Here is a 57,671-nt window from a genome sequence, read left to right as displayed (position 1 = left end):
GAAATGCTACGGCATTAACTCGGCATGGCTGTAAATCAGCCTTTGATTCACACTAAAGGAGGACGAGATGAATCAAATTAAAATATCATCTAGTGAAGTTACACTCACAGATTTAAGGCGATTAGGTCGTGAAGGTGATGCAACAGCACGCCTTGAAAATGGCGAAGAAGTTAAATTAACTAGTAAACATGGTTTAATTTCTCGTAAGGGCTATATAAATGGCAAACTCGAACTAGTAGAAATGGTTGTAGATTATGCAAGTATTTATCAAACAATCCGTACAATCAAGCGAAGAAATGTTCTTGTTGCTAGACGAATCAAGCGAGGGAAAAAATCTATTTTACAATTAACTGGCAAAGGCTATCATCGACCTATCGTTAAACTTTAACAGATAGAGTCCTCATCTATCTGTTTTGAAGAGTGAAGAAATGTATTCTTTGTTCTTTGTTGTTGAAAGCAGATAGGTGTAAAGGAAAGGAGAAAGAATATGATATTTAATTTTAAAATGGCACGTGCGCCATCTTTTCTATTAGCGAAAGTATAATACAAAAGAATAATATAAATTTTAAGGAGAAAAATATTTTGCAAAAAAAGATGAAAGAGTATGGTTCTATTCGTAAACTAAAAGCCTATGGAGCTTGTGGTGTATTGTTAGGTATGTCGGCTTTGATGTTGGCCACAGCAGATGTAGGATTGGCAGATGAAGTTGTATCAGCCCCAAAACAAGAGGTTGCTAGTGCTGCTCAATCAAACAATGTAGTAGATCATTCTGTTGTAGATAAAGCTGTCGCAAAAGCTCAAGCTGCAGGGATTAAAACGATTCAAGACCCTACTGTAGATAAAGGTACGGTGACAACGCCATCAGAAGCTACGAAAGTCAAGCAGGAAATTGCTAAAAATTACGAAGCACAAGCAGCTGCTATTGACAAAACGACTGAAGATTATGCTCAAAAGAAGGCAGCTTATGAAAAAGCAATCGCAGAAACGAAGAAAAATAATGAGCAGATTGCTGCTGAAAATCAAGCTTTGAAAGAAGCACATGAGAAAGCTGTACAAGCAAGTAAGGAAACAAATCAAGCTGTTGAAGAAGCTAAGGCAAAGATTAAAAAACAATTTCCGGATGCTAAAGTAACGGAGACTACTAAAGAAATTCCAGTAGATCCAACTAAGTCAGCTTATGATCGTTATACAAAAGTAGTGGAACAAGTTCAGGCAGAAAACAAAAAAGCTACTGAAACTTATCAAGCTGAAAAAACAAAGGAAGATAAGGAGATTGCAGAGACGAAAGCTTATAATGAAGCAGTTCGCAAGCGAAACGCAGAAGGCAAAGCCAAGGTAGAAGCTGAAAATAAAGAAATTGATGATTTTAATCGAAAAGTTGCAGAACATAATAAAGCGGAAGATGAGCGATTTGAAAAAGAAAAAGCTCAGGCTGAAGCTAATAAAACTAAAAAAGGTTGGTTGCCTGAAGTGATTAAGAATCGTCTTTTGTTTAATCAGGAGACAGTCAAAAATGCTGAAATTTTGGATTCTGAAGGTATTGACTATTTCAATAAAGATAAATTTTTGAAAATAGTTGATGAAAAACATGGAGATAATCATGCTGTATTGAGAACAGATTTATCTCACTTGTCTTCTTCAAAACAAGAAGGAACAGATAATAATCGTGGTGTATTTGGACGAATGAAGGTTGGACAAACGGCTAAAATTACGTATGGTAATCTGAATGTAAAAGCAGGAGATAAAATTGCGACAAAAGCTGTGTTTGAATATACAGTTGTTTCAACGCCAAATAATCAAGGTTATATCAATGCCGTTTTCTGGAAGAATCCTGTGCGCACGATTGATTATGGTGCAGTAAATGATAATGGCCAGGATTCTATGATTCGCTTGCGTGTTCGTTTGTATGATAAAGACGGAAACGAAATTAAGGCGACTAAAGAAAATCCTTGGTATTATTCTGCGGCTTCTTTAAATTCTTCTGGTGCCGGAAGTACTCACATTGAATATGTTAAGACAGGTCAAGGAACACGTTTTTTGAAAATTAACGGTTCTTATGTAGACCAGCATGTAGACGGTATTTATTCTGCAACAGATATTGATTATGGCAATGTGAAGACTGCTGATTGGGATATTGCAGAAAGTCCAAATGCTTATTATGGCGCTGGAGTTATGGAAGTATCAGATACGATTGAACTTACTTTTGGGGTGAAGACGTCGGGAAATTCTTCTGCTTTTAATTCTGCTTGGTTTGTGTTCAACACGGATATTAAAGCGGCTGGAGTTCCAGTTGCACCAAATTATAAAACGCCGAAAGAACACAAGATTTTTACGCCGGAGTCTGAGAAAGAGGTACCGACTCCAAAAGCCAAGTTAAATTTGGTGAAAGTAAATCCAGTGCCAGCACCAACCTTTAAACCAAAGGAAGCAGATCCAATACCGCCAGAAATTCCAACGATACATTATCATCATGTTCAGTTGAAAGTGGAATACAAGATGGATAAATCAGTTCTAAAAACACCAGCACCAGCTCTTCCTCAAACAGGAGAACATAGTTCAACAGGTTTGATGGCTCTTGGTTTGAGTTTACTTGCAGCTTTTGGTCTAGTAGGACTGAAAAAACGGAAAGAAAATCAATAAAATCATTTTACAAGGCAATAGGAACGATCTTGTTGCCTTATCTTTATCTAAAAACAGAAAAGAGGGTCTTTTATGACAAAAAAACAATTACTTACGATGCTTGCACTCTCTACAATGGTGCTAACCCAAGCAGGAAGCGTTTTAGCGGATGATGTGACGCCACCGGTTGACTCAACTGCTCCAGGTGTGGTTACACCTAAGCCAAGCACTCCAGTAGAACCGAGTCAACCAACTCCAGAAACACCAGTTGATCCGACTGTGCCATCAACACCGCCAAAAAAACCAAATCAATCGGATACACCAGCGCCAACTCCTTCTGATCCAACTGTTCCTGAAAAACCAAGTACCCCTTCAACGAAACCGTCAACGGATTCTGGAACAACGAAACCTGGTGGAAAAACAGATCCGACAAATCCTTCTACAGAAGATGGGAAAAAGGACAATCCAAAACCGGACAATCCAACTCCTAATCCAAAACCTACGGAAGAACAACCGAAAACAACGGATGAAGCGAATAAGGCAGGCAAGAGTCAAGTTGGAACGACTTCTACATCAACAGGACAAAAAGTCGTCAATCCTGTGACAAATCCCGTCCAAACCAATACGGGTTATACGATTGTCGGAACTAACAATAGTCATGTACTGGTTTCAAATGGAAACGGTCAGGTAGTAGAATTAGCTGCCGAAACAGTAGGAGGCGTAGTGAATCCTGATAAAACCGTGTCTGTTAAAAAAGCAGACGGTACAATGGAAACATTGCCACAAACAGGTGACAAGGCAGCTGCAGGCTTAACAGTAGTTGGGCTAGCTCTGCTAGCAGCAGTGAGCTTTATGAAGTTGAAATGGCGCAAAGCTTCGTAATTTATAAAAAAGTCTAGTTCACCTCTGGTATTTTTGGTATAATGAAACTAGAAAGATTGGAGGAGTGGTTATGGGAAAGGAAAAGCAGATGGAAATAAGAATTAGTCCAAGTGGCTATAGATATTATGTGCCTACAAAACAGAAACTCAAAATTCAAATGTCTAAAAAGTCGTGCAAAAATCGCTTGAAACAAGTGCTTACCTTTTTAGGAACCGTTTTGAAACACTTTCCTCATTTCTTGATGAGAGGAGTTGCTTTGATGATTATGACTCCAGTTGTTATTCTTCTGTTTATTCTTAACTTATTTAAGAGTTTAATTAGCATGGCATTGGTTTGGATAATATTAAAAGGAATTTTAGTGTTTGCTGCCTTAATAATATCTGCATTTTTAGAAAACATTTTATCACATGGAAATTTTGAAAAGTTTCAAGGTTTTCTTTTTCCAGGACAACCGATTACTTATTGGTGGGAAATAGTTTTCATTATTGTATTCAGTATTTTAATGGCTTATACCTTGACCTTTAAACCAGAAGAACTAGACTGATTAATTGAATTTAAAGAGAAAGATTAAAAATGTTGACATCAAGTATTCTTGGTGTCTTTTTTATTGACAAAAGAAAGTGAGAAAAAATTTATGGAGACAGCAGTAAAAGTAGTGAATGCAATTGGAACAATTGGCGGTTTAGTCGGTTTAGGATGGGCTGCCTGGGGAATTTGGGATTTGGCAATTGGTATCAGACGTGAAGATGACATTAAGAAAGATAGAGGGATTACAAGTGTTCTTTTAGGAGCTGTTCTAGGCGTTGCGTTAAAAGCGATTTTTTCAGCGGTTGCCGCAGGGATTCAATCCTTTAATTTTTAAAGAAAGAAGGTGGTGTCTGTGAATCAGTCAACCCTTAATCAATTAACCACCAGCCTTAAGGATTATAGCCCAACCGCTTATAAAATCATGGGAGATATTTCTCATTCCATGCAACATGTTGCAGTTATCTTGTTGTTGCTTTTTATGGGACTAGAGATGTTTAATTGGTACCAACATTTAAAAAACAATGGTGGAGAATTGACCCTGCAGCTCTTCTTTGAGTTGGCAATTAAATATGTGTTAGCTTATTTTTTGGTACTCTCGATTGATCAAATTTTTGATATCTTTGGTTGGATGTTCAATGGGATGATTAAACTAGCTGCAAAGAATGGTGTCTCTCCTTATAAAGTTAAGACACCTGATTTTAAAGGATTGAATTTTGTAGCGAAAGGAATATTACAAACAGTCTATTGGGTGATAGATTTTATCGGTCAGATTGCGACAAAATTATTGATTTTGTTGCGTTCTTCTACCTTATACGTGTACAAAGGAATCGCAAAAATCGTTGTTGCTTGTTTTATGATGGATGCTCTGCGCCCGATTTGCTTCAATTTCTTCAAGCTATACCTAGCTGCTATTCTACAAGGTGTTATTCTTGTCATCATCATTCTTCTTTATCCAGCTATTGTGACAGATGATTTATTAAAAGTAGCGACAACAGGGGCTTGGACAAGCGCTCTGACAGCGATTGCCAAAGGGATTATTTATATTCTTCTCTTGTTTGGCAGCCAGCGTATGGCGAAAAGCATATTACAAGTGAATTAGAAAGGAGCGTTATGAATCGCTTAGGTAGTGAATTTTTAAAAGAGTTGGATTCTTATGAGCGTCCGGTGATTGGATTAGTCACTTTTCGGCAGTTAATCCTTCTAGTTGGGATTGGGCTTGTAAGTGTCCTAGCAACTATTCTGGTCTATTTTCAAGCGCCAGATATAATTGTGTATAGTGTGATTGGAGGGATTTTACCTCCTTTTGTTATTTTTGGTCTCAAATTTGATGAAATTATTCGAGATCATGCTCGATTTGCTTTCACAAAGCAAGAACGAGCTTATCAAACAGAATTTGAAAGAGAGGAGTTTTCAAAAGATGCATTTCTTCCAGAAAAAGGGGTCACAGAATACAGTGACTCTTTCTAAAGCAGAAAAGGAGAGGGCAAAGCGCTTGCGGCGAACCATGAAAGCCAGTACTCAAAATTCCCTCAATTATCGTTATTTACTTCCTGATGGGTTAATGAAAATCACCAAGGATTGTTATTCTAAAACGTATCACTTAGGGGACGTCAGCTATATCACGGCGACTGAACAGGAACGGATTGATATTATTGAAACCAATGCGGATATTTATAATTCTTTGGATATTGAGAATGAATATCAACTCTTGATTTTGAATCGGCGTGTAGAGAATAACGTCCTAGAAAATATCCGTTATGAATTACAAGGTGATTCTGGCGACTGTTATCGGAAAGAATACAATGAGATGATTGCGGATCGCTTTTCAGAAGATCAGAATTCATTTAAAGTTGAAAAATATATCACTCTAACAGCTCAAGCAGATCATAAAGGACAAGCAGAACGAATTTTAGATGATACAGCAGCTTCTATCGAAGCACAGTATGGCGAGATGGGGATTTCCTTTAAAGAATGTGATGGGCTAGAGCGATTGACAATTTTTCGGAAAATCCTTAGAAATGAAGCGTTTTTGGATTTCGATTATCAGGATATTGCTATCAGTGGACTTTCCACAAAAGACTTTATTGCGCCGAATTATCTTAAGTTTGAAAAAGACTACATGCGGATTGATGATCAGTTTGCCGGTGTATTATATGTTCGCCAGTATCCTACGTTTTTAAATGATAAATTGATTAAAAATATTTTGGACACAGGGATTGAACTGGCTATTGCAGTATATTGTAAGCCTTATGAAACAGCTTCTGCTCTTAAAAAAATCAACACAATCGGATCTAGTGCAAGGCGAGAGATGATTAAGGGACAAAAAACGGGCTTTAAAGAAGGCATTTCAGAGGATTTAGCTGTAGGAGGTAAAGCCAAAGAAACTTCAAGGGAAACAGAAAAATGGACGGCTGAATTACAAGACAATGATCAGAAAATGTTTTCTGGCGTGATTGCCATTTTCTTTATGGCTGATAGTCTAGAAGAGTTAAACAATTATACAGAAAGAGTAAAACGTTCTGTCCGGAAGAACACGGTTGATTTAGAGAAATTGTATCTCTATCAGGAAGAAGCCTTGAATACCATTCTTCCAATTGGTAAAGCCTTTATCGATGTGAAAAAACGTTTTATGAGGGATATGACAACTGCTAATTTAGCAACACAAGTCCCCTTTACAAACATTGATTTACAATCTACTAGCCCTAGGGCTATTTTTTATGGTCAAAATCAGTTGTCAAAAAATCCAATTAAATTGGATCGCAAACGGGATCTAAACACCGGTTCTGGAGCTATATTTGGTATCTCAGGTTCAGGTAAATCTGTTCTTGCTAAAGGCGGAGAAATTATTCCAACGCTCTTACGCCATACAGAAGATCAAATTATTATTGTAGACCCGGAAGTAGAATATGTAGATATTGGTCGTGAGTTTGGAGCAGAAATTATTAACGTTGCCTCTGGGTCTTCCAATCATTTTAATTTGCTAGATTTACCGGAACAAGATAAATTACAGGCAGAAGATAGTGACCCTATTGGACAAAAGGCAAATTTATTGACAACCTTGTTTGAAAATATCTTTTCTGAAGTATCCGATGAAGAGTTTGCCATGATTGACCGGGTTACCCGTTTAACCTATGAGCAGTTTCCAAAGCCAACCTTGAGAGAGTGGCAAAAGGTTATGGAATCCCAGCCGGAAGAAGTGGCACAAGCCTTAGCTCTTAAGGCTGAACCGTACACGATGGGTTCAAATGATATTTTTGCTCATCCAACCAATGTCAATATGGACAGTCGCTTTATTATCTTTACCCTCAAACAATTAAGCGGAAAACTCAAACTCTTTGCACTTCTTGTCATTGAGGACTATATCTGGAACCAAGTGGTTAACCACCAAGGAAAACTAACAACCTGGCTGTATTTTGATGAGCTGCAGCTTTACTTCAAAAATAAGCTTCAGGCTACTTTCTTTACGGAACTTTATTCTCGGATTCGGAAGTATGGTGCCATTCCTACAGGAATTACGCAAAATCCAGAAACGGTTCTTTCGATGGAAGAAGGACGAAAATTGGTCGCAAACTGTGAATTTTTAGTCTTGTTAAAGCTAAAATTGACAGATTTAGAAGCTCTTTCGCAAGTTTTTACCCTAACCCCATCCCTTGAGCGTTTTGTATTGCGTCCAAAAGCAAAAGGAACTGGACTGATTGTAGCAGGAGATACGATTGTACCATTTGAAAATCCCATTCCGAAAAATACCAAGCTTTATCAATTAGTCGCTACGGATAGTTAAGCAGAGAGAAGGTGAGTAAGTGGATCAAAAAAAATGGAGACACGATTTTCAAGAGCGTAGAGTTCGAGTAAAAAAGGGAGTCGAAGAAAATCTTCAGCTTTCTTCTAAGGAGGCTCGTCTCAAATCTCGTGTGACATATAAAGCGGCAAAACAAGATTATCATTTAGCGAAAAAGCAATATAAACTTTATCGCAGACCTCAACCAACGGCAAGAGGGAAATTTCTGAAAGAAAAACTAGAGGAAGCAAAACAAAGTCAAAAGGTTGCGAAAAAGATTTATCGAAAGGCGCAAGATCGAGATGGTGGATCGCTTCCTAAGAAAGCTCGCCGGCGAGCTGTTCAATCTGGAAAATTTAAACTGCGCCAAGATGCGGAGCGAATGATTCAAGATAATGACATTCTAAGCGATTGGGCATCGACTCGTCAAACTATTCGTCAAACTCATTACCAAAAAGAAGGGACAAAGCGAACTGTCAAAATCTTGGGGAAAGCTGGAAGATTTGCCATTTCTCAAAACTATAGTACGGTAAATCGTACCTATAACTTTGTCCGCGGGAATGGCTTTACGAGGACACCAAATGAATTGTCTTGGGAAGGAAAGTTGAGTCAGAAACTACGTCAGGCAAGAATCAAATTTAGAAATTCTAAAGTAGGTAAAATCGCCAGTAAAACTGGCAAAACAGCTCGATTTATTTCTAAGCCTTTCAAACCCATCTTTAGAAATCCACTTTCTATCAAATCCTACTTTCTTTATTTTCTTATTTTTGGAGTCTTAGGACTCTTTATAGGGGTATTTGGCGGTGCAAGTCCTGTCCAACAAAATGAATTTGACTTGAATCAGTCGTGGCTCCATCTTTCAAAAGTAGATCGGGAAAAGTCGAATGATAAGGTTGAATACTGGACGAATATTGATGATATTCTCCATTATATGAATTATCGTTATGGGAATGAGTGGAATCCGTCGACGTCCTGGAAAGAGGGGACAGGAGGAAAGGTGGCAGCTTTTTTAGGTTTGAATCACTTTTCCGATGCGTTAAATGATATTTGGAAAAACCTCAATCAGGATCCACAGAATCTAAAAACAATGCCTGAACTCTACAATCAAAAATCTTCTATAAAATGGATGCGGCTGACTAAAAATGAACTCAAAGAATATCAAGAATTGCAGGAATTGATAAAAGAAATTGGTCGCTATCCCAATTATCAAGAATTGGATAATCCATTTTATCTGGCAACAGATGAAGCTCACTATAAAGCTCCTTTGGTGGTACTTAAACGATATGGTTATGTTTCTCAAACAAAGATTTATGAGAATACGCAGCTAAAAGCGACTACTGGTCAAGCTTTGCGAGCTGTTTTATCTGGCAAAGTGGTTGTTTCTGGTGAAAATATTACGATTGAAACAGCTGAAGCCCGCTTTACCTACAAGCAAGTAGGCGGAATCCGAGTCAAAAATGGCGACAAGGTTCAGACTGGAGCTGAGCTAGGAACGGTTAAAACGAATGGGTATCAAGAAATCCAATATCAGAAATTGGAAGAAAAAGCAACAAAAGAGAAAAAAGCGAAATGGACAGCGGTCAATCCGGGTTTTTACTTTGCAAGCGTCACTTATAATCAAACGACTTCTGTTTTAACAGATTTGAATTTGTCTGGAGATTTAGCTCAACGCTCTAGAGCTGTAAGGGATCACATTAAAAAGCAAATCCCGAATGCTACAGATAATGGGATTGCGGCAATGTTAGGAAATTTTGTGACTGAGAGCGGCATTAAGGCTAAACGAGCAGAAAGCGATTATTTAAGTCCACCGATTGGGGCAACTGCTTCTTCCTGGGATGATGAAAATTGGCTCAATATGGGCTTTGCCCAAGGAGCCAGTGTCGGCTCTTTAGTCATTCACCGTGGCTTAGGATTAGGAATGTGGACAGATACTTCGGATGGAGCAATTCGAAGTACACTTCTTAGAAACTATGCAAAGGCAAAAGGAAAGAAGTGGTATGACCTGGAGCTGCAGATTGATTTCATGCTAGAAGGAGATAATCCTTATTATATTCACATTTTAAAATCTATTTTAACGAGTAATGAGAATGTCAATACTTTAACCACCCGTTTCTTAAACCAATGGGAGGGCAATGCTGGGGATAAGCTCGCCCAACGTCAAAATAACGCTAAACAAATGCTGATGTATTTCAAACAAACCATTAAGGGAAGTGGAACTCTAGCTTCTTCTTGGAACTTTCCTGAAGAGTATCGAAGTAGAATCAAACATCCACCATCAACTGCAGCTATGACAACTCAAGCTGGTAATGGTTATCCAGTTGGGCAATGTACCTGGTACGCTTATAATCGTTTAGTAGAATTAGGAAAAATTACAGATTTATCTGGTAGTTATGGCTACTTAGGAAATGGGCAAAATTGGGTCATGTCTCTTATTGGAAAAGGTTGGAAACTTTCTGCGACTCCAGTTGAAGGAGCAGTCGTCTCTACTGCTGGGGGATTTGATGGTACGTTGCCACAATATGGGCATGTTGGCATAGTAGAGGTTGTCAATGCTGATGGTAGTTTCTTAGTCAGCGAGCTCAATTACGCAGGTAATCAATCGCAAATCCATTGGCGAGTATGTCGTCCAGCAGCGTACTATACCTTTGCAACAAGATGACAAAATAGAAAGGAAACTTCAGTTATGAAAATGTTGGATATGGAAAAATTGAAACAATTACAAGTAGTTGGAATCATTATTGGTTCAGTTATACTTTTAATGATAGCTTTCGGCTTAGGAAACTCTATGAACCATAAGCCAAAAAGTGTGAAGCCAAAAGTAACGCATGTTACGAAGAAAAAAGCAGGAACAGAATTAACTCAGTCGTATGTTAAGGACTTTCTGATTGCTTATTTTACTAAAAAGGATTTAGGAGAAAATCGCAATCGCTATCTCCCTTTTATGACGGAAGGAACTTATCATCAGGAAGTGAATAAAGAAAATGATCCAGCGAATCAGGCTTATAAAGGGTATGTAGTCGATGCTAAATTAAAAACGGCAACGATCTATATTGATACAGAAAATAAGGTTGCCCTGGTAAAAGTATCTTATACCAATACATTGCTACAAAAGAAAAAAGATTATTCTAAAGCTCAAACGGATGTAGGAAATCAATCTACTCTGCGTTTGACTTATACAAAAATCGATGGACGCTATCTGATTACCACGATTGAACCTATTTTAATTGTGGATACGTTAAATGCTGAACAAGCTGCAGCAGTACAAAATCAGACAACGATTCCATCAGGAGACAATAAAGGAGAAAATGATGACAAGCATTGAAAAGAAGAAAAAAGAATTAGTAACTATTCAGAAAAAACTGGCCGACATGAAAGAAAAAGCGAAGCACTTAGAAAGTAAAGAAAAGGATTTAACTACGCAGATACGCTTGTTAGAGTGGGAAGAGACTTCCAATTTTTTAGTTGAACATCACATGACAATGGAAGAAATGAAGCGACTGGTTGAAGACAATCGTAGAAATGAGGTGATAGATAATGTATCGAATGATCGATCAATTCAAGGAGAAGAGTAAAGATTATCGTAATAAAGATTTAGTACTTCAAGCGTTGGAGAGAGAAAACGCACGATGTCAATTTGAAGAGGTTAGGGAAGCTTTTCTAATTGAGGAATTGGATAAAAAAGGAGTGGTCGTATTTCAGGAAGAAGTCAGTCTCCCCTTTGAAGGGGTGGCTGAAGATCTCTTCTTGCGACCGAAAGAGCCAAAGAAAGAGAAGCCAAAAAAGTCTTCTTTTTTTAATCGCTCTTCTAAGCCATCGTTTGATGAAATACCCAGCCAGCAACCGAAAGAAGCTCCTAAAATGCCAATCACAGCCCCTACTAAAGAGAAGAAAAGCGGCAAATCTGTCAATGTATGGAAAGTCTTTTTACAGTTTGTTTTTGGAGCAGTACTTGTTGTTAGTTTTGTCTTTTCATTGCTGACGGTTCAATTATTTTTAGCCAGTCAACGACAAATTCGGCCACTTGAACGCCAAGTAAGAGTTTTAAAAGAAATTCAAGAGAAATCAGGAAGTTTAGATACCTTTAGTCGTTATTTCCTGCCTTACTATTTTTCTTCTGATGGCGCTCGATTAAAGCCATTTTTAAAAAAAGGATTGACAATTGAAGCTAAGCAAGGACAGTTACAATCGGTTATTTTAGAGAAAATCTCAAAAACAGAAAACAATTATCACCTAACCTATGTGGTGTCTTTAAAAACAGGTGAAGAGCGCAAACAAATGCGCTTAACACTAGAGATGAAGGAAGAAAGAAGCAGTTCTTACGGCTTTGTGATGACAAAAAAGCCACTAGAAACTCAATATCCATAAACACTAATCTAAAAAGATGAGCGTTTTTTATATATAGAAAGGAGTAGAAAATGGATCAAGAAAGAGCGACTCATACAATGACGTTAAAAGGGAAGATGACCGCAGAAGTAATTTTAAAAGCCTTGTATGTTGTTTCAAAGGAGCTATATAATCGGCATGAATACAAACAAAAACATCAAACCTTTACTGGTGAAACAAATTTTAATCGATTTATGGCAACTAGTTCTTATAAAGATAGTTTTGAATTTAAAAATAGTGAGACTCATTTAGAAAAGCTAAAACATTATCTCAATGAGAAGGGAGTTGGCTTTACTTATCGGATTCAAAAAGATGAAACGCGGCTGATTTTTGAAGCAAAAAATAAAGCACTCGTAAGAACTGCTTTGGATCAGGTAATTGAAGAGATTACCAAAAAACCGGAAGCATTTGTTAAAAGGGTGTTAAAAAAGCCACATGAAATGAAACCACAGGAGAAAATTGCCTATTATAAGAAACACATTCAGTATAAGGGAATGATGCCTGCCGTTACAAAAGATATTGGAAAGGATCGAGCAAAATGAAATCATCTAGAAATATATTTCCTTATCTAATTGCAGGAATATTCTTCTTTTACCTTTTTCATACAGCGGAACATTATTACGCTTTATCAAAAGAAGCCGTTCCGTTTCTAGGTTTGGAACGATTCGATTGGCTGTTATCCAATATGGATCACTATTCTTTCATCAATTTTTCGTTCACCTCATCTTCCTTGTTATGGGGAAGCATAGGTTTTCTCCTTCCTTTATTTTTGTATGTGTATAAGGGAGATCGTGGAACTTATCGACAAGGGGAAGAACAAGGGAGTGCTCGCTTTGCTTTTCTGAAAGAGATGAAGCGGTTTGAAGATAAGGATCCAGATAAGAACATGATTTTCAGTAAGCAAGTCCGAATGGGGCTGTTTAATTTTCGTTTAGCTTACAATGTACAACTCAATAAAAATGTCTTAATTATTGGTCTTCCTGGAGATGGGAAAACCTTCACCTTTGTATTACCTAATATCATGCAGCTGAACTCTAGCTTTGTGATTACAGATCCTAAAGGAAACCTAGTACATGAAACTGGGAAAATGTTGGAAAGACATAGTTATGCTGTTAAAATTTTTGATTTGATTCGTTTGAAAAATTCAGATCGATTTAATGTATTTCATTATATGCATTCTGAATTAGATATAGATCGAATTTCTGAAGCTATTACAGAAGGAACAAAAAAATCAGAATACCAGGGAGAAGATTTTTGGGTTCAGGCTGAATTGATGTTACAACGTGCTTTATTAGGTTATCTATATTTTGATTCATTAGATGATGAAACGGGAGAACGTCTTTATCTACCCAATTTATCAGATGTATCCGATTTATTGAGAAATATTGGGCGAGAAGATCCAGAAATTCCTAGCCCAGTAGAACAAATGTTTGAAGAGTTAGAAGAGCGTAAGCCTGGTAATTATGCTTGTAAACAATGGCAACTGTTTAAAAATGCGAAGGGAGAAACAAAGGCAAGCGTAATTTATATTTTATCTGCTCGCTATTCTTTATTTGATCATGATGATGTCAAGCGATTGATTAGTGAAGACACGATGGAAATAGATACATGGAATACGAAGAAGACGGCGGTTTTTATTGCCATTCCTGAAACGAATAATGCTTATAACTTTTTATCGTCTATTCTTTTTGCGGTTGGCTTTGAAGTCCTAACTCACAAAGCAGATGATATTTTACAAGGAAAAGTGAAAGGATTGAATCGAAAAGATTTGGTTCATATTCAATGGATCTTTGATGAGTTTGCTCAAATTGGGAAAATCCCTAACTTTTCACAAGTGTTAGCTTCTATAAGAAGCCGGGAAATGTCTGCCAAGATTATTTTGCAGGCGGTCAATCAATTGCAATCACTTTATAAGAGCGAGTGGAAAACGATTTTTAATAACTGTGCAACACATGTCTTCTTAGGAACGAATGATAAGGATACGATGGAATACTATTCTACTCGATCAGGGAAACAAACGATTCGGATTCGGAATTATTCAAAATCCTATGGCGCTCGCAATGGTTCCTCTAGTGAAAATCGGCAAATTCAGGGACGACCATTGATGACGCCGGATGAAATTGCCCGTATAGGAGTTGATGAAGCCTTGGTCTTTATCAGTAAGCAGCACGTTTTTAGGGATAAAAAAGCGAGTGTTTTAGAACATCCAAGAGCGGCTCAAATTGCTCATTCGCCAGAAGATGATACCTGGTATGAGTACGAAAAGAAGGGAACGGATATTGATGAATTTATTTTAAATGCGATAGATTTAACAGAAGAATTTAAAGCACAACTAGCTGCTTGATTGATTAGAAAAGAGGAAAAAATGAATCAGAAAACAATTAGAATTGGATATTTTGAGGAGATTAAAACGGTATTTTCTTTAGCAGAAGGAAACCTAGAACAAGAATATCCAAATGTGATGAAATCACTCCAAAACGCAGATTATACAATGTATCAAAAACTAGCACCTTATTTATTTTATTATTTTCTACCACGACAAGATAACCTTGTCTATCCTTTGACAGCCTCAGAAAAACATTTTGAGTTGGTAAAAGAAACACTAAATGCGAAAGGAGAAGAAACAACATGGTCTTAACAAAAGCACAAGCAAAGTCTCTAGCTATTTTGGATGTTGCAAGAAGCCTAGGGATGGAAATGAAACGTAAATCTCATAGAGAATACTATTGGGCGGAACATGATTCCTTTAAAATTGATACACTCAAAAACACTTGGCATTGGTATTCTCGAACAGGCAAGTATGGAGACCCTATTAATTTGGTTCAAGAGATAAAAAATGTGAGTTATAAAGAGGCAATGCATTATCTAGATACGGGAGAATTTTCAGAAGTAGATATAAAGGCTTTAGAAGCTAAATCAGAACCGTTTAAGTACACTTTGGAAAAATATGAGCATTTAGATTTTGAACTTGCTAAAAGCTATCTGAAAGATGAAAGAGGACTTTCAGATGAAACGATTGACTTCTTTTTGAGTCAAGGCAGTATGGCTGAAGCGACTCGGAAAAAAGGCGATTATTTGGAACCCGTCATTGTTTTTAAATATAAGGATCATACAGGATTTTTAGCTGGGGCTAGCCTGCAAGGGATTATAGAAAATCGAGTTCAACATCCTGAACGTGGTCGATTAAAACAGATTATGAAAAATTCAGATGGACTATTAGGTTTTTCTGTAGACGTTGGAACTCCCAACCGTCTTGTCTTTGCGGAAAGCCCAATCGATTTGATGAGTTATTATGAACTTCATAAGGATACACTTCAAAACGTGCGACTAGTTGCCATGGATGGGGTGAAAGAGGGAATCATTAGCCGCCGCTTTATGGAGCTTTATGCGGAAATGAATGGAAAAGAGTATAAAGCAGATAAAACGAGTTCAAAGGCTTTGGAAGCAGTTGCTCAGACGACTGATTTCTTTAAAGAGGACAATCATCAAAATATGATTACTCTTGCCGTAGATAATGATCCAGCAGGTCACAATTTTATTACGAACTTTTTGAAAAAAGAAATCCCAGTCCAAATTGATATTCCACCAATTCTCTATCGCAATCAAGATAAAGCAGATTGGAATGACTATCTTAGCCGACCGGTTACTCCTGGAACAAACTTATCACATATTTATAGTTTTGATGGTGCAGAATATCACTATCAAGGGTATTATCCGGAAGAACTAGCTGATTTTAAGCAAAAAGAATTAGCGACTGATGAGAGTCAAGTTTTGATTTCTAAAGAAGTTTTAACGAAAAAAGAATTAAAATCTCGGTTTGATAATTTTCCAATATCTCCAAAAACGAAAGTTCAGGAAGTGCAAGAAGCTAGTGCAGAATATCACGTTTCAAAACCACAAGAACTTGCTGAGCCTGAAGAAAAGAAGGTAGATAATAGCCGTCTAGGTCAGTCTAGGCGTAAATTGGATCGCCTCCATAATGAGTTTTCAGAAGCAACTAATGCTGTCTATCGTCATTTTGCCATGACGAACGGGCAACCAATGAATGATAAGCGAAATGGAGCTAGTTTTTTTAGAAAGGCGGATCAGCTGGAAAATCGAGTATTTAATAAGTTACATGAAATTAAAGAACAAGAAGAACGGGTAGAAAGGCTAGAAGCGAGAGAAGAGAGGAAGGCAGCTGGTTTGAATCGTAGTGGCAATGGTCTTGAAATGAGTGTTCAAAATATTCCTAGAATTCGTGAGGAACTGGAGAAAGCGAAACGTGGAGAGTCGTTCTATACAAATCAAACTCTGAAGCGGTATCGTGAAGAATTGACACGGTTAGAAAGGATTTCTGAACAAATGGCAAAGACAGCCATTCAGCCAGGCACTCAATCCTTGATTGATGAAGGAGTGGTAAATCAATGGGCGAAACAGCCTAATTTGTATTTTGTAAAAGGACTCAGGCGTGTAGCAGTTGAATTATCTGAAGAGGGGATCTTCAAAGAATCTGCTAAATACCGTCCTCAAACTCCTGAAGAAAGAGAAAAACTAAATCAGATTTTAGAAGTACAACTCACCAATACAAAACTGAATAACGATGTTAAAGCAGATAATGAAGAAGAACTGTCTGAAATTATCCAAGAAGCGACCAATTCTTCACTTGGGACAATACCAGGTAAAATATCTGAGGAACCATCTTCTCAACTAAGTGAACAAGGTGTTCTTTTTGAAAATCTTGTAGATGTGACCTCGAATCAGGAGCAGCTAACAGAGCTACAATTGCAGGTTTTATTTGATTTTACCGAAAATAAAAAACTCTCAAGACAATATTCATCTGGGGATATTATTCCATACAAGGACTTTATTTCTAAACTTTATGAAGAAAACGAATGGCAGATGATAGGTTTCAAGCTAGGTTATGATAAGACTTACTTTGCTTTAGCCGATGAAAAAGGGAATCGTTTAACCAATAATTTTCGCTATGATATTGGCACGGAAAAGCAAGACTTATCCGAGCAACTCGCTCAAAACCTCCCAACTCCTTATCTAGAATTGGCTCAAAAAGCAGATCATGATTATCATGCACAAGTATCTTATGAAACTATTCTCAAGCAGTTAAGAGAGGAGGCGGTTATCATCATGCCTGAGGTTGCAGAAGAAGCAACTATTAGTATAGAGAAAGCTTCTAAACAAGCTAAAAACGTACAAAAAGATATTGAATTGGTAGAACTGAATGATAAGGGGGAATACGTCAATACGATAGCATTATTAAAACCGGCATCCTATCAAGAAAAGTCTCGGATAGTAGACTATATTCGTGAAAATCACCCTGATAAATATATTAGAGTCGATTCTGCAGATATTGATGAGTTAAATTTCTATGTTCGTGATGGAAAAGTTAGTTCAAACAAACTAGATGATTCAAATCAAAAAGCCCCTGAAGAAAATCAGGAGCAAAACAAAAAAGTTGAGACAAATCTCGGGGATTTTCCTGAAGAATCTCAGGTGGCAGCACCTCTACCAGAAGCGAATGAATCGCAACCTTTGAATGACTTGTCACCAAGTCAAACTCGTTCTCAACCTTTACTTCATTTTAGCATAAATGAGGATAGAAAGTCAATTCATAAGGATAACTATCATCCTGTATCAGATAAAGATTTACGAAAACTAAATCGTTATACTCCACATCTTCAAAATGCGGCTGCATGGTATCTAGAAAATATTGCAGATTCACAAGTAACTTATTTTTATCAGGAAGGAGCAAATACAAATAGTGTTACCATTTCTTATAATAAAGAAAGCTTTATGCACTTAACTGGAATCTTCCCTTATAAAGAAGGACAAACTGCAGAGCAGACTTTATCAGATTTTGCGGCTGGAAATGGACAATTTGATAATATTTTAATTGCGAATAGAGGTGCTGCTTTCGATAAGTTAAAAGTTCTTCCTGAACTTCCTGTTATAGTTGATTCAGAATCGTTCTACTTTGGAGATTTATCAGATGTAGAAAAGTTTCATACGTTAAATCTAGATAAGGCGATTCGTTCCAGTGATCAAGACGTTTTACTTGCATTTCGTACAATAGACGGAGCAACTTTCCCGGCTAGCCTTATGCGCTTGAGGCAAGGACTCAATATTCAATTGGATCAATCAAACCAGGAGAAAATCATTTTGGGAATCTACCGTGAAAGAAACGGGAAGATTGAGCAATTATCTATCAATGAAGATTATATCAAGGATGGTGGTCGGGAGCTTCAGTCTATCATGGAGAATTGCCTATTTGAAGAAGACATATCCAAAGAAGAACCTCCTTTAAAGATAGATTCTGGCAAACCTCTTCAAAGTGCGGACGAAAAAATTCGTCAGCGCAATCGAAAAGATGAGATGGATCGTGATTTGGATGGTTTGCCTGATCGAGTAGAGGAAGCAAGTACAACTCTTTTAGATAGTCCAGATAGTGATGGAGATGGTATTTCAGATTATGATGAATTGACCCAAGGAACAGATCCGAATAACTTCAATTCTAATATTTATCGGACAGCTGAAAAAGAGCTTAACGATGCAGAAAAACAAACATCAGAAAAAGTTGAAGAAGTAAGTTCAAAGATGGTTTCTGAATTGATTGTGGCTGGTGATATTGTAGGTTTAAATCAACATATGAAGGAAGGAGTGAAACAATATTTAAACTCTGAACATTATAAACATTATCTGGATAAAATGAGCCAGTTAAATAATTATTCTAGTCGAAATATCCAGCTTATCTTAGCTCAAAATCCAAATGCAAAATATGTAACGTCATTAAACAAATGGAATAAAGAATTTGGACGTTATATCAATAAAGGGGAAAAAGCTCTAAAAATTATAGCTCCAAATATTCATCTTAAAAAAGATTCTGAAGGCAATCCAATGCTAGATAAAGAAGGGAAGCCAGTAACGTATATGACCTTTCAAGTAAAGTCTGTTTTTGATGTGAGCCAAACTAAAGGTAAGGAATTGCCAAAAGCTTTGCAGCCGGTCAAAGAAAATTTATCGGATTTAGACTACGCAAATCTCTATCGTAGTTTAAAAACGATTGCTGACAATAATCACGTTCAGGTTCGCTTTGAACAGCTAGAAAATGGAAGAAGAGGGCGTTATAATCCTAAAAATAATGAAATTGTGATCCATAAAGATATGGGAAAAGCACAAATTATTAAAACGTTTTTACATGAAACAGCTCACTCTGAATTGCACCATTCTCATCACCAACAAACAGAAAATTTAACTTATAGCAATGCAGAACTTCAAGCGGAGAGCGTTGCCTATGTAGTCGCTTCTTATTATGGAATGGATACAGCAGAACATTCATTTGGCTATTTAGCTAAATGGACGGATGATAAAAAAGCATTGTCTGATTTGGAAACCCAGCTTGATATTGTGCAACAAGAAGCAAAAAGTTTAATCCAAAGAATGGATAAAGAACTTGAAAAACTAAAAGTGATCCAAGTCAAACAAGGCAAGAATCGTTTTGCGGACAAGCTGTCACATTATCAATCCAAAACGGAAAAATCCATTCAGGAACGTCAAACGAAAGAGGAAAAAGACTCAAAAAAACTCAAGGGTATCTCGAAATGATTGAACGAGATACCCCAATTCCAAAATTACAATTCAAACAGAATAATACTAGAAGAGGAGATTCAAATAGATGAATATAACACAGGAAGAAAGATTGATGAGCTTGCTGACGGATTATGTGTTTCTTATGGATGGTGACCTTGTTTTAGGATATCGTCCTGAAGCAACAAATCTTACTCGAAGCAACTTACTGCAACAAATGGAAGAAGAATATAAAACATTGACAACAGATGATCCCGCTCTAAGGAATTGGTATCATGACAATATAGACTTATTAAATCAGGTAAAAGATACCTCATTTGAACAAGTACTAAAAGAAAAAATTCTACTGGCAGAACTTCAAACAGGACATTCTATTTGGCAGGAGCTGACACCAAAACAAGTAGATAGGTTGGGTCAAAAATTAGTGGAAAACGAGATGATTCAGTCATCATCTATTGACTCAAAACCAGTCACGAAGTTTAAAAAAATCTTTCCTTATCTTGGAAAGCAGTAAAATTTGACAGTTTAGAAGAGCTAAAATGTTAGTCAAGGGGTTTGGGGATTTCCCCAAAAATGAAAAAGGGGAGAGAGTCAAAATGGTGATTTGACTTTCTCTGACCTTTTTTAAAATTCGCATTTGGTACCCCAAATGCTACGCTTGCCACAAGAAAAGGTCAGTCAGCCCCCATTTCTCATTGTGGGAAGTTCTATGATTAAAAATGCTCAATTTATAGTAGAAAGGAGTCATTGCATGAGGGAACGATATGAAAACAGAAAACGACCTATTGAGAGGAAAGTTCGTTTTACTCCAGATGAAGATCGTCAAGTCAAAATGACAATGGAAGAAATGGGCGTCAAGACATTTCAGTCTTATGCAAAAAATATGTTGGTACAAGGGCAAGTCGTTCAAATTGATTTTTCGGAGTTGAAAGATTTGCGAGTGGCAATCAATCGAATTGGCGGAAACATCAACCAAATTGCCAAACATGCCAACGAAAATGATTTGATTACGATAGAGGAAATCAGCGAAGTTATGAATCTCTTATCTGAAATTAAAGACTTAGTCAATGCTAAAGTTTCTAGTGAGGAGAAGAGAAGTATCGCACAGAAAAAACAAATAGTAAGGACGTATGATGAATGGTAGCGATTAAACCGCCAATACAAATTAAGATGCAAGGAAATCTGAAACAAGCGGTTCAGTATATTCTAAATTCAAATAAAACAACTATCAAATCTATTTCAGAAATAGAAGAGAACTTTCCAATTGTCATCAAAAATGGAGAACACTGTATTCAGTTAGTATCAGGTCATCAGATAACAGATGTGTCCATAGCAGATGAAGAAATGATCATGACAAAGAGGTTAGCTGCAATAGAAAAAGGAGATGATGATTTCAAAGAAATTTATTCTGGAAAACAGGTTCTGGCTCATCATATCATCCAGTCATTTTCTCCAGATGATCACTTGACTCCTGAGCAAGTACATGAGATTGGACGTAGAACGATGTTAGAGTTTACAGGTGGAGATTATGAGTTTGTCATTGCAACACATGTTGATAAAAATCATCTCCATAATCATATCATCGTAAACACAACCAATAGTGTCACGATGAAAAAAATGAGATGGCAAAAAAATACGTTAAAAAAATTAAGAGCAATCTCAGATAAACAGGCGGATTTGTATGGAGCTAAAATCATTCAACCAACGATGAAAAATTCTCATAAAAAGTATGCTGCTTGGCGCAGACAAAATAATTTTCGGTTTGAAATAAAAGAGCGCTTAGATTTTCTGTTGAAGCAATCCATCTCAATGGAAGATTTCAAAATGAAAGCGAAAGCACTTGATGTACAAATTGATTTTTCTGGAAAATATGTAAAGTATCGTCTACTAACTCCATTAGATGGAAAATTACAAGAGAGAAATACTCGTGATGATACATTATCAAAAAAAGGAATTTATTCGTTGGAAAATATTCAGAAGAGGATTCGCTTAAATCAAGTTGTTTATGATGTATCAGAAATACGAGAAAGGTATCAAAACGAAAAAGAGAAAACTGAAATTGATTTTGAGTTGAAATTAGAAGTTGAAGCTTGGCAAGTGGAATCAGAAACGACAAATGGTATTTATCTTCAAATGGATTATGGAGTTTTTAATTCTGGCACAATTCTTATCCCTGCTCATAAGGTAGATAAGTTAGAAAATGGAAATTATCATATTTTTCTTAAGGAGAAAGATTATTTCTATTTGATGAATCCCGATCATTCTGAAAAAAATCGTTATATGATGGGAACGACCGTTGCGAAACAACTGGCAAAACAAAATGGACAAGTGATAGTCACTAAAAATCCTTATATATCTTCAATGAAAGAACTGATTCAAGAATTTAATTTCTTAGTAGATCATGATGTGCGAAATGGAAAACAGTTTGATGAGTTAGAGGAACGCTTTAATCAAAAAATAAAAGAGACAGATCAAGAATTAAAAAAATTAGATGATCGTCTTGTTCAGTTGAGAAAAATTGAAGGAGCATTTGTATCTTTAGAAACGGCTCCTGAAAATTCTTTAGTAGCTAGTCGATTGCTAGAAGAGTTAGTGAAACCTGGAACGAAACGAGAAGATATACAACAGTTGATTCAACAATTAACGATAGAGAAAGGAGTTCTAAGAGAGCATTTTGAAGATACTTTGAAGAATTATACGAATTATCAGGAAGTAAAACAAAATGTGCTGACTCGAAAAGAACTCTCTAAGTCGAGTCAAGAAAAAGGGCAAGAAATTTAAGCGAAAAATACAAACACAATTATAAATATATTTATAATAATATAATAGAAATATAGAAGATATTAAAGTAGATGGAGGAAAATACTTATGAGAATGAGAGAATTTAGCTTATTCATTAAAATGGATCGTCAATAAAAAAATATTATTTTTATAATATTTTTTTATTGACTTTTAATGATTTTTATAGTATAATTATATTATAAAAATCATATAAAAATAATCAGAGGCGCAATATGACAAGATTATACAGTGTAGTACACAATCAAAAATATTTTGCGATTATTGAGGATCAGCTGGCTGGACGAATAAGTCAACTGAACCAATCAAATAGACTGAAGCCTTTGTTTGAGGATGACATTTGGGATAAGGTTATTGAAGATTATCAAAATCTGCAATATATCGGTCTGGATGAAGAAGATTTTGATATGATTGATGAATATTTTGGCTAGAAAGTGAGGTGAGCTTAGTGCTAGACTATCAAGCGCCAGCTATTTTAAAAGCTGAAGATGGAGAAGTTGGGATGAGTGCAGAAGATTACGAGCTGCTAACAAAACCTTAAAATCAATCTTTTAACATATAATAGACAATAGAAATGAGGATATGAAATGAAAAATGAAATGAAAAAAATCAATGATATTACCTGCTTTGCCTTGATTATGATTGGCTTAATTGCCATGATATTGAAACAAACAGAGTTAGCAATCTATACCAACACCTTTGTAGTGGCTATTAAAAGCATCCAAATTGCTCAAACTGTTGATTTTATGAATAAGAAAATGGATAAAAGGAGAGACGATAGATGAAAATTATTACTTTTGCAGCCATCAAAGGTGGAGTTGGTAAAACAACTTTAGCTTTTAATTTCAGTGAGTGGCTAGCTCGTCAAGGGAAAAAGGTTCTAGTAATCGATCTTGATCATCAGTGTAACCTGACCCAGACCTATGATATTTATGATGATACTGACACAGTGGCTAATATCTTCCAGAGTAAGGGCGAGGTAAAACTTATTCCTGTTAAGTCTAATATAACTCTCATTCCTGGATATATGCAGCTAGACACAATCGAAAAACATCTTGAAAATAAAGTCAATAAAGATATGTTGCTGTATATGTGGTTGGAAGATCATTACGATGAGAAAAATCTTGAGCAGTTTGATTATGTGATTATTGACTGTCATCCAGACTTTTCAACGGCTACTAGGAATGCTATAGCCGTCAGTCACTCTATTATCAGTCCGATTATCCCAAGTGAACATGGTTACAATGCCAAGTTTAACCTGGAGGATAGGTTGGAGAATTTCAGAAACGAAGTTATCAATTATCGAACCAGAGAAAGCTATATCACCGCTCAACTCTACTTCGTACCAAACATGATTAAGCATAATACCAACTCTTCCAGAAGCCTGCTGGAGACATTGAATAATGCTGACGACGCTAACACTATCTTTCAACCAGGTACGCAGGAAGTTGTCTATATCCCACAGAAAGAGCTGTTTAATAAGTCCACGATGGATAAACAGTCAATCTTTGAAATGGCAGATGATGCAGCTGTCCTGCAGAGAAACCGAAAATTCTTTGAAGAGATGGATCAGACATTTCAGATTATTTGTGATATAATATAAAAATAATAGTTTTATCATTTTATAAAATGATAAAACTAATCGATAAATATTATAAAAATAATTTGAAAAGGAGAGATAAGATGGCATTTGAAGCAAAGAGAGATAAAATCAAAAAGGCTCTTGGAGAGCCAATAGATAAAAAAACAATTCCTGGTGTTAGTTTACCGAGTAGAGAGGAGCCTGATTTAGTCCCCTCTACCTATACACTTGAAAGAAAAAATAAAGAAAAGTTGGCTCGCTTAGCAAAAGCTAATGGCTATGAGAAATCTACTGCTGCATTCCTTAATGATTTAATTGCTGGCATTCAGGAATAGAATTGCAATATTATTGTATTTTAAAAATCACATAAAGATATTATAAAAATATGACCTTTCTATTTGAAAGGTCTTTTTATCATAGGCTTGCAAATTTTACTAAAAAACAATAATATAATACCTAAGTTTTAGAAAGGTGTTAGCTTTTAGCTGGTGTTTTTTATACTCTAAATATAAATAATTTTTTTTGAAAATAATTCATGCGTTTTGTAAAATAGGAATTATGGATTTGAAAGTGATTAGTGAAAAAGAATTATTAAGCCAATTTCGAGCAGATGAACCAGATAAATTTTATCAATTTATTTCTGCTTTTGAGAAGTACGTTGCGCCGATTATGCGGGCGAAAGGGTATCGAAGAATCAATGAAAGTGAACGAACAGTTGCTTTTCTTTTTGGAGAAATAACATTTAGTAGAAGTCGCTGGACAAATGGGAAACGGACACGGATTCCAGTTGATGAAAAATTGGGATTAAAGAAACATGTTCGTTATGCTCCAGAGTTGCTGTTCAGAATTTCAAAATTAGCCACATTTTTACCTTATCGTCAAGTATGTAAAATTATTGAAATGGACTATTCTATTGTGATTTCAAAAGATACTGTTTTAAAAGTTGTGAAACTAGCAAACAAACTTTTGAAAGAAAAAGAGCGCTATCGTTATTTAAAGGATGATAACACTGTTCAAAAGATTAAAAGTAATCGTATCTATGTTGAGGGTGACGGCGTTATGGTAAAGTGCAATTCTGGAGGAGATGAACGAAAAAATATGGATTTGGCGCATTTTGTTATCCATACAGGACGAAAGCGAGTGGGTCCAAATCGTTATGAATTGCAGAATAAAAAAGAGATTATCAATAGTAGCCATGCGAAAGCAAAAGAGGAATTATTGGATTATCTCTATAACTATTTTGAAATTACGCCCAATACCGTTTTAATTTCCAATTCAGATAACGGTAAAGGCTATACATGTAGAATCTTTATTGAGTTAAAGAAGTCTTTAAACATCCGACATCATGAACATTTTTGGGATGCTTATCATTTGAATGAGAAAATCAAATCCTTTTTTAAACCTTATCCTAAAGATTTGCAAGATGTTTGTTTTAAAGCTATCCAAACACATGATAGAGAACTGTTGAAAACAGTATTTGATACCTGTGAAGGATTGATTACAGACGAAGAGGAAATGAACCAACTTTTATCTTTTAAACAAAAGCTGTTTAGGAATTTTAGATATACAAAACCAGCTACTTTAAGAGGACTTTCTGATGTAAATATTGGGATTATGGAATCGCAACACCGAAAAATTACTTATCGTATGAAACATCACGGAATGTATTGGAGTGAAAAGGGAGCTAATACCTTATCTCAAATGATTCTTTTAGAAAGAAAGGACGAATTAGAAGAGTTATTTTTTGGAAGATGGAAACAAGAGTATGAGCAGTATAAGTCGGTTGTTATGAGTGCAGGCAAGCTAAAAACAAGAAGTTGGCAAAATCCTTTCACTAAAACTCATGGAATTGCAGGTCATTTAATGCAGCGGTGTGAATATAAAAAAGCGTCAAAAAATCCTTATTTTTAACGCTTTTTTGGCTTGTTTTGCTTGCATTATTTTAGTGTTAATGATATAATAATTATATTGAAAAAACAAAAAAGGTGTAGAAGCAGCAACTCCTACACCACCGATTAAGACAAAAGACACTTGCTTAATCAGTCAAACAGTATTGTAACATAAAAAACGCAATAACGTCAAGACTGGGGCAAGAATAATTTGTCTCAGTTGTTTTTTTGGAACTATTTTATACTAATTTTCTTGATTTGTAAGGGATTCTATCTATTCTCAAAAATTTAGACACAAACAAAGGCGTAAAACACTTGCAATTTGAAGAAAATTTGATAAAATAGTAAGGAAAGTTAGACTGTATTGCCTACTGTCTATCTATAAAATATATTTTATTGGAGGCTTTTACTCAAATGGCAAAAGAAAAATACGATCGTAGTAAACCACACGTTAACATTGGTACCATCGGACACGTTGACCATGGTAAAACTACCCTAACTGCAGCTATCACGACTGTACTTGCACGTCGTCTTCCAAGTTCAGTTAACCAACCAAAAGATTATTCATCTATTGATGCTGCTCCAGAAGAACGTGAACGCGGAATCACTATCAACACTGCACACGTTGAGTATGAAACTGCTAAACGCCACTATGCTCACATTGACGCTCCAGGGCACGCGGACTACGTTAAAAACATGATCACTGGTGCCGCTCAAATGGATGGAGCTATCCTTGTAGTAGCTTCAACTGACGGACCAATGCCTCAAACTCGTGAACATATCCTTCTTTCACGTCAGGTAGGTGTTAAATACCTTATTGTCTTCATGAACAAAGTTGACTTGGTTGACGATGAAGAATTGCTTGAATTGGTTGAAATGGAAATCCGTGATCTTCTTTCAGAATACGATTTCCCAGGTGATGATATTCCAGTAATCCAAGGTTCAGCACTTAAAGCTCTTGAAGGTGATGAAAAATATGAAGACATCATCATGGAATTGATGAATACTGTTGATGAATATATTCCAGAACCAGAACGTGATACTGACAAACCATTGCTTCTTCCAGTCGAAGATGTATTCTCAATCACTGGACGTGGTACTGTTGCTTCAGGACGTATCGACCGTGGTACTGTTAAAGTCAACGACGAAGTTGAAATCGTTGGTATCCGCGAGGAAATTCAAAAAGCAGTTGTTACTGGTGTTGAAATGTTCCGTAAACAATTGGATGAAGGTCTTGCTGGAGATAACGTAGGGGTTCTTCTTCGTGGTATCCAACGTGACGAAATTGAACGTGGACAAGTTCTTGCTAAACCAGGTTCAATTCATCCACACACTAAATTTAAAGGTGAAGTTTACATCCTTACTAAAGAAGAAGGTGGACGTCATACTCCATTCTTCAACAACTACCGTCCTCAATTCTACTTCCGTACTACAGACGTTACAGGTTCAATCGAACTTCCTGCAGGTACTGAAATGGTAATGCCTGGTGATAACGTAACAATTGATGTTGAGTTGATCCACCCAATTGCCGTAGAACAAGGAACTACATTCTCTATCCGTGAAGGTGGACGTACTGTAGGTTCAGGTATGGTTACAGAAATCGAAGCTTAATTCAGTTAAGTTCCCAGATGAACAATTAAAGTCAGACAAACGAGCTCCGCTATTGCGGGGCTCTCTTTTTTATGATTTCATTAGACTCAGTCTTTATTTCTATAGTAAATTATGGTAAAATGATAGATGTAAATAAAAAAAGAAGAGGTATGTGAAATGTCACGTAAACCATTTATCGCTGGTAACTGGAAAATGAATAAAAATCCAGAAGAAGCTAAAGCATTTGTTGAAGCAGTAGCTTCTAAATTGCCTTCATCAGAACTTGTTGAAGCTGGTATCGCAGCTCCAGCTCTTGACTTGTCAACAGTTCTTGCAGCTGCTAAGGGTTCTGATCTTAAAATTGCCGCAGAAAACTGCTATTTTGAAGATGCTGGTGCTTTCACTGGTGAAAACAGCCCTAAAGTGTTGGCTGAAATGGGCACAGATTACGTTGTAATTGGTCACTCAGAACGTCGTGAATACTTCCATGAGACAGATGAAGATATCAATAAAAAAGCAAAAGCAATCTTTGCAAATGGTATGCTTCCAATTATTTGTTGTGGTGAAACACTTGAAACTTATGAAGCAGGTAAAGCTGCTGAATTCGTAGGTGGACAAGTTTCAGCCGCTCTTGCTGGCTTATCAGAAGAACAGGTTTCTTCACTTGTTATCGCATATGAACCAATCTGGGCTATTGGTACTGGTAAATCAGCTAGCCAAGATGATGCACAAAAAATGTGTAAAGTTGTTCGTGACACAGTTGCAGCAGATTTTGGCCAAGCAGTAGCGGATAAAGTTCGTGTACAATACGGCGGCTCAGTAAAACCTAACAATGTTGCTGAATACATGGCTTGTCCAGATGTTGATGGCGCTCTTGTTGGTGGTGCATCACTTGAAGCAGAAAGTTTCCTTGCGTTATTAGACTTTGTGAAATAATTCTTATAAAAAGTGATCAGCTTGCTAGACTTTCATAGCAGGCTGATTTTAAAATGGAGAACAAAAGTGAGAAAGAAAAGTTTATTTTATTTAACAAGCACAGCTATTTTAATTGCAGCTAGTTCACATCAAGTTTTTGCCGCTGAATCTGTAAAAGCTTCTACTTCAGAAAGAACAGTAGAGCTCAATAAACAAGAAGCTGATCCTTCACCTAAATTCCAAACAAAAGAAGCGACTCAGGCATCTCCAGTAAATCAAGTAACTTCATCTTCTTCATCTGAAAATGAAGCAACTGATTCCTCGACTGCTTTAACTGAGGAGGCTAAAGCGTCTAAAGAAAAATCAGTTGTGAAAGAAAATCCAGTAGTTGCAAATGAGACTAAAAAAGACAATAAATCAACTTTTTTTGCTGCGCAAAATAATCAAGCAACAGCTAGGAGTAATACTGCTGCACAAGTGAAAAAATCAACTTTTGTAGATGTCAGTAGTCATAATGGTTATATCAGCAAAGAAGATTATCAGCGCTTAGCTGAAAAAGGAGTAAGTGGCGTTGTTGTTAAACTAACAGAAGGAACGAGCTACAAAAATCCTTATGCAGCTTCCCAAATACAAAATGCGCAGGCGGCAGGTATGCAAGTGTCAGCTTATGCTTTTTCTCATTATACTAATGAAGCAGAAGCAAGGGCAGAAGCTCGCTATTTTGCAGAGGAAGCCAGACGATTAAATCTTCCGTCATCAACTGTTATGGTAAATGATATTGAAGATTCTGATATGCTTTCGAATATCAATACAACCACTCAAGCTTGGGCGGATGAAATGCGGCGTATGGGTTTTTCAAATTTGATGTACTATACAAGTGCAAGTTGGCTTGATCGAAACAATCTCAGAACGAAAGGACCAATCCAAACAGAGAGGTTTGGTTTAGAGAATTTCTGGGTAGCCCAATATCCAACTTCAAAATTAAGTGCTGATGATGCAAAAACATTGAAATATAATAGTGAAGCAGGAGCTTGGCAGTTTACTTCGCAAGCTGAGTTGCTACCTGGTCGCCACGTGTTTGATCAAAGTGTTGATTATACTGGACGTTTTACTGATCATGCACCTATTGCAAAAAATGCTTTATCCGGAACGATTAGTATTAAAAATAATAATCCTGAAACAGGAACCTTTGATGTGATTGTCTCAAATGTCGGTGCACCTTATGGCGTTCGTGAAGTGAAAGTGCCAATTTGGTCCAGTGTCAATGGTCAAGATGATATTATTTGGTATACAGCTGCTAGACAATCTGATGGAACTTATAAAGTAACGGTTAAGGCAAGTAATCACAAAAACTCGGTTGGTGAGTATAATATCCATCTTTACTATGTTCAAAATGATGGTCAATTAATTGGTGTGACTGGAACGAAAACAACTGTATCCATTGGTAAGCCCAAAGGAACAATTACCATTCAAAACAACAATCCCAATACAGGAACCTTTGATGTGATTGTATCAGGTGTTTCTAATCCAGCTGGTGGAGTGAAGACAGTCAGTGTGCCAATTTGGTCTAGTGTGAATGGACAGGATGATATTATTTGGTATACAGCTGCTAGACAATCTGATGGAACTTATAAAGTAACGGTCAAGGCAAGTAATCACAAAAACTCGGTTGGTGAGTATAATATCCATCTTTACTATGTTCAAAATGATGGTCAATTAATTGGTGTAGGTGGAACGAAAACCAATGTTTCTATTGCTAAACCACAAGGGAAAATTACTATTGCTAATAATAATCCTGATACAGGAACCTTTGATGTGATTGTTTCAGAAGTTTCCAATCCAGCTGGTGGAGTGAAGACAGTTAATGTTCCAGTTTGGTCTAGTGATGGTGGACAGGATGATATTATTTGGTATACAGCTGCTAGACAAGCTGATGGAACTTATAAGGTGACTGTTAAAGCAACTGATCATAAACGATCCACAGGTGAATATAATATTCATCTATATTATGTTCAACATAATGGTCAGTTAGTAGGAGTGACTGGAACAACGACAACTGTTTCGATGGCTCGTCCTAAAGGTACTTTGACAATTACGAATAATAATCCGAATGCAGGAACCTTTGATGTGATTGTATCAGGTGTTTCCAGCCCAGATGGTGTTCGCGAGGTAAAATTACCGACTTGGTCTAATGTAGATGGTCAAGATGACATTATCTGGTATACTGCTAAAAAGCAAGCAGATGGAACCTATAAGGTAACGGTTAAGGCTAGTGATCATAAATATTCAACAGGCATATACAATGTTCATCTTTATTATGTACAAGATGATGGTAAATTAGTAGGTGTAGCAGGGACACAAACAGTTGTTTCTTTAGCTAAGCCACAAGGACAAATTACCATTCAAAACAATAATCCTCATACTGGGACCTTTGATGTTATCGTGTCCAATGTTTCTAATCCTTACGGTGTACGCGAAGTCAAGTTGCCGATTTGGTCTAGTGTCAATGGTCAAGATGATATTATCTGGTATACGGCAGCTAAGCAAGCCAATGGAACCTATAAAGTAACGGTTAAGGCAAGTAATCACAAAAACTCGATTGGTGAGTATAATATTCATCTATATTATATCCAAAATAATGGTAAATTGGTGGGTGTGACTGGAACAAAAACCAATGTTTCCATTGCTAAACCACAAGGGAAAATTACTATTGCCAATAATAATCCTGATACTGGGACCTTTGATGTGATTGTATCAGAAGTTTCCAATCCAGCTGGTGGAGTGAAAGCAGTTAGTGTTCCAATTTGGTCTAGTGTCAATGGGCAGGATGATATTATTTGGTACACTGCTACAAAGCAAGTCAATGGAACCTATAAAGTCACAGTCAAAGCCAGTGATCATAAATATTCGACCGGTTTATATTATGTTCATTTATACTATGTTCAAAATAATGGAACATTGATTGGAGTAGGTGGTACATCAACCAATGTCACAATTTCTCCAGATAAGCTGAAACCAACTGGAAAAATCACTATTCAAAACAACAATCCCAACACAGGAACTTTTGAAGTTGTCGTATCTAATGTTTTCAGTCCCAATGGTGTTCATGAAGTGAAACTACCAACTTGGTCTAGTGTCAATGGACAAGATGATGTTAGTTGGTACACAGCCACAAAACAAGCTGATGGAACTTATAAATTATTTGTCAATGCTAGTAATCATAAAAACTCCACTGGTGAATACAATGTCCATCTATATTATGTCCAAAATGATGGTCAATTAGTTGGTGTGGGGGGAATTAAACTTCAAGTTAACAAAAGAGTCTATGAAACGCCATATTATTCTCAACGTGATAGTCGTTGGGCAGGACGAACTTATGGTGGCTATACGTTTGCTGCAACAGGCTGCGTTCCAACGACAGTCGCTATGGCAATTTCTGGTATTACAGGACAGACTGTCTTACCAACGACTGTGGCCGATTATCTCTATCATTCTACGAATGAATTTAATAAGAGAAGTTACGGAACAACGAGCCACGGAATTGTATTAGCAGCACGGCATTGGGGTCTAAAAACAGAGACTTTAGGGTCAACTGCAGCTGTACGAGAAGCACTTGCTATGGGGCACCATGTGCTTGGTGCAGTAGGAACTAGTGTGTTTGCAAATTATCCTGTCACACATGAATTAATCATGAAAGGTTATAACAACGGAATGACCTATGTAATGGATCCTTATAATGCTAGTAATAATGGCTATTATTCAGTAGATTATTTATTTAGAGTACGAAGTTTGGATCCAACTGATAATACAGAGGGGTCACCATTTATGACAATCAGAGCGTAGGTTGTACTTATTCTGATGAGAATGAAAAATATATATTTTGACCCGTGGTACTATATATAAAAACATAGCAATTTAATAACGATTGGTATATTTTATTGTGAATATTGGTACAGTCAATTAGTTTGTATTGCAGTAGTATGTATAATTAAGAAAAGGTAAATTTACATGGGAAAATTAGAGCTTAACAGCACAATGCTTGAATTGAAAAAGTCAGAGGGAACAGGTTTTAAGACATTTGCACTTTGCTATCTGCTTTATATTGCTGTAATGGTTATTTTTCAGATTATATTCAGAGGCAGTCAACAAATCGTAGGAGTTCTTGCTGGCTACTTCGCTGCAATGCCCGTTTGTGTGGGCTTTATGGTTAAGGTCGGTAAAAGGAGCTTTGCATCTCTGGGAATGAGTAAAGAAAAGTTTTTACTCAGATATTGTGCCGGCTGGCTTGTCTCTCTTGTTATGCTGGCAATTGTGTGGGGGATTAATATTCTGCTTGGCGGGGTGAGCTTTCAGTTCAATAAGAACTTCAACATAACAGTCTTCTTAATGTTGTTTGCCGGATTTGTAGTTCAGGGCTTTATGGAAGAGTTTTTGCTTAGAAGCCTGTTGTTTACTCAGATTGCTGTAAAGTGGGGCATGGCTGCGGGTATAATTTCCAATTCGATAATATTTGGACTCGGACACATCAGTAATTCAGGTGCTTCCGCGATCAGCCTAATCAATACCGTTCTAATCGGAACATTTGCAAGCCTTATATTCTACTATTATGACAATGTATGGCTGGTGAGCGGATTTCATTCGGGATGGAATTTCATATTGGGACCAGTTTTCGGCATTATAGTGAGTGGCTTTGCACAGCCTACAAGCGTACTTCTCACTGAGGCGGACATGAATCAAACCATATTGAACGGAGGCAGATACGGCTTTGAAGCGGGACTGCCCGTGACTGTTATATCTATTTTGCTGATAGTGATTTACTGGGTTAAAATTATACGCAAGCCAAAGGCTGTACCGGGATAATACACATAAACTGCCACTTATCGGGATTTTATTTTCTCTGAGGAGTTCTTAAATTCATTGGGTGACATCCCAAATTCTTTTCTAAATGTACGGTAAAAACCAGAATAGTCGCCAAAGCCACATTCTGCATAAGCTGTTGTTATGTCTTTGCCGGAGGCAATCGAAGCCTTACACAAATAGGCTCTTTGTCAACTGTAGTGGGTGACGAAAAGTTACAACCTGGAGAGGACCAAATTGGTTCTCTCCTTTTTGATATTTAAAGCGATGAGAATTCTAGTTTTAAAGTTTTCAAAGTTTCAGAAGCCAAAAGCGTTGCGCTTGATAACCTTGATAAGGTTGTTAGTAGCTTCTAGCTTAGCGATGATTTCTTTATGTGTACCAGCATCTAGATAATCCAAAATAGTAATATTAGGGTCTTTCATTCCGAGTAAGGTTGTGATAAAATTTAATTGTTCCATAAGAGCCTTTCTAATGATGGTTTTGTCGCTTTTCATTATAGGTCTTATGGGACTTTTTTATGAACACAATAAAAAACTCTATGACTTCTACAGAAAAAATCATAGAGTTTGATTGTTTTCAACTGAATTTATCTTTTGTTATTTTCCCAAGCAAAATTGGCTGAAAAGCTGAGTAATGAGTTCATCAGGAGCTGCATCCCCTGTGATTTCGCCGAGGATTCTCCACGTCTGAGTTAGATCGACTTGAACTAAGTCTACCGGCATTCCCAAATCTAGTCCCTCATTAACAGCATGAAGACTTTCGATGGCCTTTTCGATTAGAGAGATATGACGAGAGTTCGAGAGATAAGTAGCGTCTTGTTCTGCAATGCCAGCATTTTCAAAGAAAAGTTGATTGATTCGTTCTTCAATTTTATCAATATTTTGATTTTGAAGAGCCGAAATCTTGATAAAATCATCTGGGAGTTGAGTAGTTTCAATCTTTTCGTCCAAGTCTGTCTTATTAAGTAGCAAGATACGATTGGTGTTTTGGCTGATTTCTAAAAGTTTATGGTCTTGTTCTGTTAAGGGCTCGTTTGCATTTAGCACAAGAAGTACAAGATCAGCATCTTTGAGAGCTTTTTTGGATCGCTCTACTCCGATTTGTTCGACAATATCATCTGTATCACGGATACCGGCAGTATCGATCAATTTTAATGGCACGCCATTAATGTTGACATATTCTTCAATGACGTCGCGAGTGGTACCAGCTATATCTGTCACAATAGCCTTATCCTCACGTAAAAGGTTGTTGAGAAGGCTAGATTTGCCAACATTAGGGCGACCGATAATAGCGGTAGAAATTCCTTCACGCAGAATTTTACCTCGGCGTGCTGTTTTTAAAAGTTGAGTTAAAAGTTCTTCAAATTCAGCCGTTTTTTCATACAGAAGTTTGGTCGTCATTTCCTCAACATCATCATATTCTGGATAGTCAATGTTGACTTCAACTTGAGCCAGCGTGTTAAGTATTTCTTGACGTATATTATTGATGAGATCGGATAGAGAACCATCTAATTGCTTGACGGCAATATTCATAGCTTTATCCGTTTTTGCTCTGATAATGTCCATGATTGCTTCAGCTTGTGTCAAATCTACACGTCCATTGAGAAAGGCTCGCTTGGTAAATTCACCAGGATCTGCCATTCTGGCTCCTTCTCGAATCACTAATTGAAGGATTTCATTCGTAACAGCGATTCCACCGTGCGTATTGATTTCAATCACGTCTTCGCGTGTAAATGTTTTGGGAGAACGCATTGCTCCAATCATGACTTCATCTAAAATTTCGTCTTTTGCTGGATCAACAATATGGCCATAATTTAGTGTATGACTGGCAACTGTACTTAAATCTTTTCCTTTAAAGATTTTTTGAGCAATGGCAAAGCTCTCTGTTCCACTCAGTCGAACAATACCGATAGCTCCTTCACCAAGAGGAGTAGAGATAGCAGCAATCGTATCAAATTCTTTGGTTAACATCCTTTATTCCTTGTATAGTGTATTCAAATGCAATCTATATTCATTGTAACGCAAAACTATGTTCGTCGCAAGATTTTTACATATTATTTTTATCTAAAAATATTTTCAATAGTCTTTTTAAAATGATAAACCAAATTTAAAAACAGTCTATTTTATCATTCTGTTTTTGTCTTTGGCTGAAAAAATATTATATAAAAAAACAAAGATTTTCAGCATTTTATAATCAATGAAAACTGAATATTCGGATTTTTTGTTAATTTGTAAAACACAATGATTTAAAAAGAAAGTGGTTTCATTTTTTGAGTGATAAAGTTCTCAAATCATGGTATACTAGAAGCAGATTGATTAAAGGAGTAAAAATGGAAAACCTCAAAAAGATAGCAGGAATCAAAGCTGCAGAATATGTGAAAGATGGGATGATAGTTGGTTTGGGTACTGGTTCGACTGCTTATTATTTTGTAGAAGAAATTGGTCGGCGCATCAGAGAAGAAGGGTTGAATATAACGGCAGTTACAACTTCAAGCGTAACGAGTGAGCAAGCTCGACGTTTAGGTATTCCTCTAAAATCAATTGATGAAGTAGCAGAAATTGATGTAACGGTAGACGGGGCTGATGAGGTGGATGATGCCTTTAACGGTATCAAAGGTGGCGGTGGCGCCCTGCTTATGGAAAAGGTTGTTGCAACTCCAACAAAGACCTACATTTGGGTAGTGGATGAAAGTAAAATGGTTCATCAATTAGGTACTTTCAAATTGCCGGTAGAAGTGGTGCAATATGGTGCAGAACAGCTTTTTCATCGCTTTGAACATGCAGGCTACAAACCATCATTTCGTGAAAAAGATGGCAAGCGCTATGTCACTGATATGCAGAATTTTATCATCGATCTTGACTTAGGTGTGATTGAAAATCCAGTTGAATTTGGGCGAGAATTAGATCATGTAGTTGGTGTTGTAGAACATGGGCTCTTTAATCAAATGGTGGATATGGTTATTGTTGCTGGAAAAAATGGCGTGCAAATTTTAAAATCAACTAAAGAAAAATAAAAGGAGAGTGGAATTTTATGTTGACTAAAATTATATTCATGTCCTTATCATGGATTCAGTCCGAATTGGTATTGCACTAAATGTTGTTTTTTTAGATCGAAAAATGTTAGAGCGTGTAAAAGAAGTTGTTCTAACGAAAATTACAAAGTAGTTTAATATTTCATCTCCCTTTCGGGTAAAATCTTGAAAGGGAAGAGTATAAGAATAAGGAGTAAAGATATGAAGTTAATGAACAAAATTAAGGAAACAGCACAATTTTTAAAAGGTAAGGGAATTGCCGCGCCAGAATTTGGCTTGATTCTTGGTTCTGGCTTAGGAGAATTAGCCAGTGAGATTGAGAATGGTATTAGTATTGACTATGCAGATATTCCTAATTGGGGCCGCTCAACAGTAGTGGGGCATGCCGGTAAATTGGTCTATGGTGAGTTAGCAGGTCGGAAAGTATTAGCTTTGCAAGGACGATTCCATTTTTATGAAGGAAATCCGATGGAAGTGGTGACATTCCCTGTTCGTGTGATGAGAGCACTAGGCTGTGAAGGTGTTATTGTCACAAATGCTGCTGGAGGAGTTGAATATGGTCCCGGCACTTTAATGGCTATTTCAGATCATATCAATTTAACTGGACAAAATCCTTTGATTGGAGCAAATTTGGATGAATTTGGTCCACGCTTCCCAGATATGTCTGACGCTTATACAAAAGCTTACCGTGAAAAAGCACATGCTGTAGCAGAAAAATTAGGCATTGACTTGAAAGAGGGAGTTTATCTGGGTGTGACAGGACCAACTTATGAAACACCGGCAGAAATTCGTGCGTTCCAAACATTAGGTGCTAGTGCCGTCGGTATGTCAACGGTTCCAGAAGTGATTGTAGCAGCTCATTCAGGTTTGAAAGTATTGGGAATTTCAGCCATTACAAACTTTGCAGCTGGTTTCCAAAGTGAGCTAAACCACGAAGAAGTGGTAGAAGTTACAGAACGTATCAAGGAAAACTTTAAAGGACTTGTAAAAGCAATCCTTGCAGAATTGTAAGAAAAAATACAGAAAGAGCGTAGAGTTTTCTTGCTGAAGTCAACTCTGTCTCTTTTTGAATTTAATTAAAATCGAAAGGAATAAAGCCCGCACAAAAGTTTTTCTGAAAAGAAAAGGTTTCTAGAAAATGATACATTTCTGTTGCTTGTACTTTTCAGTTTGGTTTTTTGACGGGTTTGGTAACTTATTTATGTCTATCCACATTGCAGCAAAAGAAGGCGAAATTGCCGATAAAATTTTACTACCTGGAGACCCTCTTCGTGCCAAATTTATTGCTGAAAATTTTTTAGAAGACGCTGTATGCTTCAATGAAATTCGCAATATGTTTGGTTATACAGGGACTTATAAGGGACAACGTGTCAGCGTTATGGGAACTGGAATGGGAATTCCGTCCATTTCTATATATGCGCATGAATTGATTGTGAACTATGGTGTGAAACGTTTAATTCGTGTAGGAACTGCTGGTTCATTGAATAAAGATGTTCATGTACGTGAATTGGTGCTGGCGCAAGCAGCAGCGACAAATTCAAATGTCATCCGTAATGATTGGCCTCAATATGATTTTCCGCAAATTGCAAGTTTTCATCTTTTGGATAAGGCTTATCATATTGCTAAAGAATTTGGTATGACAACGCATGTTGGAAATGTCCTATCGTCAGATGTTTTCTATTCAAACTATGGTGAAAAAAATATCGAACTTGGTAAAATGGGGGTTCTGGCTGTGGAAATGGAAGCAGCAGCTCTTTATTATTTAGCTGCTCAATATAATGTTGAAGCACTCGGTATTATGACTATTTCAGATAGCTTGGTGAATCCAGATGAAGATACAACAGCAGAAGAACGACAAACGACTTTCACAGATATGATGAAAGTTGGCTTAGAAACACTTATTTCAGAGTGATGGTTGGAAACTTAGATCTAAAAGAAGAGATAGTGTATGCTATTTCTCGCTATGATTATGCTCATGCTTATAAATTGGCTAAAAGGCTAGATAATGTAGAAGCAAGGCTTGTTGAAGTTTTATATATCATGGCAGAAAGGAGAGAGTTAAATATCCATCCTGCTATGGAATGTCAGTTGAAAATTAGAAATGATTTTCAACTTTTTTGTCATGAGTCTGAGGAAGATGAGCAATTAGCAAATTATCTCTATGATTTAGAAGCAAAACTGAAGAATGAACAAGTGATTGATTTTATTCGTGCTGTTAGTCCAGCTATTTATCGGATTTTTATGCGTTTGGTTAAGCTGGAAATTCCTGATATTGAATCCTATATTCACAATTCTCGAGAAGCGAGTTATGATCGTTGGAACTTTGATAGGATGAAAAATATAGGGCATCCAATTTTGAGCACTTTTCATGCCGAAAGCACGGTTCATTCTTCCAGTCTAGCCAGTTTGATTTTGCTACTGGATTTGTCAGAGCAAGTCAAGATAATGGTCAAAGAGTTGCGAAAGTTGGAGAAATCTGTTAGAAATCCTTTGGCACATTTGATTAAACATTTTGATGAAGAAGAGTTGTACTCCACTACTGGGTTTTCTTCTCAATTTTTTATGGAAATATTGATTTTGCTGGCACAAGCAACTGGTATCACTTATGATAAAGAGCAGTTTTATTTTGATCGTGTTAATCAAGTCATCAAAACATTGCTTGATTAAATGTTTCATTCCATTATAAAATCCCATACAAACCATTAAATTTCTTGTATGGGATTTTTAATTATTTAGATGAGGAGCTGGATTCTTCTGTTGATGAAGAACCACTACTTGTTGATTCAAACTGTTCTGGATGAAGAGCACGATAACTTGGTGAATTGAACAAATCAACGGTTGAATTACCATTTCGTTTGCTATAAAGACTTGTAGATTCAGCACCCTTTTTCTTCTCACTAGCTAATAATGATTTGAGTGAATTGGTGTAAGAATAGTCTTTAGGGTTCACTTTTCCTAAATTATTTCCTTTGTAGAATCGAAGTAAGTCTCCTGTTTGAATCAGGTCGCTCATTTTTAACTGCTCATTGGCTGTATTGCGAATTTTTTCAAGTTCTGCTTTGGTTGTTTCATCAGGATTGGTAATTTCTTGTCCTGTTTCAGTATAGTAAGTGCGTCCGCTATAACTTGTATACTTAGGAGTTACAAAATAGTTTGATGAACGAAAGGCAACAGTTTGCTGATGTTTTGGTGATAACAAATCTTGTCCGACTTGTAAAAACTGTTTGGAGTCAATACCAAGCAAATGTTCTAGAGTAGGCAAGAGATCAATCTGTCCACCGTAAGTATTGACAATTTTCCCTTTTGTCATTCCTGGAATAACAACCATATAAGGAACTCTTTGGAGCATAGCGTTATCATAACTAGACCAAGTTTCAGAGTTTTTGCCAAGCAGAGGTGCAAGTGATGGATTGCGAGAATTTGAAATACCATAATGGTCGCCATACAGTACGATAATTGAATTTTCATAAAGTCCAGACGCCTTTAAATAATCAAAGAATGATTTAACAGCAGAATCAAGATAATTAGCAGTAGCGAAATAACCATTAATAGTTTCATCTTTCGTCGTAGCCAGTGGGAAACCAGTTTCATCACCAGTCAAACTAGTAGTGTAAGGATAGTGATTAGAAACGGTGATATATTTTGCATAGAAAGGTTGCTGTAAACGTTCAAGATATTTAATAGAATCTTTGAACATAATCTTATCATTTAGACCATATTGGAAAGAGTTTGACTTATTTTGTTTGGAGAAATAAGATGCATCAAAGAAATTGTTATATCCCCATTGCTTGTAGGTGGTGTTTCGATTCCAGAAACTACCAGCATTCCCGTGGAAAACAGCACTAGAATTGTATCCATTTTTTGAGAGGATGTATGGGGCAGCTTGCTGTGTATTTGTGCCGCCATAGTTTACCATGTAAGAACCTTGATTGAGTCCAAATAATCCAGTTTCTAACATAGTTTCAGCATCAGATGTCTTCCCAGCTTTGACCTGATTAAAGATATTGGAGAAAGCTAAGGTTGAGTTTGAATGATAGAGTGAGTTGAGGAAAGGAGTTACTTCGTATTCTTTACCTCCAGACTTCAATTTATAATCAATTAGGAATTGTTGGAAACTTTCTAAGTGAAGGTAGATGACATTTCTACCTTTAGCAATCCCATAATATTCTTTATTTGGTTCAGCATAGTGTGATTTAACATATTTTTCAACTGGTTTCAAATCTTCAGCACTTGCTTTGGAGCGTTCTTTATTGGCACTATATGTTTGATTGGCACTATACCCAAGAAAGGCAGGTAGCCCTAAGGCGCGGACAACATAATAATTGGAGAATCCACGTGTCAATAATTCTGGACGGTCAATTTCAGCCAAAAAGAGGTTGGCTGAAAAAAGCATACTAGACAGAGCAGTAATAGCAAAGCTAGCTCGTTTATTGAACGACCGATCATCCAAACTAATCCATTTCTTATAGAAAAGAAAACCTAAGATTGGAAAATCAATGATGTAAATCAAATCTCCAGGTCTAAATAACTCAAGAGCAGCTTCTCCTAGACCAGCAGAAACGCTACTTGAAGCCAACATGGTATTAACAGTGACAAAATCACTAAACTCGCGATAATAGATTGAATTTGAAATGAGCCAAACAAATAATAAAATGTAAAGCGTAACTGCGAGAATGTAAAAAACCTTGGTTCTCTTAATATAAAGTGCTAGCCCAATCAGTAATAATCCTAATGGAAGAGGATTGATTATAGAGAGAAAGACTTGATAAGCGCCTTGAATATCCAGATTAAAATCAACAGAATAGGCCCACATGGTTTTAAGCCAATAAAGAGTCAGTAAGGTCAAGATAAAACCTAGTCTTGTACTCATAAAATTGAGTATATTCCTAGTCATATTTTTCACAAATTGTACTTCCTTATCTTATTTCCTAAAATTTTCACTATTAAGTATAACATATTTTCGATTTAAGTAGGTAATTTAAAATGTCGCATTCTCTTTTATCAGATAAAAAACAGAGTGAAATTTTTGTAAACTGAAAATAAGTAGAATCTTTACGCATTCTAATTTTATTTGAAATCATTTTGTAATAAGTAATACATTTTTTTGAGAAAATTCATAATATTTGATATAATAGGGCTTATGAAAAAGCTTACGATTCCTTCTTGTGCTGAAGAAAAAATTAAAAAAGGACAATTTGTTATAGAAAAACAAGATTTCCCATCTCTGACTTTTCATCATCAAGCCGTAGAACTAATTAATACGAAAGGGCAATTTGTAGGCATCGCATATTTATCAGAACAAAATAAGGGAATTGGATGGTTTATCTCACATAAAAAAATAACTTTTGATATTCCGTTTTTCTGTCAGTTGTTCCAGCATGCGAAAAAAAAGCGACAAGTTTATCAACAATCTGAAGAAACGACAGCTTACCGTCTTTTTAATCAAGAAGGAGATGGATTTGGTGGTTTTACAATAGATTTGTATCAAGACTATGCTGTCTTTTCTTGGTATAATCTCTTTGTTTACGAAATGAAAGAGACCATTGTTAAAGCGTTTCAACACGTTTTCCCAGAAGTTGCAGGAGCATATGAGAAAATTCGTTTCAAAGGGTTGAATGTTGAATCCGCTCATGTGTATGGGCAAGAAGCGCCAACATTTTTCGCAATTTTGGAAAATGGTGTTCGGTATCAAGTCTTTCTAAACGATGGCTTGATGACAGGCATTTTTCTCGATCAGCATGAAGTGCGAGGAAGTTTGGTAGGTGGTCTCGCAGCTGGGAAATCTCTGTTAAATATGTTTTCCTATACAGCAGCTTTTTCGGTTGCAGCAGCTATGGGAGGAGCAAGTCAGACGACCTCTGTTGATTTAGCAAAACGGAGTCGTGAGCTATCTGAAGCACATTTTAAAGAGAATGGTTTGGATCTGAGTTATCATACATTTTTTGTGATGGATGTGTTTGACTACTTTAAATATGCAAAGCGACATGGTCTGACCTATGATGTGATTGTGTTAGATCCGCCGAGCTTTGCAAGAAATAAAAAACAAACTTTTTCAGTGGCTAAGGACTATCATAAGTTGATTGCTCAGTCTTTAGAAATTTTAAATCCTCACGGAATGATTATTGCTAGTACGAATGCTGCGAATATTTCACGTAGTAAGTTTAAAAAAGAAATTGAAAAAGGTTTTGCAGGAAGCAAGCACCGTTATCTGAAAGAATACGGTTTGCCGGCAGATTTTACTTATAATAAGAAAGATGAAAGAAGTAATTACCTCAAGGTATTTACCATTAAGGTGGACAAATGAAATTAGTCGTATCAGTGATGCCTAAAAATTTAGAAGAAGCGCAAAATATTGATAGCTTGCGCTATAATGACGCGGATATTATTGAATGGCGCGCTGATTTTTTAGCAAAAGATGATATTCTGACTGTTGCGCCTGCTATTTTTGAAAAATTTGCTGGTCGTGAATTGATTTTCACTCTGAGAACAATTGGGGAGGGTGGAAAGATTGAATTGACGGATGATGAATATATTTCTATCATTAAGGAAGTTTCAACAATATATCAACCCGATTATATTGACTTTGAATATTTTTCTCATAAAGATAGATTTGAGGAAATGTTGGATTTTCCAAATCTTGTTTTGAGTTATCACAATTTTGAAGAAACACCTGAAAATATGATGGAAATTTTATCCGAATTGACCAGTTTGACTCCAAAAGTAGTAAAAGTTTCTGTTATGGCGCATAGTGAGCAAGATGTACTGGATTTGATGAACTATACGCGTGGTTTTAAAACACTCAATCCGGATCAAAATTTTGTGACCATTTCCATGGGACAAATTGGAAAAATTTCACGAATTACATCGGATTTGACAGGTTCAAGTTGGTCTTTTGCTAGTTTGGATGAGTCTAGCGCTCCAGGGCAAATCTCTCTTGCTAATATGAAACAAATTCAGGAGATTTTGAATGAAAATTGACGGCTATACTCGTTTAGCGGCAGTTGTTGCCAATCCAATCAAACATAGTATTTCTCCTTTTATTCATAATGCAGCGTTTGAGCAAGCGGGTGTTAATGGAGTTTATCTAGCTTGGGAGATTTCAAAAGATGACTTGAAAGCAACTGTTGAAAATATTCGTCGCTACGATATGTTTGGAATCAATTTGTCTATGCCTTATAAACAGGCTGTGATTCCTTTTTTAGATGAGCTCACGCCGGCTGCACAGATGATAGGGGCAGTGAATACTGTTGTAAATCAAAACGGGAAATTAATTGGTTATAATACAGATGGTAAGGGATTTTTTATGAGCTTGCCATCTTTTGTCATCAAAGGCAAAAAAATGCTTATACTTGGGGCTGGTGGAGCTGCAACAGCTATTATTGTGCAGGCTGTTTTAGAAGGTGCTGATGAGATTTTTGTGTTTACGAGAAAAACCTCTTTTGAGCGTGTTTCACAGCAAATGAAGCAAATTCAGCAGGCAGCTAGCACGAAAATTTCAGTGTTACCATTAGAACAGAGAGAATTATTGCAAGAAAAGCTTAATGTTTCCGCTTTGTTGGTCAATGGGACCAGTCTAGGGATGGATGAAAAGACATCACCAGTCCCCGACACTATTCGTTTATCAAAAAACCTCCTTGTGGCGGATGTGATTTATCAGCCATTTGAAACACCATTTTTAAAATGGGCAAAAAAACAAAATGTGCAAGTCGTTAATGGTTTAGGTATGCTACTGTATCAAGCAGCAGAAGCATTTAACTTGTGGACAGGAAAAGATATGCCAACTAAGGAAATTTGGCAGGCATTGGAACAGGAGTACAATTAAGGAGTTGCCTATGAAATTAAATGTGAACCTCCCCAATCATCCTTACGATATTGTCATTGAAAAGGGGATTTTAGCAAAGGCTGGAGAATGGCTGGCAAGTTTGTGGTCAGCTCAAAAGCTTGTTGTCATCACCGATAATCATGTGGCAAGTTTATATGTCGAAACAGTCAAACGTAGTTTAGAGCTTGCAGGTTTTGAAGTATTTGTGTTTAATTTTTTGGAAGGTGAAGCCAGTAAAAATTTAACAACAGTTACTAACGTTTATGAATTTTTAGCAAAAGTTGGATTGACCCGTAGCGATGGTATTGTAGCCTTAGGAGGTGGCGTGGTTGGTGATTTAGCTGGTTTTGTGGCTTCAACTTATATGCGGGGTGTTCATTTTGTACAGATACCGACTAGTTTGACTGCTCAAGTAGATTCTTCAATCGGTGGGAAAACGGGTGTCAATACACCGTGGGCAAAGAATATGGTGGGAACTTTTACTCAGCCAGATGGAGTTCTGATTGATCCAGATGTTTTAAAAACTTTGGGACAACGGGAGCTGATTGAAGGTATGGGAGAAGTTATCAAGTATGGTTTGATTGAAGATGTAGAGTTGTGGAAGGAACTGTCTGATATGGACGGTAATCCAGAGTCTATTTTAGAGCACGCAGAAAGTATCATCTATCATTCTTGCAATGTCAAACGAAAATTAGTAGTAGAAGATGAACTTGATAATGGAGTGCGTCTTTATCTAAATTTTGGTCATACTATTGGTCATGCAGTAGAAGCGACTGCAGGTTATGGAAAAGTCATGCATGGAGAAGCTGTTTCTATTGGAATGGTCCAGGTCGCACGTGTGGCAGAAAAAGAAAAGCTAATGCCTAAGGGAATAACCACAGAGATTGAGAAGATGTGTTGTAAGTTTGGTCTCCCGACTGATTACCAACCTTGGTGTCAGGAAGAACTCTATCAAGCTTTACTTCATGATAAGAAAGCTAGAGGAAAGATGATTAAATTGGTTCTTGTTCCAAAATTGGGCACGGCAACCATTTATCAGATTCCTTTAGAAGAAATGAAGGTTTATTTAGAAAAATAAGAGCTTAGTGTATATAAAATATGAGGTAACTAAATGAGATATTTAACTGCTGGGGAGTCACATGGATCGCGTTTAACAGCTATCATTGAGGGAGTACCAGCTGGACTTCCTCTTACGACAGATTACATCAATTTAGAACTCAAACGCCGTCAGGGTGGATACGGTCGTGGAGCTCGCATGAAGATAGAGAGCGATAAAGTGGAAATTACTTCTGGTGTTCGTCACGGGCGAACCATGGGCGGTCCGATTACACTCAATGTGATAAATCTGGATCATCAAAAATGGTTGGACATTATGAAGGTGGCAGATGTGGATGACCAAAAAAAAGAACTGCGTAAGATAACTAGGCCTCGCCCGGGTCATGCAGACCTGGTTGGAGGTATGAAGTACCGTTTTGATGACTTGCGCAATTCTTTGGAGCGATCTTCTGCACGTGAAACGACCATGCGGGTTGCAGTAGGAGCTGTTGCCAAGCGACTGTTAGAAGAAATTGGAGTTGAAGTAGCCAGTCATATCGTAAGTTTTGGTGGTATTGATGTTGAAATTCCGGAAAATTTGACTGTTGCTGAAATCAAGAAACGAGCTTGTCAATCAGAAGTTTTGATTGTCAATCCAGAACGGGAAGAGGAAATCAAGAGCTATATTGATCAGATAAAGAAAGATGGCGATACCATTGGTGGAATTGTTGAAACCATTGTCGGTGGTGTGCCAGTTGGACTAGGGTCTTATGTTCAGTGGGATAGGAAATTAGATGCTAAAATTGCTCAAGGGGTAGTTTCTATTAATGCATTTAAAGGTGTGGAATTTGGGGTTGGTTTTGAAGCAGGGCGGCTTAAGGGAAGTCAGGTTATGGATGAAATACTCTGGTCTAAAGAGGATGGCTTTACTCGTCGTACCAATAATCTTGGTGGTTTTGAGGGTGGTATGACTAATGGAGAGCCTATCATAGTACGCGGAGTGATGAAGCCGATACCGACTCTCTATAAACCACTTATGAGTGTTGATATTGAAACACACGAACCTTACAAGGCAACAGTAGAACGGAGTGATCCGACTGCTTTGCCAGCTGCTGGTGTAGTAATGGAAGCTGTTGTTGCAACAGTACTTGCAACGGAGATCTTGGAGAAATTTTCTTCGGATAACCTAGACGAATTAAAAGAAGCAGTTCAACAATACCGTGATTATGTGAAAGGTTTTTAATGCTTATTTATATTTGTACCATGTTACTCGTAGGACTATTTGCGGGGATTTTGGGGGCTTTATTAGGACTTGGGGGCGGAATTGTTATCACGCCTGTACTCACTCTCTTATTTGGAGTAGACATTAAGTATGCAGTGGGAGCCTCTATTATTTCAGTTTTAGCAACTAGTTCAGGCTCTGCTATTGCTTATCTTAAAGATGATATGCTCAATCTACGGATTGCTATGTTTTTAGAAATTTTTACAACTTTAGGCGCCTTTGTGGGTGCGGTGTTATCAGTGATAACAGATTCACAGTTTCTTTTTTTCCTTTATGGAGCTCTTATGCTCTTTCAAGCATTTAATATGTACCAGAAAATTCGTTCTAAAAAAGAAGAGCATTTACCTAGTCAAAATGATGTTATTGCTGAAAAGCTGAATCTCAGTGGGGAATATTTTGATAAAGGCTTAAATCGGACGATTAAATACCAAGTAGCTAATGTTCCAGGTGGTTCCATTGTTATGTTTTTTGCAGGCGTTATGTCGGCTCTCTTAGGCATTGGTGCAGGCGCCTTTAAAGTCTTGGCTATGGATACGGTGATGAAAATGCCTTTAAAAGCTAGTTCAGCAACCGCTAATTTTATGATGGGAGTTACAGGAACTGCTTCAGCCATCTTTTATCTTTTTGTAGGACAAATCAATCCGGTATTAGTGACACCAATCGCCTTAGGTGTTCTAGTCGGCTCTTTTATCGGAAGCCGCATCATGCCATATGTGCCTGTAAAAGTTTTGCGATGGATTTTTCTTGTTGCTTTGTTAGCTCTTGGTATGCAAATGTTTATACGAGGTGTGAAATGACAGATAAGATGCGAGAAGAAAAAGAACAGCTGGATTTGGTAATGGGGAAAATTCTTCGCGTAGGAATTTTATTATCCCTTATTTTTATGTTTCTTGGTCTGATTTTTTACTTTTTTAGTGGGCAGCAGGTGATTTCTTTAGGAAATTTAGAACAGTTTAATCCAGTTGACTACGTGAAGAGCCATTCCATTTTTGATGCAGTAACGTTTATGTTACTAGGATCTTTTATGCTTATTTTGACACCGATTTTTCGAGTGATTTCGACATTTATCATTTTTTTCAAAACAAAAGATAAAATGTACATGATGTTCACAGCAATTGTTATGATTATTATTTTGGTGTCGATTATTCTAGGGTTTATCATTGAACCAAAGTAAAGGAGTGAGCATGGAAAAGAAAGTTATTTACATTGCAGGTCTTGGTTTGATTGGATCATCAATCGCACTTGGAATTCGGCGTGATCATCCAAACTATATCATATTAGGCTATAATCGTGGAGAAGAGTCAAGAAAGATCGCCCTTGAAAAAGGCTTAGTGGATAAAGTGACCAACCAGTTTGCTGAATTTGCTCCTTTGGCAGATGTGATTATTCTTGCTATTCCTATCAAGCAAACGATTGAGTTTATTCAGCAATTGGCAATACTAGATTTAAAAAAAGCTGTCATTGTCTCAGATGCTGGCTCTACTAAAGCTGAAATTGTAACTGCTGCTGAAGAAGCTCTAAGGGAGAAAGATATTCGATTTGTAGGTGCGCATCCTATGGCAGGTAGTCATAAAACGGGTGCTCGTGCAGCAGATGTGAATCTGTTTGAAAATGCCTATTATATTTTTACTCCGTCTCATTTGACGAAAGATGGCACGATAGAGGAAATGAAAGATCTCTTATCGGGTCTGCATGCTCGGTTTATCGAGATTGATGCCAAAGAGCATGATGATGTAACTAGCCAAATTAGTCATTTTCCGCATATTCTAGCTTCGAGTCTTATGGATCAAGCAGCTGCATATACTCAACAGCACGAAATGACACAACATTTCGCTGCTGGAGGCTTTCGTGATATGACACGGATTGCAGAGAGTGAGCCAAGCATGTGGACTTCGATTTTGTTGACCAATCCAGATGCTATTTTAGAGAGAATAGAGGATTTTAAGAAGCGATTAGATATCATTTCAAGTGCTATTCAGAATAAAAATGAAGATCTAATTTGGAAATTTTTTCAACATGGGCGGCAGGTCCGAAAAGCTATGGAAATTCATAAACGAGCTGGTGTGGATAGCTTTTATGACATTTTCATCAATGTTCCTGATGAAGAAGACGCTATTTTAGGTATCCTAGAACTTCTAAGAGGAACGTCCATTATTAACATTCACATCAACGAAGAAAATCGTGAAGACATTAACGGAATTCTCCAAATCACCTTTAAAAATCGTGAAGATTTGGAAAAATCTGCTAAAATAATAAGAGAAAAGACACATTATCCAGTCTTTTTAGATTAAGGAGGAAGACTATGTCAAATATTTATGATTTAGCAAATGAACTTAGCCGTACTCTGCGTGACCTTCCTGAGTACAAAGCTGTTGTCGAAAGTAAAAAAGCAGTAGATGCTGATAGTGAAGCGAAAGCCCTTTTAAAGGATTATCTAGCTTTTCAACAAGAATTGCAAGCGATGGCACAATCAGGTCAAATGCCCACGCAAGAAGTACAAGATAATATGAAATCCTTTGGGGAAAAAATTCAAGTAAATCCTGCTCTGACTGAATTTTTCAACAAACAACAGCAATTATCTATTTACTTGGCGGACATTGAACGTATCATTTTTGATCCAGTTCAAGAATTGCTAAAATAAACAATATACACAGGTTGGCTGATTCAAAATTTGAATCAGCTTTTTTGGTCAGGGCAAATAAACCTTGTAAAACAAGTCTCTTCCAGAAATATGTGAATTTTCTGCATCTTTTTGGAAAATGCTTGTTTTTTAATGATTTCTGAGTATAATGAATTATATCTACTGGACAAATTTTCAATATATTATCAACCATGAGACACCTATTTGAGGTATCCAGCCATTGTAGGATGTGAGGGAATTCTGGAACAAGTTCAACTTAGCTTAACAGAAGAAGAGAATGAAACTTAGCTCGTTCTGCACCATTCATCGAGCGAAAATTTTTAGAAACTTTATCGTCTTAAGAGGTTGAGGGCAAGTAGAATCTGAAGAAATGAAGTCATCTCCCACTCACTTTTGTTTCCCTCCTTTTTTTATGGTACAATATGTAAAAAGGATCAGGTATGAGGTTTTCTATGCAATTACGAACAAAGGCAAATGGGTTAGCAGGGTGCATTCATGTGCCAGGGGATAAGTCTATTAGTCATCGCTCAATTATATTTGGTAGTTTAGCTAAAGGAGTCACAACGATTCATGATATTTTGCGAGGGGAAGATGTTCTATCTACCATGCAAGTCTTTCGCGATTTAGGTGTTCGGATTGACGATGATGGCGATGTAGTAACGATTCACGGAGTGGGTTTTGCTGGCCTTAAAGCTCCTACAAATACACTGAACATGGGAAATTCTGGTACTTCCATTCGCTTGATTTCGGGCGTACTGGCTGGACAGGATTTTGCAGCAACAATGGTTGGCGATGATAGCTTATCGAAACGTCCTATGGATCGTGTAACAATTCCTCTCCGTCAAATGGGAGTCCAAATCGCTGGGCAAACCAATCGTGACCTGCCGCCGCTTACGATTTATGGAAATAAGACCTTACAACCAATTCATTATACATTACCTGTAGCTTCTGCTCAGGTTAAGTCTGCTTTGATATTTGCTGCTTTGCAAGCGCAAGGTGAATCCGTCATTCTCGAAAAAGAGATGACCCGCAACCATACAGAAGATATGATTGAGCAGTTTGGTGGTCAGATTTTTATCAATGATAAGGAAATTCGTATTCAGGGTGGACAAGAGTTTATAGGCCAGAATGTTGTAATACCAGGAGATATTTCTAGTGCAGCTTTCTGGTTGGTGGCAGGACTTATTGTTCCAAATTCTAAGGTTATTTTGAAAAATGTTGGAATCAATGAAACGCGGACTGGCATTTTGGATGTCATTCAAGCAATGGGTGGGAAGTTAAGTGTGGCGGATGTAGACAATATTGCTAAGTCTGCAACTATGACGGTGGAAACATCTGAATTAGTTGGCACAGAAATTAGTGGAGAAATTATCCCACGCTTGATTGATGAATTGCCTATCATTGCACTTTTAGCTACTCAAGCTAAGGGGCAAACGGTCATTCGTGATGCAGAGGAACTAAAAGTAAAAGAAACAGACCGTATTCAAGTTGTGGCAGATACACTAAATAGCATGGGAGCCGATATTACTCCGACAGAGGATGGCATGATCATCAAAGGGGAAAGCCCTCTTCATGGTGCTAAAGTGAATACATTTGGCGATCATCGAATTGGTATGATGGCAGCTATTGCAGCTCTTTTGGTAAACGATGATCAAGTAGAACTGGAACGAGCCGAAGCTATCAATACGAGTTATCCGAATTTCTTTCATGATTTGGAGGATTTACTTCATGCCTAAAATTTTGATTGGTTTCATGGGGGCTGGAAAATCAACAATTGCTAGCTTGTTAGATGAGAATTTTATTGATATGGATGAGTCTTTGTCAGAAAAACTAGAGATGCCGATTAAAGAATATTTTGAGCGGTATGGTGAAGAAGCTTTTCGACAAAGAGAAAGTGAATTATTAAAAGAATTGCTGCAGTCAGAACAAGTCATCTCAACCGGTGGCGGAATCGTAAGCAGTATTCAAAATCGCAAGTTATTAAAACAAAATCCTGAAAACATTTATTTGAAAACGGATTTTGAGACACTTTACCAGCGCCTTGAAGAAGATCAGAAACACCAGCGCCCGCTTTATTTGAATAATAGCAAAGCTGATTTAAAAAGTCTTTTTAATCAACGTCAGGCTTGGTATGAAGAAGTAGCTACAAAAGTTATTGATGTGACTACTTTGACACCAAAACAAATTGTGGAGGTGTTGCAATGAAAATTGGATTTTTAGGTCCGAAAGGGTCTTTTTCTCATCATGTGGCACAAGAAGCCTTTCCAGCAGATACTTTAGTTGCTTTTGAAAATATCACAGATGTTGTAAAGGCTTATGAAATAGGTGAAGTAGATTATTCTGTGGTGCCGGTTGAAAATTCAATTGAAGGCAGTGTCCATGAAACATTGGATTATCTTTTTCATCAGGCTGCCATTTATGCTGTGGCGGAAGTTGTACAACCGATACAACAACAGCTATTGGCTACAGCAACTGAGAAGCCAGTAGAAAAAATCTTTTCTCATCCGCAGGCAATTGCGCAAGGCAAAAAATATATCCGTCAGCATTATCCACAAGCTAAAATCGAAATAACAGCTAGCACAGCTTATGCAGCCCGTTTTGTGGCTCAACATCCTGAAGAAAATTATGCAGCTATTGCTCCTAAAACTGCAGCCAGTGAATATAGTCTGCAGATTATTGCAGAAGATATTCAAGAAATGGATGAGAATTTCACTCGTTTTTGGTTGCTTGGACAGTCAATCTCGGATTTGCCATTGTATCCGAAGGAAAAGAAAATGACGCTTGCTTTAACTTTGCCAGATAATCTACCTGGTGCTTTATACAAAGCCCTTGCAACTTTTGCATGGCGGGGAATTGGTTTGACAAAGATTGAAAGCCGTCCATTGAAGACAGCTTTGGGAGAATATTTTTTCATTGTGGATATCAATAATGAAAAAGCGAATTTGGTGTCATTTGCGATAAAAGAGTTAGAAACAATTGGTATTACTTATAAAATTTTAGGAAATTATACTGTTTATACCATTTCAGAAAAGTAGATTGGAGAAATTATGGGTAAAAAATCTGATAATCTCAGCCACCATGAGCAGTTGAGACTGGACTATCTTTACAAAAATATCCATTATTTAAATGAACGCGAGAAAAAAGAATATCAATATCTTCTTAGCAAGCAAGAAGGAAACCAAACAATAGAGCCAGCTCGAGCAGTGAGAAGTAACTTTTCTGACCAACAGGTTCCTGAGAATTTTGGTTATACTGAACAAGGCCTGCCTCGATACCCAGAAAGAAATCGTCGTGATAAACGAGCTAAGTCAGAGCGCATACCAACTAATGCAGTTAAAAATGTTGTAGAAGATGTACCTAAGCCTAAAAAGGAAAAGCAACATAGAAAATTACGTGTGAAGCGGATTTTAGGTTGGTTGGCTGCCTGTTTGATTCTAATTGTCGGGGGGATGCTTTTTATGTTTATAAAGGGGCTAAATACCTCTAAAAGTAATCCAAACGCAAAGGCCGCTCAAACGGAAGTCTTTCACGGCAAGGACACAAAAGATGGTGTGAATATTCTTATTTTGGGAACAGATGGGCGAATTGGTCAATCTTCTTCTGAAACACGTACAGACTCTATCATGGTCTTAAATGTAGGTGGAAAAAATAAAAAAATGAAACTCGTCAGTTTCATGAGGGATACGCTTGTTCACATTGATGGAGTTAGCAAAGGGGCAGGTTACGATCAAAAGTTAAACGTTGCTTATGCTATTGGGGAGCAAAATCATAATCAAGGTGCTGAATTAGTACGCCAGGTGTTGAAAGATAACTTTGACATTGATATTAAATATTATGCTTTGGTTGATTTTTCGACCTTTGCAACAGCGATTGATACACTTTTTCCAAATGGTGTTGAAATGAATGCGAATTTCTCAACTATCAATGGTGAAAAAGTGAGTGAAGTTCAGGTGCCGGATGATCTCAATATAAAAAATGGTGTGGTTCCAGAGCAGACGATTAAAGTTGGTAAACAAAGAATGGACGGGCGTACTCTTTTGAATTATGCGCGTTTCCGTAAGGATGATGAGGGAGATTTTGGACGTACACGTCGTCAGCAAGAGGTGATGAGTGCGATTATTCAGCAAATAAAAGACCCAACGAAACTGTTTACAGGATCTGAAGCACTTGGAAAAGTCTTTGCGTTAACTTCGACAAATATTCCTTATAGCTTTTTACTAACACATGGCTTATCTTCTCTTACCAATGCTCGTAATGGTGTTGAAAAGATGACTATTCCTAAAAATGGTGATTGGATAGACGCTTATGATATGTATGGTGGTCAAGGATTGCTTGTTGATTTTGAAGCTTATAAGACTAAATTAGCAAAACTTGGACTCAGATAATGATATAATAGAAAGTGATAATTCTGTCGCTTTCTTTTTTTGGGAAATGGCAGAGCAGATAGAAAGAGAAAATATGTTAAAAAAGAATGATGTGATAGAAGTTGAAATTGTAGATTTGAGTCATGATGGTGCAGGAATAGCTAAGGCAGAAGGGTTGGTTTTCTTTGTAGAAAATGCCTTACCAAGTGAAAAAATCCTTATGCGGGTTCTCAAGGTCAATAAAAAAATCGGCTTTGGTAAAGTAGAGGAGTTTCTTCGCGCTTCAGACCAGCGTAATGAGAATCTTGATATGGCTTATCTGCGTGCGGGAATTGCGGACTTGGGACATCTGAGCTATCCATCCCAGCTGGCCTTCAAACGTAAGCAAGTCAAAGACAGTCTTTATAAGATTGCTGGTTTGTCCAATGTTGAGGTGTCGCCGACACTTGGTATGGAGCAGCCGCTGGGCTACCGCAATAAGGCTCAGATACCTGTTCGTCGTGTCAATGGACAACTGGAAACAGGATTTTTCCGAAAAAATTCCCATGACCTCCTGCCGATTGAAGATTTCTATATTCAGGATCCAGTTATTGACCAAGTTATCCTCTTTACACGCGACTTGCTCCGTCGTTTTGATCTCAAACCTTATGATGAGAGGGAAAAGACTGGTCTCATTCGCAATCTAGTTGTTCGCCGTGGCCATTATTCTGGTGAAATCATGGTGATTTTGGTAACAACCAGGCCCAAGATCTTCCGAGTGGAGCAACTGATTGAGCGTTTGGTAGAGGCCTTTCCAGCTATCGAGTCCATCATGCAGAATATCAACGATCAGAATACCAATACTATTTTTGGAAAAGACTGGCGAACGCTTCACGGTCGAGACTATATTACAGACCGCATGCTGAATAATGACTTCCAGATTGCTGCGCCAGCCTTTTACCAAGTTAATACCGAGATGGCAGAAAAACTTTATCAGACAGCCATTGACTTTTCCGAGATGGCAGCAGATGATGTGGTGCTTGACGCTTACTCAGGCATCGGGACTATCGGTCTGTCAGTTGCTAAGCAGGTCAAGCAGGTCTATGGTGTAGAAGTGATTCCAGAAGCTGTCGAAAATAGCCAAAAGAATGCGGAAATCAACGGCATTACTAATACCCATTATGTTTGTGATTCAGCGGAAAATGCTATGGCTAACTGGAGTAAGCAAGGCATCAAGCCAGACGTTATTCTGGTTGACCCACCACGAAAAGGCTTGACAGAAAGCTTCATCGAATCCAGTGTTAGTATGGAACCAAAGAAAATTATCTACATATCCTGCAACCCAGCAACCATGGCGCGTGATATCAAGCTCTATCAAGAGCTGGGTTATGAACTGAAGAAAGTACAGCCGGTGGATCTATTTCCGCAAACGCACCATGTCGAGTGTGTAGCTCTGCTCGTGAAAGTTTAGAAACCTTTTAGCGAAAGGCTTTTCAAGTCACTGGAAACAGTGGCTTTTTGGCTTTAGTGGGAATGTATCAAAGTAATCATTCAAGGTGAAGTGGTTGGAATGGGAAAGCCAATTGGTATCCCACTACGGTTCAAAGGATGCTTCAGAATGAGAAGTACATGGGAGATGCTCTCTTGCAAAAGACTTATACGGTGGATTTTCTGACCAAAAAGCGCAGTGAGAATCAGGGACAAGTCAATCAATACTATATCGAAGGCAACCATGAAGCTATTATTGATAAAGAAGAATGGGAGTTGGTTCAGCTTGAGATAGAACGGAGAAACCAGTTTCGGCATGACAATTACATCAATTTTTACATTATCCAGTGCGAACAAAACCCATTCACCTGCAAAGTATTCTGTAAAGAATGCAGTGGTCTATTTGGCAGAAAGAACTGGACGACGAGCAGAGGGAAACGTCCTGTCTGGCAGTGCAATAACCGGTACAAGGTAAAAGGAATCCAGGGGTGCACTAATCGCCATATTGATGAAGAAACCCTGCAGCAGGCTTTCCTCAGAGCCATAGAGGTTCTTCGAGAAAATAAGGGAAAGCTAGAAGAAAAGTGGGCTAACTTTAGCGAAGAACAAAAGCTGGAGAAATACTATGCGACTCAATTGGAGGAGTTGCTGGGCAGTGATCAGAAAGATTTTAATGGAAGAAAGATGTGCCAGGTACTTGAGAAGATTACTCTTGGTGAAGACGGCAGCATCTCTATCAAATTTTTAGAAGGAACGGAAGTTAATTTATAAGGCCATAGCTAAGAGAGTAGCACTCTAGCTGTGGCCTTTTTTGTTTTTATACGGTAAAATAGAACTAACAATAAAATGGAGATCTAGTACGGCATGAGCAGTAATGATGAACTATCACAGTCTAATGAATCAATCAATTTAAAAATGTTGAATGAGGACTATTTTGAAGAACTCAGTAAGCGAATAGATAGATTCAAGGTCCTAAGAAAAGAAGCTATAACTTTAGCTGCTGGAGTAATAGGAGAACATTTATTTGAAGAAGATTTGTTTTTTTCTTCAGCCATTGGACGAACAGTGGATATTTTAGATGGAATATCAAACCTTTTAGAAACTAGGAATATTACTTGTGCAGGTATCTTAGTCAGGATACAATTAGATAATTTGATGAGAGTTTTTGCGGCTTTTATAGCTGCAGATAGGTCAGAATTTATAAAGAAGGTTTTAAAAGGTACACCTGTCCGAAAACTATATGATGATGAAGGAAATAAGATGACGGATTATAATCTCAGGAAAAGAATATCAGTTTATTGTCCTGAGATTGATGATGTTTATGTGAAAGCATCGGGTTATGTTCATTTTTCAGATATAGCAGTTCATAAGAGTTGGTGGGGTAATAAAGAAGATATCCCTCATTATTCTGTTGGTCTTCCAATCAGAGAAGAGGTTAACCCTCTCCTTTTAGAAATTGCGGATGCGTTTATCTATTTTATCGAGATAGAATTTGAATTATATGATGTACTAGTGAACTCAAAGAAAAATGCAGATAAGAAGCTAGGAGGGCAATCTGCTAAGGAAGAATAGTTGGAGGTGAGATATAATTTTGGATGATGAAAAGATAGAATTACCAAAGGAAACTATAGGGAGTGTAGCGGCTACTAGGACTAAGTTTGCGAAGTTGTATGCAAGTATGAATGCTGAACAAATCGCCAAGATAATGGAACCGATAAGGGAATTTACCAAGATAATAAATACTCCGTTAAATATGAATATTACAGAAGCAGCTAGCTCCATGGCCAAAGAACTTGTTAATATAAAAAAGGTAATCCCAGCAAGTTATAGCTTTAATAGTCTAAATTCCTTATCAATTGCGATGAGAGATTTTTTAAATAGCTATCAGACTACTATTTTTAATGATATATCAGCTATTTCAGAAGTTCTAAAGTCTCTTTCAGACCATTATTCTGAAGAAGAAATTGCAGATATAAAATCTAAACTTGAAATTTTAGCTACAAAAGGTTGGGTTGTCTACTTTCAAGATAGTAATTTTTCTTATGATGTAGAAGCTGAGGATTTTGAGGAAGTTGAAGAATTCTGGTTTGAGATGTTAGAGAATGATATAGCTGATGAGAAGACTATATTTAAATTGGAAAAATCTCAGTTCATTCCAGCAGTCTTAATCCAGGCCATGATTCAGAGTTATCAGTCTGAGAATTATTACGCGGCATATACAATGGCTACAATCATAATTGACGGAGTAATGAACAGGGTATCTGAGAAAAATTATAGTAAAGATAATTATGTTCCCGTTGGAAGGTCCACAGTAGGCATTTTAAGTAAGAAATTCGTCGAAAAATCGTTATTAGATACTGGATTGCTTAAGTGGCTTTATCTCTTTTTTGAGAATACTAATAAGTTCACACTGAACTGGCCGAATCGTCATATGGTTAATCATGGGAGATGGGCAGGAGAGATAAGCAAGAAGGAATTTTTGAAAATCTTTAATACCGTCCTATATATAGATGAAGCTGTAAATAACCGGATAAGTTACGTTTAATAGTTTAACTCAGATATTCAGACAGTCCATATTTCGTTTCATAGTATAGGAAGATACCGTCAGCACACATTGAGTGTG

Annotated in this window: 51 protein-coding genes and 3 pseudogenes; 50 read left to right on the top strand and 4 right to left on the bottom strand. The window is 37.1% G+C overall.

What is annotated here, in order from left to right; genetic code table 11:
• Positions 1–67: 67 nt before the first annotated feature.
• The 28 genes from PCY10_RS03870 (at position 68) to PCY10_RS03735 (ending at position 33,406) form a co-directional block, all read left to right on the top strand.
• A complete protein-coding gene (locus tag PCY10_RS03870; protein WP_301558875.1) occupies positions 68–388 on the top strand; it encodes a hypothetical protein in 321 nt (106 codons plus the stop codon).
• A gap of 194 nt (positions 389–582) precedes the next feature.
• A complete protein-coding gene (locus PCY10_RS03865) occupies positions 583–2,640 on the top strand; it encodes a GbpC/Spa domain-containing protein (protein ID WP_301558874.1) in 2,058 nt (685 codons plus the stop codon).
• Positions 2,641–2,712: 72 nt separating this feature from the next.
• Positions 2,713–3,501, top strand: a complete 789-nt coding sequence (locus tag PCY10_RS03860) for an LPXTG cell wall anchor domain-containing protein (protein ID WP_301558873.1) — start codon at positions 2,713–2,715, stop codon at positions 3,499–3,501.
• Between the two features lie 70 nt (positions 3,502–3,571).
• The gene (locus PCY10_RS03855; protein ID WP_125442552.1) at positions 3,572–4,045 is read left to right on the top strand and encodes a hypothetical protein; all 474 of its coding nucleotides are present in this window, start codon (positions 3,572–3,574) and stop codon (positions 4,043–4,045) included.
• A 90-nt stretch (positions 4,046–4,135) separates the two neighbouring features.
• Positions 4,136–4,363 (top strand): hypothetical protein, encoded by a 228-nt coding sequence (locus PCY10_RS03850; RefSeq protein ID WP_125442553.1) that lies wholly within the window; start codon positions 4,136–4,138, stop codon positions 4,361–4,363.
• An 18-nt stretch (positions 4,364–4,381) separates the two neighbouring features.
• Positions 4,382–5,128 carry a hypothetical protein gene (locus PCY10_RS03845; RefSeq protein WP_301558872.1) on the top strand — a complete coding sequence of 249 codons (747 nt, stop codon included), beginning with the start codon at positions 4,382–4,384 and terminating at the stop codon, positions 5,126–5,128.
• A gap of 11 nt (positions 5,129–5,139) precedes the next feature.
• Positions 5,140–5,496, top strand: a complete 357-nt coding sequence (locus PCY10_RS03840) for a PrgI family mobile element protein (RefSeq protein ID WP_125442555.1) — start codon at positions 5,140–5,142, stop codon at positions 5,494–5,496.
• Positions 5,447–7,810: a VirB4-like conjugal transfer ATPase, CD1110 family gene (locus PCY10_RS03835; RefSeq protein ID WP_125442556.1), complete on the top strand. Its 2,364-nt coding sequence runs from the start codon at positions 5,447–5,449 to the stop codon at positions 7,808–7,810. Before PCY10_RS03840 ends, PCY10_RS03835 begins: the two co-directional genes overlap by 50 nt.
• A 19-nt stretch (positions 7,811–7,829) precedes the next feature.
• Positions 7,830–10,466 (top strand): phage tail tip lysozyme, encoded by a 2,637-nt coding sequence (locus tag PCY10_RS03830; protein ID WP_301558871.1) that lies wholly within the window; start codon positions 7,830–7,832, stop codon positions 10,464–10,466.
• A 24-nt stretch (positions 10,467–10,490) separates the two neighbouring features.
• Positions 10,491–11,129, top strand: a complete 639-nt coding sequence (locus PCY10_RS03825) for a hypothetical protein (RefSeq protein ID WP_125328636.1) — start codon at positions 10,491–10,493, stop codon at positions 11,127–11,129.
• The gene (locus PCY10_RS03820) at positions 11,116–11,379 is read left to right on the top strand and encodes a hypothetical protein (RefSeq protein WP_125328637.1); all 264 of its coding nucleotides are present in this window, start codon (positions 11,116–11,118) and stop codon (positions 11,377–11,379) included. The genes PCY10_RS03825 and PCY10_RS03820 overlap by 14 nt, the downstream gene beginning before the upstream one ends.
• Complete coding sequence (locus PCY10_RS03815) at positions 11,342–12,172, top strand: hypothetical protein (RefSeq protein WP_125442558.1); 831 nt, start codon at positions 11,342–11,344, stop codon at positions 12,170–12,172. The genes PCY10_RS03820 and PCY10_RS03815 overlap by 38 nt, the downstream gene beginning before the upstream one ends.
• A gap of 50 nt (positions 12,173–12,222) precedes the next feature.
• Entirely contained in the window at positions 12,223–12,732 is a 510-nt protein-coding gene (locus PCY10_RS03810; RefSeq protein WP_125442559.1) for a hypothetical protein, read from the top strand.
• Positions 12,729–14,534, top strand: coding sequence for a VirD4-like conjugal transfer protein, CD1115 family (locus PCY10_RS03805; RefSeq protein WP_301558870.1), 1,806 nt, complete (start codon positions 12,729–12,731; stop codon positions 14,532–14,534). Before PCY10_RS03810 ends, PCY10_RS03805 begins: the two co-directional genes overlap by 4 nt.
• 21 nt (positions 14,535–14,555) lie before the next feature.
• Positions 14,556–14,828, top strand: a complete 273-nt coding sequence (locus PCY10_RS03800; RefSeq protein WP_125442561.1) for a hypothetical protein — start codon at positions 14,556–14,558, stop codon at positions 14,826–14,828.
• Positions 14,819–19,789, top strand: coding sequence for a PBECR4 domain-containing protein (locus tag PCY10_RS03795; RefSeq protein WP_301558869.1), 4,971 nt, complete (start codon positions 14,819–14,821; stop codon positions 19,787–19,789). The genes PCY10_RS03800 and PCY10_RS03795 overlap by 10 nt, the downstream gene beginning before the upstream one ends.
• 70 nt (positions 19,790–19,859) lie before the next feature.
• A complete protein-coding gene (locus tag PCY10_RS03790) occupies positions 19,860–20,285 on the top strand; it encodes a hypothetical protein (RefSeq protein WP_125442562.1) in 426 nt (141 codons plus the stop codon).
• A 237-nt stretch (positions 20,286–20,522) separates the two neighbouring features.
• Positions 20,523–20,915, top strand: a complete 393-nt coding sequence (mobC, locus tag PCY10_RS03785) for a plasmid mobilization relaxosome protein MobC (protein WP_125442563.1) — start codon at positions 20,523–20,525, stop codon at positions 20,913–20,915.
• Positions 20,909–22,552 carry a relaxase/mobilization nuclease domain-containing protein gene (locus PCY10_RS03780; protein ID WP_301558868.1) on the top strand — a complete coding sequence of 548 codons (1,644 nt, stop codon included), beginning with the start codon at positions 20,909–20,911 and terminating at the stop codon, positions 22,550–22,552. Before mobC ends, PCY10_RS03780 begins: the two co-directional genes overlap by 7 nt.
• 233 nt (positions 22,553–22,785) lie before the next feature.
• The gene (locus PCY10_RS03775; RefSeq protein WP_125442565.1) at positions 22,786–23,001 is read left to right on the top strand and encodes a hypothetical protein; all 216 of its coding nucleotides are present in this window, start codon (positions 22,786–22,788) and stop codon (positions 22,999–23,001) included.
• Between the two features lie 156 nt (positions 23,002–23,157).
• Positions 23,158–23,355: a hypothetical protein gene (locus PCY10_RS03770; RefSeq protein WP_301558867.1), complete on the top strand. Its 198-nt coding sequence runs from the start codon at positions 23,158–23,160 to the stop codon at positions 23,353–23,355.
• Entirely contained in the window at positions 23,352–24,173 is an 822-nt protein-coding gene (locus PCY10_RS03765; protein WP_301558866.1) for a ParA family protein, read from the top strand. Before PCY10_RS03770 ends, PCY10_RS03765 begins: the two co-directional genes overlap by 4 nt.
• Before the next feature lie 80 nt (positions 24,174–24,253).
• Positions 24,254–24,487, top strand: a complete 234-nt coding sequence (locus tag PCY10_RS03760) for a hypothetical protein (protein ID WP_125442567.1) — start codon at positions 24,254–24,256, stop codon at positions 24,485–24,487.
• A gap of 223 nt (positions 24,488–24,710) precedes the next feature.
• Complete coding sequence (locus tag PCY10_RS03755; RefSeq protein WP_301558865.1) at positions 24,711–26,063, top strand: ISLre2 family transposase; 1,353 nt, start codon at positions 24,711–24,713, stop codon at positions 26,061–26,063.
• Between the two features lie 392 nt (positions 26,064–26,455).
• On the top strand, positions 26,456–27,652 hold the full coding sequence (tuf, locus tag PCY10_RS03750) for an elongation factor Tu (RefSeq protein WP_003073108.1): 1,197 nt from the start codon (positions 26,456–26,458) through the stop codon (positions 27,650–27,652).
• Between the two features lie 156 nt (positions 27,653–27,808).
• Positions 27,809–28,567 carry a triose-phosphate isomerase gene (gene tpiA / locus PCY10_RS03745; RefSeq protein WP_003042344.1) on the top strand — a complete coding sequence of 253 codons (759 nt, stop codon included), beginning with the start codon at positions 27,809–27,811 and terminating at the stop codon, positions 28,565–28,567.
• A 66-nt stretch (positions 28,568–28,633) separates the two neighbouring features.
• Positions 28,634–32,389 carry a GBS Bsp-like repeat-containing protein gene (locus tag PCY10_RS03740; protein ID WP_301558864.1) on the top strand — a complete coding sequence of 1,252 codons (3,756 nt, stop codon included), beginning with the start codon at positions 28,634–28,636 and terminating at the stop codon, positions 32,387–32,389.
• Positions 32,390–32,554: 165 nt separating this feature from the next.
• Positions 32,555–33,406 (top strand): CPBP family intramembrane glutamic endopeptidase, encoded by an 852-nt coding sequence (locus PCY10_RS03735; RefSeq protein ID WP_125455762.1) that lies wholly within the window; start codon positions 32,555–32,557, stop codon positions 33,404–33,406.
• 17 nt (positions 33,407–33,423) lie between these two features.
• On the opposite strand, the gene PCY10_RS09680 is transcribed toward PCY10_RS03735, so the two are convergent.
• From PCY10_RS09680 to mnmE, 3 genes and pseudogenes are all read right to left on the bottom strand, one after another.
• Entirely contained in the window at positions 33,424–33,582 is a 159-nt protein-coding gene (locus PCY10_RS09680; protein ID WP_020997947.1) for a helix-turn-helix domain-containing protein, read from the bottom strand.
• A 36-nt stretch (positions 33,583–33,618) separates the two neighbouring features.
• Positions 33,619–33,765 (bottom strand): annotated as a pseudogene (locus PCY10_RS03730) (transposase); the annotation flags it as partial.
• Positions 33,766–34,002: 237 nt separating this feature from the next.
• Entirely contained in the window at positions 34,003–35,376 is a 1,374-nt protein-coding gene (gene mnmE, locus PCY10_RS03725; protein WP_301558863.1) for a tRNA uridine-5-carboxymethylaminomethyl(34) synthesis GTPase MnmE, read from the bottom strand.
• Between the two features lie 359 nt (positions 35,377–35,735).
• Here mnmE and rpiA point away from each other — a divergent pair, with 359 nt between their 5' ends.
• The 4 genes from rpiA to PCY10_RS03705 all read left to right on the top strand — a co-directional run bounded on the left by rpiA (position 35,736) and on the right by PCY10_RS03705 (position 39,104).
• Entirely contained in the window at positions 35,736–36,419 is a 684-nt protein-coding gene (gene rpiA / locus PCY10_RS03720; protein ID WP_301558862.1) for a ribose-5-phosphate isomerase RpiA, read from the top strand.
• A gap of 219 nt (positions 36,420–36,638) precedes the next feature.
• Positions 36,639–37,448 (top strand): purine-nucleoside phosphorylase, encoded by an 810-nt coding sequence (locus tag PCY10_RS03715; RefSeq protein ID WP_003073095.1) that lies wholly within the window; start codon positions 36,639–36,641, stop codon positions 37,446–37,448.
• A gap of 190 nt (positions 37,449–37,638) precedes the next feature.
• Positions 37,639–38,349 (top strand): purine-nucleoside phosphorylase, encoded by a 711-nt coding sequence (deoD, locus tag PCY10_RS03710; RefSeq protein ID WP_041823336.1) that lies wholly within the window; start codon positions 37,639–37,641, stop codon positions 38,347–38,349.
• Positions 38,349–39,104: a hypothetical protein gene (locus PCY10_RS03705; protein WP_009568399.1), complete on the top strand. Its 756-nt coding sequence runs from the start codon at positions 38,349–38,351 to the stop codon at positions 39,102–39,104. The genes deoD and PCY10_RS03705 overlap by 1 nt, the downstream gene beginning before the upstream one ends.
• 61 nt (positions 39,105–39,165) lie before the next feature.
• On the opposite strand, the gene PCY10_RS03700 is transcribed toward PCY10_RS03705, so the two are convergent.
• A complete protein-coding gene (locus tag PCY10_RS03700) occupies positions 39,166–41,340 on the bottom strand; it encodes an LTA synthase family protein (protein ID WP_301558861.1) in 2,175 nt (724 codons plus the stop codon).
• A 237-nt stretch (positions 41,341–41,577) separates the two neighbouring features.
• Here PCY10_RS03700 and PCY10_RS03695 point away from each other — a divergent pair, with 237 nt between their 5' ends.
• From PCY10_RS03695 to PCY10_RS03610, 18 genes and pseudogenes are all read left to right on the top strand, one after another.
• A complete protein-coding gene (locus PCY10_RS03695; RefSeq protein WP_301558860.1) occupies positions 41,578–42,741 on the top strand; it encodes a class I SAM-dependent rRNA methyltransferase in 1,164 nt (387 codons plus the stop codon).
• The gene (gene aroD, locus PCY10_RS03690) at positions 42,738–43,415 is read left to right on the top strand and encodes a type I 3-dehydroquinate dehydratase (protein ID WP_003073084.1); all 678 of its coding nucleotides are present in this window, start codon (positions 42,738–42,740) and stop codon (positions 43,413–43,415) included. The genes PCY10_RS03695 and aroD overlap by 4 nt, the downstream gene beginning before the upstream one ends.
• Positions 43,405–44,259, top strand: coding sequence for a shikimate dehydrogenase (locus PCY10_RS03685; protein ID WP_021002868.1), 855 nt, complete (start codon positions 43,405–43,407; stop codon positions 44,257–44,259). Before aroD ends, PCY10_RS03685 begins: the two co-directional genes overlap by 11 nt.
• A gap of 10 nt (positions 44,260–44,269) precedes the next feature.
• A complete protein-coding gene (gene aroB, locus PCY10_RS03680; protein WP_301558859.1) occupies positions 44,270–45,337 on the top strand; it encodes a 3-dehydroquinate synthase in 1,068 nt (355 codons plus the stop codon).
• A gap of 33 nt (positions 45,338–45,370) precedes the next feature.
• Positions 45,371–46,537 (top strand): chorismate synthase, encoded by a 1,167-nt coding sequence (aroC, locus tag PCY10_RS03675; RefSeq protein WP_301558858.1) that lies wholly within the window; start codon positions 45,371–45,373, stop codon positions 46,535–46,537.
• On the top strand, positions 46,537–47,373 hold the full coding sequence (locus PCY10_RS03670; protein ID WP_301558857.1) for a sulfite exporter TauE/SafE family protein: 837 nt from the start codon (positions 46,537–46,539) through the stop codon (positions 47,371–47,373). Before aroC ends, PCY10_RS03670 begins: the two co-directional genes overlap by 1 nt.
• Positions 47,370–47,750 carry a DUF1634 domain-containing protein gene (locus PCY10_RS03665; RefSeq protein ID WP_003073073.1) on the top strand — a complete coding sequence of 127 codons (381 nt, stop codon included), beginning with the start codon at positions 47,370–47,372 and terminating at the stop codon, positions 47,748–47,750. Before PCY10_RS03670 ends, PCY10_RS03665 begins: the two co-directional genes overlap by 4 nt.
• 10 nt (positions 47,751–47,760) lie before the next feature.
• On the top strand, positions 47,761–48,867 hold the full coding sequence (locus tag PCY10_RS03660) for a prephenate dehydrogenase (RefSeq protein ID WP_301558856.1): 1,107 nt from the start codon (positions 47,761–47,763) through the stop codon (positions 48,865–48,867).
• 11 nt (positions 48,868–48,878) lie between these two features.
• Positions 48,879–49,217 carry a YlbF/YmcA family competence regulator gene (locus tag PCY10_RS03655; RefSeq protein WP_301558855.1) on the top strand — a complete coding sequence of 113 codons (339 nt, stop codon included), beginning with the start codon at positions 48,879–48,881 and terminating at the stop codon, positions 49,215–49,217.
• A gap of 174 nt (positions 49,218–49,391) precedes the next feature.
• A pseudogene (locus PCY10_RS03650) lies at positions 49,392–49,558 on the top strand (L-lactate dehydrogenase); the annotation flags it as partial.
• Positions 49,559–49,669: 111 nt separating this feature from the next.
• The gene (gene aroA / locus PCY10_RS03645) at positions 49,670–50,953 is read left to right on the top strand and encodes a 3-phosphoshikimate 1-carboxyvinyltransferase (RefSeq protein WP_301558854.1); all 1,284 of its coding nucleotides are present in this window, start codon (positions 49,670–49,672) and stop codon (positions 50,951–50,953) included.
• Positions 50,946–51,422, top strand: coding sequence for a shikimate kinase (locus PCY10_RS03640; protein ID WP_003073063.1), 477 nt, complete (start codon positions 50,946–50,948; stop codon positions 51,420–51,422). Before aroA ends, PCY10_RS03640 begins: the two co-directional genes overlap by 8 nt.
• A complete protein-coding gene (gene pheA, locus PCY10_RS03635; RefSeq protein WP_009568406.1) occupies positions 51,419–52,252 on the top strand; it encodes a prephenate dehydratase in 834 nt (277 codons plus the stop codon). The genes PCY10_RS03640 and pheA overlap by 4 nt, the downstream gene beginning before the upstream one ends.
• A 12-nt stretch (positions 52,253–52,264) precedes the next feature.
• The gene (locus PCY10_RS03630; protein WP_004233893.1) at positions 52,265–53,602 is read left to right on the top strand and encodes an LCP family protein; all 1,338 of its coding nucleotides are present in this window, start codon (positions 52,265–52,267) and stop codon (positions 53,600–53,602) included.
• A gap of 73 nt (positions 53,603–53,675) precedes the next feature.
• Positions 53,676–55,031, top strand: coding sequence for a 23S rRNA (uracil(1939)-C(5))-methyltransferase RlmD (gene rlmD / locus PCY10_RS03625; RefSeq protein ID WP_301558853.1), 1,356 nt, complete (start codon positions 53,676–53,678; stop codon positions 55,029–55,031).
• 92 nt (positions 55,032–55,123) lie between these two features.
• A pseudogene (locus tag PCY10_RS03620) lies at positions 55,124–55,819 on the top strand (recombinase family protein); the annotation flags it as partial.
• Positions 55,820–55,912: 93 nt separating this feature from the next.
• Positions 55,913–56,620 (top strand): hypothetical protein, encoded by a 708-nt coding sequence (locus PCY10_RS03615; protein WP_002904764.1) that lies wholly within the window; start codon positions 55,913–55,915, stop codon positions 56,618–56,620.
• A 19-nt stretch (positions 56,621–56,639) separates the two neighbouring features.
• The gene (locus tag PCY10_RS03610) at positions 56,640–57,593 is read left to right on the top strand and encodes a hypothetical protein (RefSeq protein ID WP_301558852.1); all 954 of its coding nucleotides are present in this window, start codon (positions 56,640–56,642) and stop codon (positions 57,591–57,593) included.
• Positions 57,594–57,671: the final 78 nt, after the last annotated feature.

The sequence above is a fragment of the Streptococcus sp. SI1 genome (genome assembly GCF_030439945.1).
Lineage (GTDB): Bacteria > Bacillota > Bacilli > Lactobacillales > Streptococcaceae > Streptococcus > Streptococcus intermedius.
Note: the sequence above shows the minus strand (reverse complement) of the source record. Positions and strands in the feature narration are given on the sequence as shown.

Bases quoted from the DNA above. Each gene is read 5' to 3' on its own strand.
- PCY10_RS03870 (WP_301558875.1), top strand. From the start codon at position 68: ATGAATCAAATTAAAATATCATCTAGTGAAGTTACACTCACAGATTTA.
- PCY10_RS03860 (WP_301558873.1), top strand. From the start codon at position 2,713: ATGACAAAAAAACAATTACTTACGATGCTTGCACTCTCTACAATGGTG.
- PCY10_RS03855 (WP_125442552.1), top strand. From the start codon at position 3,572: ATGGGAAAGGAAAAGCAGATGGAAATAAGAATTAGTCCAAGTGGCTAT.
- PCY10_RS03850 (WP_125442553.1), top strand. From the start codon at position 4,136: ATGGAGACAGCAGTAAAAGTAGTGAATGCAATTGGAACAATTGGCGGT.
- PCY10_RS03840 (WP_125442555.1), top strand. From the start codon at position 5,140: ATGAATCGCTTAGGTAGTGAATTTTTAAAAGAGTTGGATTCTTATGAG.
- PCY10_RS03835 (WP_125442556.1), top strand. From the start codon at position 5,447: ATGCATTTCTTCCAGAAAAAGGGGTCACAGAATACAGTGACTCTTTCT.
- PCY10_RS03825 (WP_125328636.1), top strand. From the start codon at position 10,491: ATGAAAATGTTGGATATGGAAAAATTGAAACAATTACAAGTAGTTGGA.
- PCY10_RS03820 (WP_125328637.1), top strand. From the start codon at position 11,116: ATGACAAGCATTGAAAAGAAGAAAAAAGAATTAGTAACTATTCAGAAA.
- PCY10_RS03815 (WP_125442558.1), top strand. From the start codon at position 11,342: ATGTATCGAATGATCGATCAATTCAAGGAGAAGAGTAAAGATTATCGT.
- PCY10_RS03810 (WP_125442559.1), top strand. From the start codon at position 12,223: ATGGATCAAGAAAGAGCGACTCATACAATGACGTTAAAAGGGAAGATG.
- PCY10_RS03805 (WP_301558870.1), top strand. From the start codon at position 12,729: ATGAAATCATCTAGAAATATATTTCCTTATCTAATTGCAGGAATATTC.
- PCY10_RS03800 (WP_125442561.1), top strand. From the start codon at position 14,556: ATGAATCAGAAAACAATTAGAATTGGATATTTTGAGGAGATTAAAACG.
- PCY10_RS03795 (WP_301558869.1), top strand. From the start codon at position 14,819: ATGGTCTTAACAAAAGCACAAGCAAAGTCTCTAGCTATTTTGGATGTT.
- PCY10_RS03790 (WP_125442562.1), top strand. From the start codon at position 19,860: ATGAATATAACACAGGAAGAAAGATTGATGAGCTTGCTGACGGATTAT.
- mobC (WP_125442563.1), top strand. From the start codon at position 20,523: ATGAGGGAACGATATGAAAACAGAAAACGACCTATTGAGAGGAAAGTT.
- PCY10_RS03780 (WP_301558868.1), top strand. From the start codon at position 20,909: ATGGTAGCGATTAAACCGCCAATACAAATTAAGATGCAAGGAAATCTG.
- PCY10_RS03775 (WP_125442565.1), top strand. From the start codon at position 22,786: ATGACAAGATTATACAGTGTAGTACACAATCAAAAATATTTTGCGATT.
- PCY10_RS03770 (WP_301558867.1), top strand. From the start codon at position 23,158: ATGAAAAATGAAATGAAAAAAATCAATGATATTACCTGCTTTGCCTTG.
- PCY10_RS03765 (WP_301558866.1), top strand. From the start codon at position 23,352: ATGAAAATTATTACTTTTGCAGCCATCAAAGGTGGAGTTGGTAAAACA.
- PCY10_RS03760 (WP_125442567.1), top strand. From the start codon at position 24,254: ATGGCATTTGAAGCAAAGAGAGATAAAATCAAAAAGGCTCTTGGAGAG.
- PCY10_RS03755 (WP_301558865.1), top strand. From the start codon at position 24,711: ATGGATTTGAAAGTGATTAGTGAAAAAGAATTATTAAGCCAATTTCGA.
- tuf (WP_003073108.1), top strand. From the start codon at position 26,456: ATGGCAAAAGAAAAATACGATCGTAGTAAACCACACGTTAACATTGGT.
- tpiA (WP_003042344.1), top strand. From the start codon at position 27,809: ATGTCACGTAAACCATTTATCGCTGGTAACTGGAAAATGAATAAAAAT.
- PCY10_RS03735 (WP_125455762.1), top strand. From the start codon at position 32,555: ATGGGAAAATTAGAGCTTAACAGCACAATGCTTGAATTGAAAAAGTCA.
- mnmE (WP_301558863.1), bottom strand. From the start codon at position 35,376: ATGTTAACCAAAGAATTTGATACGATTGCTGCTATCTCTACTCCTCTT.
- rpiA (WP_301558862.1), top strand. From the start codon at position 35,736: ATGGAAAACCTCAAAAAGATAGCAGGAATCAAAGCTGCAGAATATGTG.
- PCY10_RS03715 (WP_003073095.1), top strand. From the start codon at position 36,639: ATGAAGTTAATGAACAAAATTAAGGAAACAGCACAATTTTTAAAAGGT.
- deoD (WP_041823336.1), top strand. From the start codon at position 37,639: ATGTCTATCCACATTGCAGCAAAAGAAGGCGAAATTGCCGATAAAATT.
- PCY10_RS03705 (WP_009568399.1), top strand. From the start codon at position 38,349: ATGGTTGGAAACTTAGATCTAAAAGAAGAGATAGTGTATGCTATTTCT.
- PCY10_RS03695 (WP_301558860.1), top strand. From the start codon at position 41,578: ATGAAAAAGCTTACGATTCCTTCTTGTGCTGAAGAAAAAATTAAAAAA.
- aroD (WP_003073084.1), top strand. From the start codon at position 42,738: ATGAAATTAGTCGTATCAGTGATGCCTAAAAATTTAGAAGAAGCGCAA.
- PCY10_RS03685 (WP_021002868.1), top strand. From the start codon at position 43,405: ATGAAAATTGACGGCTATACTCGTTTAGCGGCAGTTGTTGCCAATCCA.
- aroB (WP_301558859.1), top strand. From the start codon at position 44,270: ATGAAATTAAATGTGAACCTCCCCAATCATCCTTACGATATTGTCATT.
- aroC (WP_301558858.1), top strand. From the start codon at position 45,371: ATGAGATATTTAACTGCTGGGGAGTCACATGGATCGCGTTTAACAGCT.
- PCY10_RS03670 (WP_301558857.1), top strand. From the start codon at position 46,537: ATGCTTATTTATATTTGTACCATGTTACTCGTAGGACTATTTGCGGGG.
- PCY10_RS03665 (WP_003073073.1), top strand. From the start codon at position 47,370: ATGACAGATAAGATGCGAGAAGAAAAAGAACAGCTGGATTTGGTAATG.
- PCY10_RS03660 (WP_301558856.1), top strand. From the start codon at position 47,761: ATGGAAAAGAAAGTTATTTACATTGCAGGTCTTGGTTTGATTGGATCA.
- PCY10_RS03655 (WP_301558855.1), top strand. From the start codon at position 48,879: ATGTCAAATATTTATGATTTAGCAAATGAACTTAGCCGTACTCTGCGT.
- aroA (WP_301558854.1), top strand. From the start codon at position 49,670: ATGCAATTACGAACAAAGGCAAATGGGTTAGCAGGGTGCATTCATGTG.
- PCY10_RS03640 (WP_003073063.1), top strand. From the start codon at position 50,946: ATGCCTAAAATTTTGATTGGTTTCATGGGGGCTGGAAAATCAACAATT.
- pheA (WP_009568406.1), top strand. From the start codon at position 51,419: ATGAAAATTGGATTTTTAGGTCCGAAAGGGTCTTTTTCTCATCATGTG.
- PCY10_RS03630 (WP_004233893.1), top strand. From the start codon at position 52,265: ATGGGTAAAAAATCTGATAATCTCAGCCACCATGAGCAGTTGAGACTG.
- rlmD (WP_301558853.1), top strand. From the start codon at position 53,676: ATGTTAAAAAAGAATGATGTGATAGAAGTTGAAATTGTAGATTTGAGT.
- PCY10_RS03615 (WP_002904764.1), top strand. From the start codon at position 55,913: ATGAGCAGTAATGATGAACTATCACAGTCTAATGAATCAATCAATTTA.